Raw genomic sequence first — 53,502 nt, 5'->3', positions numbered from 1 at the left:
CTTCACTCTTCACTCTTCACTCTTCACTCTTCACTCTTCACTCTTCACTCTTCACTCTTCACTCTTCACTCTTCACTTTTTAGTTATAAAAGCAATATGTGCCGGAATATTACCGGCTGTAGTTTTCCATTTTAATTTTCCTTCGGGAGTAAAACAGTAGATGTAGCCTGTCACTACATAATTTTGGGCATCGGTAATGTATATTTCTTTCGTTTCGGGATTTACCTGTAAACCGTAAGGAATCATGATATGCTTATCAGTGCCGTCTGTAATGATTTTATCGTTAATCACTTTTTTGGTCTTTGTATCTAATATTCCGTACGTAACCTTATTACTGTTGGTCAGATAGCTCCATGAAACACTGTAATAGTAGAGTAAATCATCGACCAGACAGGTTGCCGAAACGGGAATATCAAGCTTCATTTTCTTTTCATCCGTCTTCGTATCAATCACAAAAAGATTAGACGGTGTGTTGTAATAATCGCCTCTGGAACTCACATAAATATCACCTCTGCTGTCTACCTGCATGCTATGAAGATTAATCCCCACATCAATTTTTTTTATTTCGGTAAAGGTTTCAAGATCGATAACGGATACGGTACGGTCATAATTAGGTACTTTGTAACCTCCTGAATTAGCCACATACAATTTTCCGTTATGCACCACCATCTGTTCCGGCTGATAACCAACGGTCACTTTGCGTTTGATTTCTAAGGATGTCGTATCAATCTCAGCTACAAATCCAATTTCGGCATTCGGATCAATAGCAACAGGGCCTGAATACGAACTTACGTAAGCTTTATTTTTGTAGAAAGCGACATATCGGCAATTCGGAATGTCTATTTTTTTGATTCGTTTTGCGGACCATTTGTCGATTACCTCAACTTTATTGGAGCAGTTGATTACCGCATACACTTTACTCCCGTAAATTTTTATATCATTACCCACATCGCCCAGTTCTTTTACTACTGTTGGATTGCGTTCGGAGTAAATATCGGTGGTATAATTCCCTGTTCTATAATTGAACACGTCAATACTGGCGCGGTTCATTCCCATATTACCTTCGTTCAAAAGATAAAATCCTTCTATGTTGCCATCGCTTCTGGGTGCGGCAACACTTTTATCTGAAGAGGGAAAAATAGTTTCTTCTTCTCTACAGGAAACCAAAAGAAGAGCAACAAATAAACTAAGCAGGAATCGGGTACTTCTCTTTTTCATAGTGCCATACTGATTATAAATTTTAAAGTACGGCCCGGCATCGGATAATTATAAATTACCTCGTACTGCTGATTAAGGGCATTGTTCAATTCGATCGTTCCTTTTATTTTATACTGATGAAAGGAGAACATTTTTTGAACCGCCAAATCATGGGTGTACCAAGGCTGCACTTCATTAATTTTAATATTGTTTACATTTCCATTGTATCGTTTTCCAACGTATATAAAGCTGTAGTTAAAATTCCATGACTTATAATCTGCATTTAATATTCCTGATCCGCTGTGCCAGGGAGTATAAGGAATCTGATCTCCGTAAGAGGACAATTCCAAACCGGCAAACTTGGTGTAATCTCTGCTCTCTGAATACGTATAGGTTAAATGAGTAGTCAGATTTACTTTGCCGAAATGCATTTTCATATCCACAGCCGACTCTATTCCTTTTCCCTTCACCTGCCCGATATTGGTCATCATCCAACGAAATAAATTTCCAGTTGGAGCGGCAATTATTTTATCTTTTGTATTGGTATAATATCCATCGACCTGAAGAGAAAACTGATCCAGGAAACCTTTCTCCATTGGTATGTTGTAGGTAAATCCAAGGTCATATTGATTCATGTATTCGGGTCTTAAGGTACTGGAACCAACCATCGTATAATACAAGTCATTAAAAGTGGGCATTCGGAACATACGTTTCGCAAAAGCTCTTACATTAAAATCGTACGCTTTAAAAGGAGTGTAACCCAAAAATAGGGCGGGAGTGAATTCTGTTTTATCTGGAGCTTTGGCATTATAACGCACTTCTTCCTGCACGTGCGTTCCCACAACGCTACCCAGAACTTTAAAACCATCCAGTCTGTAGGAACTTGCCAGCGCAAACAAAGCGGTGTAGCGCTCCGGATAAGAGAACAGGGTCTTTATACCTTTTCTGGTTGCATTAAGGCGGTTGTACTGAAAATCAGTTGACAACGAAACGTCCCAGGTGGGTAAAATCTTGTACAGATTGACTGCTGAAAAATAATATTCCTGCTGGTAATAACTATCATCAGATTGAGCGCCTTCGGTAACCACTTCACCCAGTACATTGGTGGTGTCTCTGGCTACATAATGAGTATAATCATAGGCATACTTTGCCTTAGCCTGAAATTTATATCTTTCGCTAAGGTCTTTTATAAAGGTCCCCTGCGCAAAAAAATTCTTGTCGTACTGTCTAAAACCATCCGAAAATTTATTTTCTACAATAGCTCCAGGTGCTCCTCTTTCGGAACCGTAATAATACACTTTGGCATCCCAGGTACCGTTCTTCATTTTCCCGTACAGACCAGACTCGAAACGGAATGCTTCAATATCACTATTGTGTCTCGTGGCTGAGGTATCGTAGGCCACAGTACCGTCGAGATTGTTTCTTTTGTATCTGAATTTGTATTCTCCGTTAGATTTTATGTATTCAGAACTGGCACTCCAGCTTACTTTATCACTTAATTTATGCTCCAATCTGAAAGAAAGATCATTGTAATTGATGGACATGGTTTTATACCGAAGTAAGAAATTGGTCTTTTTGTTATTCTCAAAAACAGGCCGTTTGGTGCGCAAATAAATAGTAGAAGCTGCTGCAAAGTCTTTGGCCGACTGAAATATTTCGCTCTTCTGACCATTATACATGGTGAGAGATTCCATATCATCGAGAGAGTATTTTCCTAAATCCGTAACTCCATTTTGTGCGTTTCCCAACTGAATTCCGTCGTAAAAAACACCCACGTGATGCGTTCCCATATTACGTACATCCACCGTTTTAAGTCCGCCTAAACCACCGTAATCCTTGATTTGTACTCCGGCAAAGTAACGAAGTGCATCGGCAACATTGTGGCTGGCTAAGTTTTCAAGCAGTACTCCGGAAAGGCTTTGTACGGGAATCACTTCCTGATAAGGTTTTGCTTTTAACAGTACTTCTTTCAAAACCCTCAGACTGTCCTTAGTAGTCTGTGAGCGAAGTACGACGGGAGCTAACAATACGAAAAGAAATAAAAGTAATTTTCTGGTCTTACACATCACTGATTTAATTAAATAAACTTCGGGATGTGATCGTCAAAAAAGCAATAAGGCAGGATCCCGTTACAAAATAACAGGTCCGTTTATTGTTGTTCAACTTTATTCCACGAAAGTCTTAAACTATGTGATTCCGGCAGGTCTCCTGACTTGTTCCATCTTTAAACAGCCTTCTCATCCCGCAAAGCGGGACAATGGCATAAGTAACGTTAAAGACTTTTACAGAACTTACAGTAGCGGGTCTGTTCAGGATTTACACCTGATTCCCTTTTAACTGTTTTCTCTAAAGAAAAAACAGACCTTAATCTGGCCGTAAAGATAGAATTATCTTTATAAAAACAAGAGTTAATTAGTTCATATTACACTTTTGACAATGAATGAGACCAAATCTTATTCATTTATTAAAAGAATGCTATCTTAAATATTCTTTACTTTTTTAAACTGAACTGTAACAAAAAAGCATTATTGCGACTAATAAAAAGTTCAGTTGGATTGCTTTTTTATAAACATTGAAGAACTGAAACAAAATCATTCAAAACAGGATTTGATTTTATTAATAATGAAGTGAAACAGAAATATTAAAAGTAAATTAACAAATCCCGAGATTTTTGCGTCTTTATATTTGTTAAATTGCGCCCCTGTAAATGAAGATGCCCCTCGTACTACATATTCTTCGAAAAACTCTTGTAAAATGGGCTGGAGAAAGGTTTTGGGCCGAAAGTCAAAATTAAAAGAACACTAAAAGAGAAACAAAAAATTCAATGAATACAACAAAGGCTTCCATTATTGCTATTGGAGGATATGTACCGGAAACGGTTTTAAGCAATACTGATTTAGAAAAAAGAATAGATACAACAGATGAGTGGATTACCTCTCGAACAGGCATAAAAGAAAGAAGAATATTGGATGACCCGGCACTGGCAACCTCAGATATGGCTTCTTTCGCCATTAAAGATTTAATAAAAAATTATGATATAAATCCTCTGGATATTGATTGCCTTATACTCGCCACATCAACACCCGATCATATTCTTACTCCCGCTGCCAGTTTGGTATGCGAAAAAGCAGGACTGAAAAGCGCCTGGGGATTTGACCTTAACGCTGCCTGCAGTGGTTTTTTATATGCACTTTCGGTAGGCGCAAGCTTTATTGAAAGCGGCAGATACAAAAATGTTGTCGTAGTTGGTGCCGATAAAATGAGTTCGATCGTGAACTATGAAGACCGAAACAGCTGTATTTTATTTGGTGATGGTGCAGGTGCTGTACTTTTACAACCTACTACAGACGGACGCGGTATTCATCAAAACATTTTCAGAACAGACGGAACAGGTGCTGAATTCCTTTCTGTACGTGCAGGAGGTTCTCTTTTGTCCACAACAGAAGAAACCATTCAAAACAAACAGCACTTTGTACATCAGGAAGGAAGAACCGTTTTTAAACACGCTGTGAGAAACATGAGCGGTACTTCGAAAGAACTAATGGAAAAAGCTTCATTGACTCCGGATATGGTAGACTGGGTAATCCCTCATCAGGCTAACTTAAGAATCATTCAGGCAGTAAGTGAAGAAATTGGTATTGGTATTGAGAAGTTTAAAATAAACATTCAAAGATACGGTAACACTACAGCGGCAACCATCCCGTTATGTCTTTGGGATTTCAAAAACGATTTCAAAAAAGGAGATAATCTTGTTATTACGGCTTTTGGAGCAGGATTTTCCTGGGGCAGTATGTACATCAAATGGTAAATAGTATATAAAAAAATTACGCTATATCCTTATGATGAGGTATCACCTGTCATAAGTTCAAAATCGATTACAAACAAAAAAACAATCAGTACGTGTACTGATTGTTTTTTTATGCTTGTAATTCAGATTAAACATAAAATCCAAACCATTATTCTTTCACAGACAACTGTATCTGTTCTGGTCAGCCTATTGACAGTAAGAAATACGCTTTCAATTTTTTTTACAATCCGGCGATCTGTCCCGCTATCATTTTACCTTTAAAAAACACACCTTCTCTTTTTGGCAAACGGGCAACTGCTTCGGCTGAACAGCTTGCTTTTACCAAAATAAAATGCGCGTCATCTCCTGTTGCAGGCCATACGCGTACACCTGCATCGTTAAGCGGCAGCACCTCGTTTGTGGTGGCAATGTGCAAAGCACGACTCAAACTGTACTCGTCTGTCCAGCCATAAAGCTGTGCGCATAATTTTGCTTTTTCCAGCATATCACAAGTTCCAAAAGGCATCCAGTGGTCTACAATACTGTCAGTACCCGTCATTAGTTTCACACCGTACTTCTTTAAAGTCGGAATGGGCATGATGGTTTTTCCTATCGGCACTGTCGAAATAACTCCTATTCCAAGTGCTCCCATTTTTTCGGCAATTCCTTCTAAATCTTTCGGATCCATTCGGGCCAATGCAAAACCATGGCTGATATAGGTTTTTCCTTGTAATTGTTTGTTCTCTTCAGTTCTTTTAATGATGTATTCTATAGCCGATTTTCCTGAAGGAGGCGATTCGTGCAAATGAATGTCAATGCCTTTATTATGGTCTATCGCGATTTGAAACATGCTGTCAAGTGATTTCTCCATATTTCCATCAACCGTTGTAGGATCAAGTCCCCCTATAAAATCTACCCCCATTTTTGCGGCTTCTCTCAGTAAAGGTTCTGATTGCGAATATAAAATTCCGTGCTGCGGAAAAGCCACAATCTCCCATCCAAAACTGTCTTTATTATTCTCTAAAGCCTTCAACAAATGCTCCAGACTTTTTAATCCGCTCACAGGATCAATATTACATTGGCAACGGGCAAAATAGCTGCCCTGACTTTTCATCAACTGAATAGCCTGCTCTGCTTTGTACTGAGAATCCACAAGCAAATCCGGAATAATTTTCTGTTCCAGCGTAATCATGTCTTTTACCGTAAATCCTTTTCTGGGAGCAGCATTCCATTTCCCGCCGTAAAAGGTTTTATCAATATGGATGTGCATGTCACGCAATCCCGGAAGCATCAAAAGACCTTTGGCATCTACTTTTTTTAGTTTCCCATCAGGTTTGTCGATTGTAATATTTTTAATCTTCCCATCCGCTATATGCACATTGTACAAATTGGTTTTGGTGGCAATTACTTCTTTTTTTTCATTGTACTCAAAACCGTCTTCCAGTCTTACATTGGTTAAAATATATTCTTTAGCAGAGGCTATACTCTTTTCGGGCTCTTCCGGAGAATGTGCTATTGCAGTATTGCTTATTCCGGAAAACAAGGCAGCCCCTGTTGCTGCGGCTCCCATTCTTAAAAATTGCTTTCGGTTTATTTTGTTGTCGCTCATTGGTTAATAGTGTGAAATATTCCTGAAAAACTAATGCTCAGGAAATAATGGTGAACTGCAAAATTCACTTATTTTTTTAAAACCGGAGCAGGAAGATTAATGATAAGAATGGTACAGATTATAATTTTCCTTAAAATCGGTCGGAGTTTTTCCGATATACTTTTTAAACACTTTGGCAAAATAGCCATTATCGCTAAATCCTAACTGATAAGCAATCTCTTTTACCGACAAATCAGTACTGATCAACAATCGTTTGGCTTCCAGAATGGTTCTTTCTTTTATAACATCGCCAGCCGATTTGTTCAGGAATTTTTGGGAGAGAATATTCAGATAATTAGAAGTCACATTCAACTCTCCGGCGTAAAAATTCACCGAGAATTGGGTTGTAAAATGATCTTCAATCAGTGTTTTGAACTTTTTTATAATTTTTTCTGATTTGGCCGCAACATCATGATCCGGAAATTGAAGCACGTAATCTTTTTGCAATAATTTAAACAGCAGATGCAATCTCAGCAGTACTATTTCTTTGGTCAACAAATCATCTTTAATTAAATCTGTTTCGATTTCTTCCAGCTGGCTTTTAATTTTCTGAAAACCGCTTTTGTTTAGAGAAAGACAGAAAGGCGAACTCTGTCCGAAAAAAGGCAGCTGCGACAAATTAGAAAAAACGGTCATGATCGCAGGAGAAATCATCAGCTGAAAACCATTCGTATTGACATCAAGCGACCAATTGTGTACCTGTCCGGCCCCTACAAAATGAATTTGATAATCTTCTACTTTCGTTTGTTTAAAATCTACACTATGAAATCCGGAACCGTTCTCTACGAAAAAAACAAGGTAAAAATCGTGTTTATGAGGCTGCTCGAATTCGTTACGCCCTTTTACACTATGCCGAAACAGGGTGATACCAAACGTTGGCTCGCCAAGTATATTTAAAACAGACAAAGTGGGTATGGCATTTTTGCTCAAAGGAATCGATAGTGTTGGTTTATTATTTTCAAAATTATGTAATTAATCGATAGGTAACCTGTTGTGCTAAATTATTTGTTGCTCCTTCTTTTTTGTGATAATTGTTCTAACACATAGAAACATAGATCATGTAACTTAAAATAAGACGTTTCACTTTAAATAAAAGACATAGCTCTATGTGAAAGAAATGTATTTCTTTTAGACATTCTTTTTAAGCTATAGAAAAACTATGTTTCTATGTGTTAAATCAATTTTTCACGCAAATTGCTCCGCCTGTTCTCTATTACTATGGTTAGCAGATTTTTGCTAATCATTTTAATCCATTAATCTGTGGCTAATGCTTCAACACCTATAAACCTATTTTTTGACTTTCATAAAATTCAAAATCACATTTTTACGCCGCCGCATAAACCGAGCAGGTCAAAACCTTCATTAATTCTGGAAAAAACAGACTCTTTACACAAATTTGAAAGTTTTATGATAAAAACTGAAAGACGATTTTGAATCTCAAATCTAACTTCGCTGTATCAAAGCATTAGAACAAACAGATTATAAATCTAAAAGAGTAAACAATGAAAAAAAAATTATGTCTATTACTAGCACTCTCTGCTATTACCATAAACTCCTTTGCCAATCTCAAACAAGAAGATCCTTCTTTGGTTTGGTTTAAAAAAACAACCGAAACCATTCGCTTCCAGCTAAACAAAGCGGCACAGACTTACAAACCTGGGAAAAATCCGCGTTCCGTAAATCCTGACGGAACGGTAAGACTGGCAGGTTTGACAGACTGGACCACCGGTTTTTTTCCGGGAAGTCTGTGGTATGGCTACGAACTCACCGGGGATAAAGTTCTGGCGGAAGAAGCTAAAAAATTCACACTTGCTTTAGATTCTATACGAAATATAAAAAACACACATGATGTAGGTTTTATGCTGTACTGTTCTTATGGAAATGCTTACAGAATTACAGGAGACAAAACTTATCTTCCGGCACTGGCTGACGGGGCAGCAAATCTTTACGCCCGATTTAGTCCAACAGTAGGAGCTATTCGCTCCTGGGATTTTGAATGGTTGCATTATCCGGTGATTATCGATAATATGATGAACCTTGAATATTTGTATTGGAGTGCCAGCGCCTTTAGCAAACCGGAATATGCCACCGCCGCCAATACGCACGCGCTGACCACGATAAAAAACCATTTTAGAAAAGATTTCAGTTCCTACCATTTGGTTGATTACGATCCGAAAACAGGCAAAGTATTACGAAAAGGAACGCATCAGGGGGTTACTGACGATTCGGCCTGGGCACGAGGTCAGGCCTGGGGATTGTACGGATATACGATGTGTTATGCTAATACCAAAAACCCTAAATTTTTACAACAGGCCGAAAGTATTGCTGCCTTCCTAATGAATCATCCGCGTATGCCAAAAGACAAAATACCGGTTTGGGATTTTGATGTTCACAACGCTCTGGATACTGCTGAACTTGCTCCCAGAGATGCTTCGGCAGCAGCCGTAATTGCCTCAGCATTGCTTGATTTAAGTACTCAGGTTAAGGATGGAAAAAAATACATCAGCTATGCCGAAGCCATTTTAAAATCTTTATCGTCTGATGCTTATCTCGCGAAACCGGGTGAAAACAATTATTTTTTACTGAAACACAGCGTGGGTGCCTTTTTATACAATTCAGAAATTGATACACCACTTGACTATGCCGATTATTATTATCTAGAAGCTTTAAAAAGATACGCATCTCTTAAAAAAATAGAAATCTAAAAGTAAACAGTTCGTGCAATACGCTGTCTGCGAAAAAAATAAAACAGGAAGTTCTTTACTTTAGGAATTACAAAAAATACTCGACCGAACAATTAACAGTTTGCCGAAAATTACTCGCGATAGTATTTTCTCAGCGTAATTCCTAATCAAATAACTTCATTACAAGCCCGCAAAACCTCCGATTCTAACCGTTGGAAGTTTTGCGGGTTAGTTGCTAAGAATACAATAAATTACTAACCACTAATCTATTAATAACCACTCTTATGCACAAAAAATTATTTTTATCTGTCGGGCTAATAGCCTTAGTTTTTAACTTTTCGTACGCTCAGCTGAGTGTTGTAAATGAGATTGCCGTCAAATATCGAAACTGGCTCACAGGGGAGAATCTCGATTATTCTAAACCACAGGTCAACGAAAGATACAGCCGTTTTCTAAGCAATGGTATAGCTGCCAAAAACCTCTCGGCATACGATTTTTCCAATCCTGGTCCGGCATGGAATTTTACCGTCAGTGCCGATCAGACTGCGTATCAGGTTTTGGTCGAACAAAAACTCATCCGCTTAGTCTTTTTGTACCAGCTGAAAGGGTCGGCTGCCAGTCCTAATCCCGACTACCACAGCACTGCACTGCGAGATTCTATTTTGGCACTTTTCAACTATATGAAAGCTAAAGGCATCAGCAGTACTACTAATTTTGCTTATCTCTCCATTCCTGCCACGGAAGAAGTGATTACCAGCGGTCACGGGATATGTTTGCGCTCCTCAGGGTATGCAACTTCCGTTTTTTTGATGAAAGACGAACTGGTTGCTTCCGGAGAATTTACACATCATCTCGGAGCACTGAAAAGCTTAACGGTTTTTATTTCTCCGGATTACCCGAATTTCAATTTCACCAATCCCGGTTTTAATTCCGATATTATCCGTTCTTCCATTCAGCAGCGATTTTGTTATGTACTGGCTCAGGACGATGCTTCAACTACAAAAGTGACCGATATGGATTTCCTGAAACGATTTATTGACAATGCTCTCAAAATAAGCAACGGCTGGAACGATTGTATTAAGCCTGATTTTATTACCTATCATCACAGAGGTGCTTATTCAAATTCCTACGGAGTAGAAGCGTTGCAACAATCTTCGATTATGAACATGATGCTGAAAAACACCTCCTATGAATTAAATGCCGAAGCACAAAGCAACTTAAAAAATGCCATTTTAAACTACAGCAAATTCAGTAAAGGTTTTGAAATGCCTTTAGGACTTGCCGGAAGATTCTTCACCAACACTGATGCGCTTAACGACTTACGACCTGCACTGGCATTTTTATTTGTAGCCGATCCTGTAGCCAATCTGGAAGCAGGAAGAGAATTTGTTCGCCTTTGGAACCTTTCTGCAACCGCTAATACTAATTTACTGAGACAAAATGCCCTATCGATCACACTGGTTCATACGCCTGGCAGTTTAATGGACCTGCTGCAAACTTTAAATGCAGGAATTAGTCCACTTCCCGAAATAACCCAAGGACAATTTAATTTTCCTTTTGCCGGATTGAGCGTTCACAAATACAATGGCTTTCAGGCAAGCATCAAAGGAACGAGTAAACACATTTGGCATTTCGAGGATTCGGCCACAGAAAATGTTTTTGGCAGATATACCTCTGCAGGCGCTATGGAATTGCTGACCACCGGAGTTCCCGTGACCCGAGCTTCAAACGGTTATTCCGAAAATGGCTGGGATTGGTCGCATCTTCCCGGAACAACTGTGGCCTACCTTCCGTTAAACATCCTTGAAACGGGTACTATGAGGGAGATGAACGGAAAATCATTTCTGGCGGTTGGTTCTTTAGACCATAACGGCATTTTTGGTATGGACTATAAAGATTATAATTCGGCTACCGGAATGACGGCTTTGAAGTCTAATTTTTTCTTCAAAAATATGATTCTTTGTCTGGGTTCTAATATCAGGGATACCAACGGAACCTACCCTATTCATACTACTCTGTTTCAAACAGCACTAGCCAATACAGCAACAGCAACTTATGTTAACGGTACGGCCACTACAGGCAATACTTATACACTTACCCAAACAGGAGCCTTCTGGGCGACAGATGCTTTAGGCAATGGCTACGTGGTTCCCGGAAATTCAAGTAATACCGATGCGATAACCATTAACCGATTGGAGCAAAACTCCCGCAACAACAGCAATACCGCAAATACTTCGGGTAATTTTACCAGTGCCTATATCAATCATGGTACTGCCCCTGTTTCAGCCAAATTTCAATATGCGGTCGTATTGCAGGGCGGACAGACCGTTACACAACAACTGGCGGCTAATTTTACTTCTTACTTTAAAATTTACCATCAAAACAGTCAGGCACACATTGTGCAATACCTCCCGGATGCCATATTTGGGTATGTCATTTTTACTCCAAATACTATATTTACTTATGATGTAGTAGTAAGTGTAAACAAACCGGCCGCTGTGATGACTCAAAAGACGGACAACGGGAACAAATTGAAAGTTAGCCTGACCAATCCAAACTTAGGACTTTTGACTTCGAATGAAACCTACACCTGGAGCCAGATCAGTAGTCAAAACTCCATTTTAAACAGAGTAGCACAAACAGACCCTGTAAAGCTAACTCTTGCCGGTCAGTGGGAATTGGTCGCACCAGCTTCAAATATAACCACCACTATCAATGGTGCTAATACAGAAGTTACTTTTGCTACGATTAACGGACTTACCATTCAAACCGAACTCGTAAAATCATCCACATTGGGTATCCATGATCCGACGGAGCAAGCTTCTAAAGATTTAGCAGTTATGGTTGCTCCCAACCCTTCCCTATCCGATTTTAAGATCAATGTTACAGGTGAAGCCGGACAGACTATTTTTGTAAATGTGTTCGATACTTTAGGAAAACGTGTCAACACCCTAAAATCAAACTATGGACAAACTATCGTTCTCGGCAGTGACTGGACTCCCGGAATATATTTTGCCGAAATACGTCAGGGCAAACAAAAGAAAACCGTCAAATTAATAAAACAATAAACGATTAACTGAATTTGGAATTTAAAAAACAATAATTAAATACTAATGAAAAATCTTAAAAAAACAATAACCTTACTCCTGCTATTTACCACCGCTTATTTTACTCATGCACAGGAAAAACAACTGACAAGAGAAAGTTTTGATGTTGTCAACCTTCACTATCCGGGTTTGGAGAATGTAAATCAGCTTTTTACTTCCGGTAAATATGACGAAGCCGCCAGAGCGTTGCTCAATTATTACCGCGAGCGAAGAAAGATCAAAAGCCCTGATTTTAATGTGGGCGATGAAACCCGATTTAGAGGAAAAGATATCGGAAAAGCCAATCAGTTAAAAGCCGATAATGCTTTATTGCATCAGTTTCAGCCTCACAAAGGCTATGGCTATTTTGATTACGGAACCGATATTAACTGGGATTACTGGCCGGTAAAAGACAATGAAGTACGCTGGCAGCTGCATCGTGTAACCTGGTGGCAGCCTATGGGAATGGCCTACAGAAGCAGCGGCGATGAAAAATATGCCAAAGAATGGGTTTCTCAGTTTCGCGATTGGGAGAAAAAAAACGTTTTAGGACGTTCGAAAGAAAATGACCAATTTGCCTGGCGCCCGTTAGAAGTATCAGAGCGTATACAAAGTCTTCCGGGAACCTTCAACCTGTTTGTAGTTTCATCGAATTTTACACCCGCTTTTTTACTGGAATTCTTAAACAGCTTCTCCAAACAGACGGCTTATATTCCTAAGAATTACAGCAAAGAAGGCAATCATCTATTGTTTGAAGCACAGCGCATCCTGAGTGCAGGAGCCTTTTTCCCGGAACTCAAAGCAGCAGAAGAATGGCGTAAAAGCGGCATCGAAATACTCAATCGCGAAATAAAACTACAAGTACTCCCTGATGGCGTACAATGGGAGCTTTCACCGATTTATCACGTTGCCTGTATCGAAATCTTTTTAAAAGCCTACAACTCGGCTAAAATGGCGGGTGTAGCTAAAGAATTTCCGGAAACCTACTCCAAAACAATCGAAAAAATGATGGTGGCGACAGCCAATATTTCTTTCCCCGATTACAGTACACCAATGTTTGGCGACTCCTGGACTTTTGATAAAAGTGGCAGAATAAAACAATTTCTAAACTGGTCAAAAATGTTTCCTGAAAACGGACTCCTGAAATATTTGGGTACAGCTGGTGCTGAAGGACAATTACCCAATTATGGATCCCATGGCTTATCAGACGGAGGTTTCTATACTTTTAGAAACGGATGGAACGACAAATCAACCGTCATGATTGTTAAAGCGGGGCCTCCGGCCGAATTCCATGCACAGCCCGACAACGGTACGTTTGAACTTTGGGTAAAAGGACGCAATTTTACACCAGATACAGGCTGCTACATTTACAGTGGTGATGCTGAGGTAACCAAAATGAGAAATTGGTACCGTCAAACCAAAGTACACAGCACGTTGACACTTGACAATCAGAACATGATCATTACCAAAGCCAAAGAAAACAAATGGAGTACCTCTAAAAACTTAGATCAATTGACCTATACCAATCCAAGTTATACTGATTTAAACCACCAGCGTACCATTCTTTTTATAGATCAGAAGTACTTTTTAATTTTGGATAAAACAATTGGAAAAGCTACCGGAAACTTAGGAGTTCACTTTCAATTAAAAGAAGACAGTAAACCTGTTTTCAACAAAACAAACAATAGTGTTACAACCACTTACGAAGATGGCAACAATCTTTTGATACAATCTTTAAATACCGATAGAGTAACCCTAAATGAAGAAGATGGTAAAGTTTCCTATCAGTATGCCAAAGAAATCGCACGTCCGGCTTTTGTTTTTGAAAAGCCGAAAACCACTGCTGCAACACAAACTTTTATTACGGTAGTTTATCCGTATGACGGAACTAAAGCGCCAGAGATCAGCATTAAGATGAATAAGGCTAATGATTTCGAAAAGGGAATTATTGATATGAGTTTACAAATTGATAGTAAAAAAAGTGAGGTAAAAACAAATCTGAATGATTAAGCTTTTCTAATTCCTTTCAAAATATTATGTATTGTAAAGGCGTCTAAAATTTAGACGCTTTTTTTTTGGGAGCTACTAATTACCGGATGGTATGTACCATTCCTACGGAATTCCAACGTTGTCTTCCTTTTTCATTCAACGGATTAAAATCCGTTGCTACAATATGAGCCGTTCCTTCGGAACTACTAAAAAGAGCCTTTGGCTCGGTCAATTTTGTAGGGATGGATTAAAATCCATCCCTACAAAAATTTCGTCCCCGACATTTGAATTCCGTAGGAATGACCCATAAAAAAAACAATCCGCACGTTTCTTTTCGGTATTATTGTAAACATATTGTTCCTTCTATCCTAAAAAAATAAAAACCCACAACACTTTTATCAGTTTTATCTGAAAAGGAAATGACAAATCGCTTTACTTCCCTCCTATATTCTGTAAAAATTACATCGTTTTCGTTAACCTGTTATTCCACTTAATTTAACTTTTGCCCAACACAAATTATTTCAAAACAGCGCAGTAAAAACAGCACTTTCCTACTGAAAACAAAATCTCAAAAATACTATAAAACCTTGATTTTACAAGGATTTCAAAGGGTTTTAAAAGTACAATTAATCAAAATCAATAGCAATTTGGACATTTTCAAAACTGTCCTCTATAGTCGATTTATATATTTGTTTTTATTAAATCAAAAAAAACATGACCAATTCCAAAAAAATGAACCAGCAACTACAGAATCTATTTTTAATTGTCAGGCGGAAAATTCCTCTGCGAATTTCCTCAGTTAATAAATTGTTATAATTTTCGTCCATTAAAAATAATGAAGCGATTGGTTAAACAATAATGTCAAACGGCAGTCGATCTCAAACTTATTACAACAGTAATTCGGAATTTCGGTCACGCAATAATAAGAAGAAGAAGATAAATGATTCAGAAGAGTGATTTCTCATTATGCAGCAAGACCAGATATCAACTTATATAACATCAATTTAGGAAGTAAGGTTGCCCTTATTCCGGTTTAAAAAAAATTATGAAAAGGACTCTATTTTTATTTTTGCTGCTTACCACCTGCAAAGTGATGTACGGGCAGGATATTATTACTGTAAAAGGGGTGGTAACCGATGCTCAGAATATGCCTATGCCGGGAGCAACTGTTTCTGAAAAAGGAACCAAAAACACCACTGTTACTGCTATGGACGGTGATTATCAAATTAAGGTAAAATCAAATGCTATTTTAGTTTTTTCGTTCATCGGAACTAAAACTAAAGAAGAACCTGTTAAAAACAGAACGCTTATCAATACTAAATTACTCGATGACGCCAATAATCTGGATGAGGTAGTTGTAGTAGGATACGGAACCAAAGCGAGAAAAGATCTTACGGGAGCTATCTCTTCTGTTAAGGGACAGGAACTCGCTAAAATTCCGGTTCAAAATGTGGCACAGGCATTACAAGGCCGTATTGCCGGTATGCAGGTGACCATGTCTGACGGTACACCCGGATCTGAACCGTCCCTTAGAATTAGGGGCGGAACTTCGATTACACAAAGCAATGAACCCTTGTATGTTGTCGACGGTGTAGCTCAAACCGGAGGATTAAGCTTTTTAGATCCGATGGATATTGAATCAATCGATGTACTAAAAGATGCTTCTTCAACTTCTATTTATGGTGCCCAAGGCGCTAACGGAGTTGTACTGGTAACCACCAAAAAAGCAAAGGGAGGAAAACTCACTTTAAGTTATGACACTTATGCCGGGATCAAGACTATTGCCAAAACCCTTCCGGTGATGAATCCTTACCAATACACCCAATTACTTTATGAATCAGCGACTGATGATGCCAGAATGCAGAAGTTTGTGAGTGCTTTTGGAACTTATGATCAGCTTGAAGGCCTTTACAAAGACCAACAAGGCATCAACTGGCAGGATGAGGTTTTTGGAAATGCCGTGGAAAGTCAATACCACAAGCTAAGCATTAGCGGAGGTGAAAATGATACCAAATACAATGCCTTCTACTCGGTGAATAACGATCAGGGCATTATGCTGGGAAGCGGATCGGTAAAAAATATCGCAAAACTAAACGTAACCAATTCGATCAGCAAAAAGGTTACGGTTACCGCAATCGTAAACTACTCCAATCAAAAAGTAACCGGATTATCAACAAATGATGGTGGAAATGCACGTTTGAGCATGCTGCAAAACTTGTTACAGTACAGGCCGACCATTGGAAAAACGGGATCTGATGAAGATCTTAAAACCTTAACCGTAGATCCGTTGGACAATCAGGATTCTCCAACATTCCAGAGTCCGTTGATTACCATCGACAGTCAAAAAAGAGAGGCCATTACCAGAGCCATCAACATGAGTTTGCAGCTGCAATACAACATCACGCCAAGCTTAATCTATCGTGGATTAATCAGTTATACCGACAATAGCATGAAGAGCAAATATTTTAACGATTCCAGAGGTATACAAGCCATCAGAAGTGGTGGTGCCAATGGCGGAGTGACACACAATATTGGTACCCGATTAAATTACAACAACGTTCTGACGTACAGTAAGACTTTTAACAAAAAGCATAAATTTGATGCTTCTCTCGGACAAGAGTACATCTACAATTATACAGAAGGAATTACTGCTTCGGCTACCGCTTTTCCTGATGTTAATCTGGGCTGGGATAAACTACAACTGGGCACCATTGCCGGAATTCCGACAAGTTATGCAGAAGATGATAAAATAATATCTTTTTTTGGAAGAGCCAATTACTCGTACAAAAACAAATATTTACTGGCTGCCACTTTAAGAGCAGACGGGTCTTCTAAATTTGGCACAGAAAATCAGTGGGGATACTTCCCTTCCGTTTCAGCTGCCTGGAGAATTATCGAAGAACCTTTTATGGATAAATTACCTGCTTTTTCTGACTTAAAACTTCGTTTGAGTTATGGGGAAGCCGGAAATAATCGAATTGCCAATTATGCTGCTTTGGGTATTTTTAATTCAGGGTCTTATCCTTTGAACAATCAAATGAATATCACGGCATTTCAGAACAATCTTCCAAATCCCTTTTTAAAATGGGAGGCTACAAAATCGGCTAACATTGGTTTTGACATTGGTTTCTTCAAACAAAGAATCGCGCTTACCACAGAGTTATACGAAAACCGTTCTAAGGATTTACTGTACAACACCCGTGTGCCGGCAAGTTCAGGTTTCAAAAAACAATTTCAAAACATCGGAGCCACCTCCAATCGCGGAATCGAATTTACGCTGAACACGGTAAACGTAAAAACCAATAGTTTTAACTGGAGTACAACTTTCAACATTGCTTTTAACAAAACTAAAGTACTAAGTTTGAGTGAAGGCGAAAATTCATTGATCACCAATAGTTATACCGATCGAAACGACTACATTCTGCAGGTTGGAAAACCGGTGGGCGTCATGTACGGTTATGTAAGAGACGGATTGTATCAGGTAAACGATTTTAATTACAATGCAACAACTAGCACGTACACCCTTAAACCAGGTGTAGTAAGCGACAATATCGTTGCACAACCCGGTTTTATCAAATTTAAAGACATCAGCGGTCCTAATGGTACACCGGATGGCGTAATTAATGATTTAGACCGAACTGCCATTGGAGATGCCAATCCTAAATATACAGGAGGTCTTAACAATACCTTTAGCTACAAAGGAATTGATTTGAGCGTATTCCTTGATTTTACGGTAGGAAACGATATTTATAATGCCAACGTATTAAACAATTCAAGACTGAATCTCGACAACTTAAACACACTGGCGATTTATGCAGACAGATGGACAACCATTAACGCAGCAGGACAACGTGTAACCGATCCTACTGAACTGGCTGCGCTTAACGAAGGCAAAACCAATCCTGCCTTTAACGGAAACGCTACCGGACGTTTGTACAGCGATATTATTGAGGATGGCTCGTTTTTAAGAATCAACAACATCAGTCTCGGGTACACCTTGCCAAAAGAATGGCTTAAAAAATCTAAAATCTCAAATTTGAGGATTTATTTTACCGCTTACAATCTGTACGTATTCACTAAATATTCGGGCTACGATCCTGAGGTAAACGTACTCAACAATGCCATAACCCGCGGAGTCGATTTTAGTGCTTACCCTAGAAGTAAATCGTTTATCACAGGACTAAATATTTCGCTATAATTTAAAGTTTACAAAGATGAAAAACAATATATTTTCCCGCAAAATACTTATAGCAGCCGGTATTGCCTGCCTCTTATTACCTCTTAATTCCTGCGAAAAAGAACTGGAAGTTACCCCCTATTCTTACTTTACCACTGCTAACTTTTTCTCGAATGCAAACGAAGCCAATATGGCTACCCTTGGCGTTTACGAATCTATGTCGTCACTGGACAGCTATGGTTGGAACATTTCCTTAGTTTTTGATGCTGATACCGATATCGAACAAATGACCGGAATTGGTGCCGATGACTGGAGAACCATAGCACACTATCAGGGAATTTCTCAAACGAATATGTTTTACACCGTTTGGAGTAAATTGTATGAAGGAATAGACAGAGCCAATGTAGTAATCGAACGTATTCCTCAAATGGAGCTCTTTTCAAATGGAAATGCTGCCCAAAAAGAACAGCTAAACCGCTACTTGGGTGAAGCAAAATTCCTTCGTGGTTTCTATTATTCAGAACTTGTACGTTTATGGGGAGATGTACCTTTTAAAACAAAAAGTTCACAATCTGGAGACAATCTAAAAGGAGGTCTGGTAGACCGTCAGGAAATTTACACCCAGATCATCAAAGACATGACCGAAGCATCACTTGTGCTTCCGGAGCAGCTGCCTACAGACGAACGTATCAACAAATGGGGAGCCAAAGCCATGTTGGCCAGGGTCGCACTTTTTGCCGGAGGTAACTCTTTAAGTGCAGACGGAACGATGAAACGTCCTGCAAACTACAAAGACTATTACAAACTGGCGCAGCAACAGATTAACGATGTTATTGCCCAAAATCCGTATAAACTAAACCCGTCTTATGCTAAAGTATTTAAAAACCAGTGTCAGCATGTATTAGAACCTACAGAGAATATTTTTCAGGTTGCTTTCTATAATCCGTCAGGAAACATAGGAAATGCCTCCTGGGTAGGAAACTTCAACGGTCCGGCTACAGCTGCTGGTTTCTATCCATCCAACATTTCGAGATGTTTAGTTCCAAAACCATTTTACAATAGTTTTAATGCGGCCGACCAGCGCAGAGATTTTTCGATTGCCACCTATTCTATCAACAATCTGGGGAACAAACTTCCGCTTTTAACCACCAATCAGGACGAAAGATGGACCGTTGGTAAATGGAGCAGAGAATACCAGACCAATGCAACGGCGGAACGTGTTTATACCCACATCAATTGGGTAATCATGCGTTATTCCGATTTGCTTCTAATGCGTGCTGAGGTAGAAAACGAACTAAACGAGGGCCCTAATACTATTGCTTACGACGCCATCAATCAGGTTCGCAAAAGAGCCTTTGGTGCCGACATACAGGGAAGCCGAATTGCGGTTGACTTAAAAACAAAAGGTAGCGGATATACCAATGCAGCCAATGTTTTAATACAAATCACAGGCGGTGGAGGTACCGATGCAGCAGCGGCAGTAATCACCCTTTCGGCCGGAGGGGTAAATACTATTGGAATGCTGCGTTCCGGTGATGGTTATACCACTGTTCCAACTGTAACCATTACCAGTACAGACGGAAAAGGTACCGGAGCAACTGCAACCGCAAGACTCTTGACCAAACCAACCACAACCGAAATGAGTTTGCCTGCCGGTCTGAACAAAGACAATTTCCTGAAAGCCGTTCAACAGGAAAGAGCCTGGGAACTTTCGGGCGAAGGAATGCGAAGAGCCGATTTGATCCGATGGGGAATTTTATCTGATAAACTGATCGAAACAAGTGCCGCAGTCAAACAAATCAGATCGACTTATTTCTTCCCTGCGATTACCAATTTTGTGGCCGGAAAACATGAATTGTACCCTTATCCACAAAATGAAACAGACGTGAACAAAAACATCACACGTCAGAATCCAAAATACTAGGCAAATAGCCCTAAAAAAGGTGTTGTAATTATTTTTTACACAGAGAGCCATAGTATACACCGCTAAAAAAAGCGTTTTACTTTTAATAAATCGCGTAAGACTTAAGTGAAAAAAATCATGTACAACCCACTAAATAATGAGGTTTATTTTGAAAAACTCAAATTATTAAAAATAAATGATACAACATTATTTAGAAATGAATAAGTTTATGACCGTTAATGCAGGACTTTGTTCTGCATTAATTGTTTGTAACAGAAAAGAAAACTACTAAAAATAAAGAACAATATGGTTACCAAAAATGATACACAACTGTCAAAATCCTACGCAATTGGGATCGACATTGGTGGTACTTCACTGAAATGTGGTGTTGTGAATGAACTCGGAGAAATTTTATTTTCGTTTATAGTATCTTTAAAAGAAGCCCGTACCGAAAAAGAAATCATCCGCTTAATGATCGATGCCATCACACAATGTACCGATCAGCTAAAAGAACCCATTGTGGGTATCGGAATTGGCTTTCCGGGTCTGATTGAAAATGATGTGATCATTGGCGGTGGCGTAAACTTACCCGGTTTTGACCAATTGCCCTTGGGTAAAATTCTAAAGGATTTAACCGGACATCATGTTGTAATTGATAATGATGCCAACTTAATGGGACTTGCCGAATTAATTTACGGAGCAGCCAAAGACAGTACCGATGCCGTTTTTCTAACGATTGGTACAGGCATAGGCGGTGCCATTATGATTAATAAAGGCTTGTATAGCGGTTTCAAAAATCGCGGTGGTGAACTGGGCCATACCGTAATTCAACAAAATGGTATCGCCTGTAATTGCGGCGGACGTGGCTGTCTGGAAACCTATGCCTCTGTTACGGCATTAATCAAATACTATCAGTCACAAGATACGGCTGCAGATGAAAATATTGACGGCAAAACCATCATCGATAAATACCTTGTCGGAGAAAATCATGCGATAAGAACCATGGAGCATCATTTTGATTACCTGGCTGCCGGAATTGTTAATTTTGTCAACATCTTTAGTCCGCAAAAAGTAATTATTGGAGGCGGTATCAGCGAAGCAGGTCAGTTTTACATTGATGAACTAACCCAAAGAGTTAAAACCTTTGCTATTCCGGTTGCCTTTGCGCATACCAGCATCGTAGCAGCAGATTTAGGCAACAAAGCCGGATTACTGGGAGCCTGTGCCAATGCTTTTCAAAAATTTAAAGATTTGAAATACAGCACAACATAAAAAGATTTCTTACCAAACCAATCTTTTACTAAAACCGCAGCGTTACAGAACCATCCGTCTTGTAACGCTGCGGTTCGTTTTACCAGATAAAAACATCTATTTACGGAAAATGTGAAATGGTAAAGAATTTATAAAAGAAACTCATTTCCCTCCTATAACGCTCTGTGTTTTATTAAAAGTGAAACGACTTAACTTCAACCAGAAAATCTCTGTATCTATGCGTTGAAATAAATACCACAGGTTAAAAGAATTATAAACCATATAGAATCTGCACAATCTGCGAGAGAAAAATTTTACCACACAGATGCTAAGTTTTCTACAAGCAAATAAGAATACCTTATAGAAACATATGTACCTAAAAAAAAATAAGCACCGAAAAATCTGAACAAAAGACTTTGCTCTTCAGTGCTTTTACCGGAACATCAAGGCTTTTAGATAAAATTAATAGCATTTTAAACAAATTCAAAACCCCAATTGAAGCCCGATGATTAACTTCGTTTTTGCATTTAAGAATTTAAAAGGCAAAACGTAATCTATAAAAATTAGGCCGATATGATATTTCAAAAAGTCATAGAATTTGTTTGTTTATTGGGCGCACTGGCTATTCCTTTTTCCGGCAATGCCCAAACCGCCGTACGACCAAATATCCTGATCATCATGACCGATCAGCAAACTGCCGATGCGATGAGTATTGCAGGAAACAAGGACCTCCATACCCCAGCAATGGACAAACTCGCTCAAAACGGAGTCCGTTTTACCAAAGCCTATTGTGCTCAGCCTTTATGTTCCCCTTCGCGTACGGCCATCATGAGTGGAAAAATGCCTTTTGAAACCGGCTTTGTGGGCAACGCTCCTGAAAAAGACGGTCAATGGCCGGACGATTTACTAATGATGGGGAAAATTTTCCAAAACGGAGGATACAAAACCGGTTACGTAGGCAAATGGCACCTTCCGGTTCCCACTGCCAAAAAAAGCCAGCATGGTTTTGAATACATCGAAAACACCAATTTTCAGGATTACAACGATGCGGCGACACCTTCCTTCTGTGCCCGCTTCATTAAAGAAAACAAAAACACTCCTTTTCTTTTGGTCGCTTCTTTTTTAAATCCGCATGACATTTGCGAATGGGCCAGAGACGAAGATTTAAAAATGGATGTATTAGAAAAAGCACCACCGCCAGCTCAGTGTCCACCCTTACCCGCCAACTGGAAAATCCCTGACTATGAACCTAAAATTGTCCGAGAGCAGCAAAAAGTAAGTTTCAGAACCTACCCTACTGTAAATTGGACTGCCGATCAATGGCGTCAATACCGTTGGGCCTACAATCGCTTAGTTGAAAAAGTAGACGGTTACATCGAAATGGTACTCGCTTCTTTGAAAAAATACAATATCGAAAAAAACACTATTATCGTTTTTACAGCCGATCATGGCGACGGCTATGCAGGCCATAGCTGGAATCAGAAACAAATACTTTACGAAGAATCTGCTAAAATACCTTTTATCATTTCGAAAATAGGCGAATGGAAACCGCGCACCGATGCTCTTCTGGTTTGTAATGGTACCGACATTATTCCAACCATCTGTGGCTTTACCGGAGTACCCAAACCAGCCTATTTGAAAGGAATTGACATCAGTAAAAATATAGCCAATCCAACCGAAATCCTACGGGATACTCTGGTTATCGAAACCGATTTTGCCGATAACGAAGAACTTTTAAACATTAGCGGACGCGCTGTAATTTCTAAAGACTTTAAGTATATCGTTTACAATAAAGGCGATTTAAAAGAACAGCTTTTCAATTTGACGACAGATCCGGGAGAAATCACCAATCTTGCAGTAAACAAGGCCTATAAAAAAGAACTAATTGCCCTGCGTCGTTATTTAAAAGAATGGTGCAAAAAGAACGGAGACCCTTTTCAATCCGGGTTATAATTCAACAAACAAGATGATGTCGCAACAAAAAATATGTATAGTATTGCTGTGTGTGCTAACACTTCAACTCTATAGCCAACGACCGGCGGTCATTCAGCTGACAGCTGAAAAACTGCATGGCAGATTAAGAGAATGGCCTTATCCTGCAAATGGGGCAACGATCCATACAAATGCACCGGCTTTGTTATGGCCGGGAACAAATGGCGAAAAAAAAATTGTACTGTCGGGAGATATTGGAGATGATTTTGCGATCGATCCAAAAATTCACGATGTGGTTTATAAAGTAATGCTCGCTTCTGATCCTGATTTTAAACAAAATTTAATCACTGGCGAAGAGCAGGAATGGGCCATGTATCCACTACATCAGCCTTTGAAATCCGGAATGTGGTACTGGAAATATGGTTATCGTCAGAAAAACACACCAAATTGGGTTTGGTCGCCTTCCTATAACTTTATTGTTAATGCAACAGCCGCAAACAATCCGGTTTCACCAGCAGCCAGTACGGTATTACAGCGTGTTAGTGGTCCGCATCCGAGACTTTGGAATATGAACAAAACAGGTAACGAATTTTACCTGAAAAACCTGCCCAATCCGGAAGCTAAAAAATTCATAGCCTACGCCGAAAAATTAATGCTCGAACCACTTCCTGAAGAAAAACCGAGACGCTACATTGATACAACCGGCAAATCTGAACTTCAGAAAAAAATCAACATTGAAGCCATGTACCATGGTTTTGGAGATATGGTGGGTAATCCTGTACGCAATCTCTGCATTGCTTATCAGTTGACCAAAGACAAAAGATTCATTTTGGATGCCAAACGCAGAGCCCTAAACCTCGCCAACATGAATCCTGACGGTCTGGCTACTCGCGATGATTTTACAGGAGGTGCTTTATTAGAAGCCATTGGATGGTTTTACGATACCGGATTTGAATTTCTAAGTCCGGATGAAAAAACATTCTTAAAATCTGTTATCAAATTACGAGGTGAGCGTATTTACCGTCATCTTCCCAATCGCTTTGAAATCAATATCAACGACAATCACATCTGGCAAATTACGTTGCGAAATCTGGCAATAGGCGCAGTCGCTACAGTCGATGAAATGCCTGAAGCCAATAAATGGCTTACTTATATTTATGAAGTCTGGTCGGCCCGATTCCCTATTTTAAGTAATACTGATGGCGGATGGCATGAAGGCAGCGGCTATTTTAAAGTCAATTTCAGGTCCTTTCTTTATCTTTCGCAATTATTAGGAGATTTGAGTGGTGTCGATTATTTTCAACTTCCCTGGATGCAAAACCTTCCCTATTTTTTGCTTTACACACATCCGTCGGCAGCATCTTGTATGGCTATGGGCGATATGTGGGAAAAGGAGCCTAATATCGCTAAAATAGATGCCTGGTTTGCCGATGCGCTTACGTATCGAATAAACAATCCTTTTTTGAATACTTATGTAGCAACAATTAAAAAAGATTATCCAAACTATTTTACAGGAACAGATGACTTATTGCTTTACCGCTTATTAAATTACAAATCGGAGCGAAACCTGCGGGAATCTTCATTTAACGAACTGCCAAAATCGCGTTGGTTTCAAGATGTTGGGATGACTGCCATGCATGAAAATTTATCGGATTCCTCTAAAAATTTAAGCAGTTATTTTTTTAGCTGTCCTATGGGGTCTTCCGGACATGGCCATGCTTCACAAAATGCTTTTACGATTAACTACAAAGGCAAAACCATATTTGGAGGTACTGGCTATTACAGTAATTTTAGCGATCGTCACAACCTTTTAGACTATCGCAGTTCCAGAGCCTATTCGACCATCCTGGCCGACAGTCTCGGACAGAAAATTGGCGAAGACGGCTATGGTTGGACACCACGCTTCATTACAGGAAAACACCTTCAATATGTGCTTGGTGATGCCACAAAAGCTTACGGCCCTATCACCAATGAATTTTGGCTGGATCGTTTTGAAAAAATTAATGTCGTACCCAATGAAGCAAATGGATATGGAGAACGAAATATTACACTTTATCGCAGACATTATCTGCAATTAGAAGAAGGTTATGTTGTGATTTACGACGAACTGGAAGCTGAAAACCCGGTAAAATGGACTACCCAATTTCAAGTGCCCTATTATACCATCGAATCACAAAAAACTGTCAGCAATAAACAGCAGAATTTTACCGTAAAAACAGATGTAGGCTTAGTCAATACCAGTGTTTTTGCTCATAATGACCTTAAAATGCAGGTGCATGATCAATTTGCCGAAACAGCCGTAAACTGGAACAAAGTAACTGGGGCAGACGGAAAAGTTTTCGAATATAAAAATCAGTGGCATGCCGGAGTAACTTCTGTATCCAGTAAAAAAATGCGCTTTCTGACCCTCATACAAATCGATAGCAAAGCTAAAGACACCATAAAATCCGTAGTATTAAAAAATGGAATCCTTCAGCTGAATTTTGGCAACTGGCAGCTGTCTGCACAATTAAATAGTGATGAAGCCCCGATGCTGGACATTAAAAATGAAAAATTAAGTTCGGCCTTTAATTACGGTACTTCTTCCCTTAAACTAGGAAAGAAAACCTATCAGCACCAAACCAGCGGAAGCTCAATGCTTGTTGAAATAACCAATAACAAACCAACCCGACAAGAAGTAATCGACGAGTTACCAGATGTCGCAAAATATGATTTTAAAAAATAAGTAATGATTGTTATGATAAAAAAAATAAGCTTCCCCATCTTACTGATTCTAAGCGGTAAAGCATTTGCACAACAACCTGCCGAAATTAAGCTCACCGCCGAAAAATTACATTCAAGAGTACGTGAATGGCCTTATCCTGTAAACGGAATTACGGTACCCACCAATGCTCCGGCCCTGCTTTGGCCGGGAACCAATGGAAAAAAAATGGTAACACCGATGGAAAGCGGAAGTGATATTCCGGAAGATCCGAATATTGGCAATGTACGCTACAAAGTGATGCTCGCAAGCGACAAAAACTTCACTAAAAACCCGTTCACCAGTGCCGAACAACGTTGGGCAGTTTACCCGTTGCATCAGGCTTTAAAAGCCGGAAAATGGTACTGGAAATATGGTTACGCTTTAAAAGGCAGCAGTCAATGGACCTGGTCGCCTGTTTACGATTTTGTCATTGATGCCCAATATGCTGCCCTAAAAGTAGCTCCTCCCATTAGCGAAGTCCTTAAAAGAAACGAAGGTGCACACCCGCTCTTATGGGACATGAACCGAATTGGTGAAGCTTTTTACCGCAACAATCTGGACAATCCCGAAGCCAAAAAATTTGTTGCTTTCGCCGAAAAATTAATGGAGGCTCCTCTTCCAACAGAAAAACCACAAAGAGTAATTGATACCACAGGCAAAAATCCGTTAGAAAAGAAAATTATTGTAGAACGAATGTACCACGGTTTTGGAGATGCTGTTGGAAATCCGGTTCGCAATTTATGCATCGCCTATCAGCTCACCAAAGACAAACGTTTCATTTTAGATGCCAAACGCAGAGCCTTAAACCTTGCCAACATGAATCCTGATGGCCTGGCAACAGGTGACGATTTTACAAGTGGTGCCGTACTGGAAGCCCTGGGCTGGTTTTACGATAGCGGTTATGCTTTTTTAACTCCTCAGGAAAAAGAAACCTTAAAAAATAGCATTACGATCAGAGCCAAAAGAGTTTACGACCATTTGCCCAATCGTTTTGAGCTGCATGTAAGCGACAACCACGTTTGGCAAATCACCTTACGCAACCTTGCCATTGCAACCGTAGCTGTAATTAATGATGTCCCTGAAGCCAAAGAATGGCTTACCTATATATACGAAGTCTGGTCGGCACGTTTTCCGGTATTGGGCACTACCGATGGTGGCTGGCATGAAGGAAACGGCTATTTCAGAGTCAACTTTAAATCGATTATTTACCTGTCTCAAATGTTTGGTGACTTTAGCGGTGTTGATTATTTTAAATTACCGTGGATGCAGAATCTACCGTATTATATGCTTTACACCCATCCAAACGGTGCGGCAAGTACTGCTATTGGAGACATGTGGGAAAACATTCCGTACATCGTAAAAGGCGAAGCCTGGTTTGCAGATGCTTTGACCTACCGCATGAATGATCCTTATCTGAACTGGTATGTTGGTGCAATCAAAAGAGACTATCCGTCCTATTATCACGGCACTGATGATTTCTTATTTTTCAGGTTACTGAACTACAAACCCAATAGAAACTTACCGGCAACCTCGCCCGAAAAACTCCCTAAAACTCGAAAATTTGCCGATGTGGGCGTCGTAGCCATGCACGAAGATCTGACCAAAGCCAATACAACCCTGAGCAGCTATTTGTTCAGCAGTCCGTTTGGCTCTTCGGGACACGGTCACGCTTCCCAAAATGCCTTTACCATTAATTATAAAGGGAAAGTGCTCTTTGGCGGAACAGGCTATTACAGCAATTTCAGCGACAAACACAATCTTTTAGATTACAGATCTTCTAAAGCATACAACACCATTTTAGCCGACAGTCTGAACCAAAAAATTGGAGAAGAAGGTTACGGATGGATTCCGAGAGCGATTTCCGGTCAACGCATCCAATACGCTTTAGGAGATGCCAGCAATGCTTATGGCAACATAAAAAGTGATTTCTGGCTCAACAGATTCAAACAAATTAATGTAGTACCTAATAAAGCAAACGGTTACGGAGAATCGGGTGTCTCCTTGTACCGCAGACATATGCTGCAGCTAGAAGGCGGGTACATTGTTTTATACGACGAACTGGAAGCTAAAACCCCGGTAAAATGGACGACTCAGTTTCATTGTCCGTACTATACCATTGAAGGGCAAAATTCGGCAAATGCCAAACAGCAAAACTTCACAGTACAAACCGATTTAGGAAATGTAAACGCCAGTGTTTTTGCTAATAGTCCGCTAAAAATGGCCGTACACCATAAATTTTATGAAGCCGCTGTCAACTGGAATAAAGTAACCAACGACGAAGGTCAGATCAAAGAATTTAAAGACCAATGGCATGCAGGAATCACTTCTGAACCCAGACAAAAATTCAGATACCTGACCATCATACAAATAAAAGACGGTAAAACAGAAGTCATTAAAACAGGATCAGACAACAACGGTTTATCCCATTTTCAGATTGGCGACTGGGACATTCAGGTACAATTGGACGGCGAAAAACCGGCTGCTTTACAAGTTACCGGAAAAACTGCAAAATCATTATTTAGCTACGGAAGTTTACCCATTACATTTGAAGGTAAAACATTTTCTCCTAAAATTGCAGGAAGTTCGGTCTTACTGGAAATGAATGGTACTAAGCTAAACAAACAGGAAGCTGTTGACGAATTACCGGATGTGGCCAAATACGACAAAAATTAAAAACAAAAAAGACGTTTGCTTTTTCTTTAAATTTAGAGTTTAAAATCTATATTTCTACTGTTTTTTTTCACGCAGATTTAGCAGATTTTTTAATTCCCTTGAACAATGGCTATTATTTCAAAAGAAAACAAACACAAACCAAACCATTAAAATTGAAACTTTCATGAAGAAAACGATTGCCCTAGCTGTGCTTTTCTATCTTATACTTTTTGCCGTTAAAAGTCAGGCTCAGGTACAGGATCGATACTTCCGTACGATTTCGGTTGATAAAGGCTTGTCGCAAAGTTCCGTTTTTGCTATTGAACAAGATACGTTGGGTTTTATCTGGATAGGAACTCAGGACGGACTAAATCGTTATGACAGTAAAGGTTTTAAAGTGTATCGTCCCGTAAGGAATGTCAAAAACAGTTTGCAATCGTACTACATCCGAAGCTTGTTTACCGATCATAAAGGACAATTATGGGTGGGCGGTAATCAGGGAATTAGCGTTTACAATTACAATACCGACAGCTTTACCAATTACAAGCTTCCGCGAACTATTGGCGAATGGTACATCTCGTCGATCATAGAAGACCCTGCACACAGAATTTGGGCCACCTCAATTACCGGAGAAGTTTTTGTGCTGAACCCTGAAGAACAGAATTTTTCATCCATCCGATTTAATGCTTCTTCGCACGAAATCAAAAAAATTGCCTACATCGGTCTTTGGCAAAAACAAATAATTCTGGGAACCGATGTTGGTCTGTTTAAACTAAATCCCAATTCGCATCAGCTGACAAAAATTAACTTAGGAGTCAAAAAACCTTATATCAACGCTGTTTATGCTGATACTAAACAGTTGTGGGTCGCGACAGAAGGCGAAGGTGTCATTCGTTACAATGCCGCAAATGGTCAGGTTACATCTCTGCTCCACTCGACCGGCGCAAACAGTATTGTCGATAACAATATCAGATGTGTTGGAAAAGATACCGAAGGAAATATCTGGTTCGGCACTTTTAAAGGGCTTACTGTTCTTAATCCTAAAACCAACGTTTTCAGCAACTATTACCATCAAATAGCACAGCCTTACACCATCAGTCAAAACTCTGTTCGTTGTTTCTTTAAAGACAAGCAAAACGGAATCTGGCTGGGAACGTATTACGGAGGTCTAAATTATTACCACAAAAGCGATATTAAGTTCAATTTGTTAAGTCAAAACTCCGGAAACCCCTCTTTGAATGATGAGGTTATTGGCGCAATCAAACAGGATGCAAAAGGCAATTTCTGGATTGGAAGTAATGACAAAGGCGTGAATTACTGGAACAAAAATGCCAATACCATCAGTTATTTTTCGAACAGTGAGAACAACCCAAACAGCTTAAGTTCCAACAATATCAAAGCCATCGAATTTGATGCTAACGGAAATGTATTAATTGGTACCCACAACGGCGGGTTGAATCTACTCAACCCCAATACCGGTTTAGCACAGCGTTTTCGCCATGACGAAAACAATCCCAACTCGATCGCAGGCGATTTGGTTTACAGCTTATTAAAAGACTCTAAGGGGCGTATCTGGGTAGGTACACGATCGGGATTGGACCAGTTTCATCCCGAAACAAAATCGTTTACACACCTTCATTTAGACAAAGCCGGAAAACGTCTGGCATCTGATGATATTACTTTTCTTTTTGAAGACAGCAAACACCGAATCTGGATTGGAACCACTAATGGCGTCACCCTTTTTTATCCGGACACTAATCTGTTTGCCACTATCGGTCACGGCAAATTAAGCGACGATATTGTAAACTGTGTAACCGAGGATTCAAAACACCGAATCTGGATTGGCACCCGCGAAGGATTACGTTTGTATGATGAAACGCAGGAATCTTTCAAAACGATTAAAGCGCGAAAAGATTTCGTCAAAGAAACCATTTACGGTATTATTCCGGACGATGAAGGAAGTTTGTGGATTTCAACCAACAGCGGCTTAATCAAATTTAATCCGGACAAAGGTTCTGTGCAGACTTTTGACGAAAGTGACGGTTTACAAAACAAGCAGTTCAACGATTATGCCTTTTGTAAAGCCAAAGACGGTATGCTGCTTTTTGGCGGGATCAAAGGGCTTTCCTATTTCTATCCCGCTCTGATAAAACAGCAGCCGCTTCCTTTAAAATTAAATTTTACCGCTTTAGAAGTATTGAACAAAACGGTTGTCGCCGGTGACGATACCGACATACTTGAAGGACATATTGACCAAACCGGCGAATTAGAAATTGGACCTGAATACAAACAGTTCAGCATCTTCTTTAATACGTTTAATTATATTTCTTCCAATCGAACTTATTATTATTACAAACTGGAAGGAATCGACAAAGACTGGCAGCGAACAGATGAGCTTAAAGTAAGTTACAGCAACTTACCCGCAGGAAACTACAACTTCCAGATCAAAGCCATTGGACCAAACGGAGAAATGAGTGCTGTTCGAAATTTAAAAATTGTTATACTTTCACCCTGGTATAAAACCATCTGGTTTTCATTGTTATTGCTCGCCATCATTGGTACCGCAGCCTATATTGGTTTTAAAATTATAAAAGAAAGAATAAAAGCCGTTCAGCAATTAAAATTGGAACGAATCGATAAAGAACGCGTAAACTACATCAATCAGGTTAAAATGGATTTCTTTACCAATGTTTCTCATGAATTAAGAACACCACTAACCCTGATCTTAGCACCTTTGGAAGAACTTTTAAAAATGCCTTTTGCCGATAAAGTTTCCAAAAAGAAACATGAACTCATGTTTATCAATGCCAAAAGACTGTATAATTTGGTCGATCAGCTTTTTGAATTCCGAAAAACCGAAATGGGTACGCGACAATTAAAAATAGGCAAAGGTGATATTGTGAACTTTACTCAAGAGATTTTTGAGTCTTTTAAACCGCTTTCAGAGAAAAACAGCATTCACTATACCTATCATTCTGAAGAGCCGCAATTGTCATTTTATTTTGACAAAGATGCTATGGAAAAAATCCTTTTCAACCTTTTATCCAATGCTTTTAAATATACTAAAACCGGCCAAAGTATTGCTGTCACACTATTACAGAAAAAGGATACGGTACAAATAAAAGTCACTGACACGGGGGTCGGAATTAGTGCGGAAGATTTATCCAAGGTTTTCGACCGTTTTTATCAGGTAAACAATCGCGAAATGAATTTGGGTTCGGGTGTTGGTTTGGCCTTTACCAAACGTCTGGTCGAATTGCATCACGGTGAAATTACTGCCGAAAGTAAAATGCAGGAAGGAAGCAGTTTTACGGTCACTATTCCGATTTCAGATGCTGTTTATAAAAACGATCAGCATGTGGAGGAATCTGCTTATGACCTCGCAATCCTGTCCGACAACGACCTTGAAAATGAAGACGCTTTACTGCCGGAAGAAAATGAAATCATCGAAAAAAATCAACCGGTTAAGCTTCTTATCGTCGACGACAACAAAGAGATTTTAGATTATCTGCAGGACTATTTCAGTAAAATATACGAGGTCACCGTAGCTCATAACGGACAAATGGCATTGGAACTTCTGGAAATTCAGCCTTATGACCTGATCATTAGCGACGTGATGATGCCCGAACTGGATGGTTTACACTTTTGCAAACGCGTCAAACAAAACATTAACACCTCGCACATTCCGTTAATGCTTTTAACGGCAAGAACCGAAACCAGCCAGCAGATAAAAGGACTCGAAATGGGTGCCGATGATTATATTACCAAACCGTTTTCGACACCTTTACTCGCCGCAAAAATCACCAATCTGTTGCGCTCCCGAAAAAGACTGAAAGAATATTATGCGGTTGGAAAAGAAATGGTTCCGGAAAATATTGCTTTTAATACGCTGGATGAGGAGTTTCTAAAACAGGCCATTCGTATTGTTGAAGATCATTTAGCCAATTCTGAATTTTCAGTGGACCAGTTTAGCCGGGAAATTGGCATGAGCCGATCGAATCTGTATTTAAAATTAAAAGCCATTACCGGAGAATCGGCTATGGATTTTATCAAACGAATCCGATTTAAAAAAGCGGTCGAATTGATGCAGAGCAAACGCTATACGATTGCACAAATCACTTATATGTGCGGATTCAACTCGCCTTCTTATTTTTCTACCGCCTTTAAGCAGCATTATGGCTGTATGCCCAGTGAATATTTAGCAAAAATCGACGATACACAAGAATAATTTAAACGACACAAACTACCATACCATGCAAAAAAAACTTTATAAAATTCTGATACTATTGCGTTAGACATCAGCTAAAATAAGGCCTTAAAAAGCCTTAGCTCATTCCGAATTTCAGTTTTGAAAATCAGAATCCTATCCAGATGAAACAGTCATTTTGGAACAGGAAGGCTCGAACTATGCCTTTACGGAACTGTTTTTCTGAAAAAAATGCCAATCCCAAATCAACGTTTAAAAATTAAAATACCCCTTTATGAAAATAATAAAACTCCTTCTTATACTGACTTTTATTTTGCCGGTCACTACAATTGCACAAACAAAAGCAACAATAATCCTTCACAATAGTTCGGCTCTGGATCGCAAAGAAACGGTTGTAACCATCCCCTGGAAATCGGTACTTTCCTCCTGTCCGCAAATTGACACCGCAAACTTTGTCGTATTGAATACCCTCACCAAAAAGCAAATTCCGTATCAGTTAGAACATCGCGGGAATGCTGCCGTTCAAAATTTATTGGTCCAAATTGATTTAAAAGCAAAAGCCTCTCTGAATCTTTCCGTTCAAAAAGGAAAACCGGAAGCCTTTGCTGTCAAAACCTATGCCCGTTATGTACCGGAACGTCTGGACGATTTTGCCTGGGAAAATGATAAAATTGCCTTCCGTGCCTATGGAAAGGCTCTTGAAAAAACTGAAGGTGATGCGTACGGTTATGATGTCTGGGTAAAACGAACCGATAAACTCGTCCTAAACGATCGCTACAAACGCAACGACTATCATATCGACCATGGCGACGGATTGGATTATTATCACGTAGGACACACTTTAGGTGCAGGAAATATGGCTCCGTACGTAAAAGATACCATCCGATATTCGGGCAATTACCACCAATGGAAAATTTTAGACAATGGACCTCTCCGTACCACTTTTCAACTGACATATGACCTCTGGAATGCCGGTGGAATACCCGTTAAAGCCACTAAAATTATTTCTATAGATGCCGGTTCACAGCTCAACCGAATAGAGAACACGTATACATTCGAAGATAAAAACCCTTTACCGGTTGTAGTTGGAATTATCAAACGAGCGAAAGCCGGAGTTCTTTCTTTAAACGAAAAACAAGGTATTATGGGGTATTGGGAACCTACTTTTGATAAAGAAGGTACTACCGGAGTAGCATCAATCTTAACGACACCCGCAAATGCCATGTGGGTAACCAAAGAACAATTACTTACCCAAACCACTGTCAAAAGCAACGAACCTCTTGTCTACTATACTGGCGCAGCCTGGGACAAGGCCGGAAAAATTACTTCGGCCAGACAATGGTTCAGTTACCTCGATCATTTTAATGAAGAGCTTAAAAATCCATTAACGGTCAATGTAAAATAGTCATAAAAACAACTTTACCTACATTTTTTAACGCATAGAAACAGGATTTATGTGACGTATCAAAAACGTTTCACCCGGAATAAAAGACAAAGAACTATGAGATAGAAATGGGGGTTCTCTTTAGTATCCTTTTACTTTCAAAAAATCGATGTTTCTATGTGGTTAAATAAACGACCCAGACGATAACAAATTAAAATTACTAATCACCAAAAACAAACAAAAAATGTCAATTAACTTATTTGATTTAACGGGAAAAACAGCACTCATTACAGGAGGAGTTCATGGTCTAGGAATGGCAATGGCCAAAGGGCTGGGACATGCAGGAGCAAAAATTGTAGTAAACGATCATTCTTCGCAAGAAGCTGTTGATCATGCAATCGCTGAATACAAATCAGAAGGAATTGAGGCTTTCGGATACCTGTTTGATGTAACAGATGAAGCTGCTGTAATTGCCGCTATCAGCAAAATAGAGGCTGAAGTGGGACCAATCGATATTTTAATCAATAATGCCGGAATTATCAAAAGAACTCCCATTATAGAAATGGAAGTTGCCGATTTTGAAGCGGTAGTAAAAGTAGATCTGACCGGCCCTTTTATTGTTTCAAAAAATGTGGCAAAAGGCATGATCACACGCGGAGGAGGAAAAATCATCAACATGTGTTCAATGATGAGCGAGCTGGGAAGAGACTCTGTAAGCGCTTATGCTGCTGCAAAAGGCGGACTTAAAATGCTGACCAAAAATATGGCCACCGAATGGGCTAAATTTAACATTCAGACCAACGGAATTGGGCCGGGTTATTTTGCCACTAGCCAAACTGCACCTATCAGAGTAAACGGGCATCCGTTTAATGAATTTATTATGGGAAGAACTCCCGCAGGACGTTGGGGAGATCCGGACGATTTACAGGGAGCCGCCATCTTTTTAAGCTCAAAAGCAAGTGATTTTGTAAACGGTCATATTGTGTATGTTGACGGCGGAATATTGGCAACCATAGGAAAACCTTCAAACGAAGACTAATACTTTTTCTTTGGATACTATCTTAAAAGGTCAAAACTAAACTAAAATGATAAAAAGTAACATCGATAAAGCAACGGGTTTCGAAAAACGATTCGAAAACATCAATACGGTTGTTTTCGAAAATTCAACGGAAGCCTCTAAAGCAGTCGCTCAGCAAATTGCGGCACTTATTCAATCCAAACAAAAAAACAACGAATCTTGTGTATTAGGCTTGGCAACCGGCTCTTCTCCAAAAGGATTGTATACCGAACTGGTCCGTTTGCACAAAGAAGATGGGTTAAGTTTCAAAAACGTAATTACTTTCAATCTCGACGAATACTATCCGATGGAACCGGATTCGGTTAACAGTTATGTTCGATTTATGAAAGAATTGTTGCTGGATCAAATAGACATCTTACCTGAAAACTACCACATTCCCAACGGAAAACTATCCAAAGAAGAAATCGCGGATTACTGCCACGAATATGAAGCTAAAATTGAAGCTTTGGGCGGAATCGATCTGCAAATTCTTGGAATCGGCGGAAACGGTCATATTGGATTTAACGAATCGGGATCGCTACAAAACTCCAAAACACGTCTGGTAGCACTGGATCACATTACCAGAGTAGCAGCCAGCGGAGACTTTTCCGGATTAAGTAATACCCCCCGAACCGCCATTACACTTGGAGTCAAAAAAATAATGGAAGCCAAACAGGTTATTTTAATGGCCTGGGGAGAAGGAAAATCTACTATCATTAAAAAATCGGTTGAAGGAGAAGTGACCAATCAAATTCCCGCTTCGTTTTTACAGGAACACAACCAGGTTGTTTTTGTACTGGACAAAGAAGCATCCTCAAAACTAACGCGTATCAACAGACCCTGGCTGGTTGAAAAAATCATCTGGACCGATAAACTGATTCGAAAAGCGGTTTTAGGACTGGCACTCGAATTAAAGAAACCAATTTTGATGCTTACCGATGCCGACTATATTGAAAACGGAATGAGCGATTTACTGGCCGATTCAGGTCCGGCATACGACATTAACATCAGGATTTTTAATAAACTTCAAAATACAATCACGGGTTGGCCGGGAGGTAAACCAAATGCTGACGACACCCATCGCCCGGAAAGAGCAGAACCAGTCCGAAAAAAAGTATTGCTTTTTAGTCCACATCCTGATGATGATATTATCAGTATGGGGGGAACTTTTATGCGTTTACAGGAACAGGGACACGAGGTACATGTGGCCTATCAAACCTCCGGAAATATTGCCGTTGCCGATGATGAAGCCTTGAGATTTGCCAAATTTGTCTGTGATTACAATGACAAATTTAAAATTCAAAGTATCGAAGCTGAAACCATCTGCAAAAAAGCGGAACACTTTTTAAAAAACAAAAAAGCCAGTGAAATTGATATTCCGGAAGTTCGCTATTTAAAAGGACTGATCCGAAAAGGAGAAGCACGCGCCACCAGTCAATTTGTAGGTTTACCGGAAGAACAGATTCATTTTATGGAACTTCCTTTTTACGAAACCGGAGCGATTGAAAAAAAACCTTTGGGCTGTGAGGATATCCAACTGACTATTGATTTAATCGAAAAAATCAAACCGCATCAAATCTATGCGGCAGGAGATTTAGCCGATCCGCACGGAACGCATAAAGTATGCCTGGATGCGATCTTTGAAGCTGTAAAAACACTAAAGCCAAAACCTTTTATGAACGATTGCTGGGTGTGGCTCTACCGGGGTGCCTGGCAGGAATGGGGAATCGATGAGGTCGAAATGGCCGTACCCATGAGTCCTGATCAAGTACTCGCAAAACGCCACGGAATTTTCAAACATCAGTCGCAAAAAGACGGTGTTGTTTTTCAGGGTACCGATGCCAGAGAATTTTGGCAAAGAGCCGAAGACCGAAATAGCGAAACAGCTCAATTGTACAATCAGTTAGGTTTGTCACGTTATGCCGCAATGGAAGCTTTTGTGCGCTGGGAATTTTAGCTTACTAATTCAATTATATCTTTATTTTGTTTAAAAGTGGGTCGGTTGCAAGATCGACTACTTAAAAAGGAGCCTTCTCAAATTATTTTTTGGGAAGGTTTTTTTGTTTTAAAATTCAGGCAATGTTTTGGAATGTGTAGATTGGCGTTTTTAATATGCGCCATTCCTCCGGAATTCAATTGTTATGATAATTTTTTATTCAACGGATTAAAATCCGTTGCTACAAAATTGGTCGAGCCGAGGGCTCTCTCCCAATAGTTCCGAAGAACCGTCTATGTCGTAACAACAGATGTTAATCGTTCAAAAAAAACAAACACATCACCAAAATCCCATAAAGTTCCGAAGGAACGCTCCATATTGTAACAACGGATTTTAATCCATCGAAAATAAAAAGTACCCATCATCAAAATTCCGCAAAGTTCCGCAAAGTTCCGAAGGAACGACTCATATTGTAACAACGGATTTTAATCCGTTGAACAAAATGATATTACACGATTTTGAATTCCGTAGGAATGGCACATATTATATCCATTAGCATAGGTCATTCCTACGGAATTCAAACGTTCGAAACCAATTTATTATTTGGATGGATTAAAATCCATCCCTACAAAATTGGCCGAGCCAAAGGCTCTCGCCCTAAAGTTCCGGAGGAACGACCGATATTGTAACAACGGATTTTAATCCGTTGAATAAAATGATACCACGGCATTTGAATTCCGTAGGAATGGCACATATTAAAAATAATTGTAACTTTTCAGACAATTTCGAGTCAAATCCTTAAAAACCAATGACAACAGACATTATAGAATTAAATGATTTTATTGTTTTAATCGAACAATCGAACACCTCCAAGACTTTCATACAGCAATGTGAAATCGACGGAGATGCTGTTGGCTTTGCCTTTTATGGCTCCGGAAATGTTGAACTGGAAATCAAACACAACAATCAGACTAAATACCTGACCAATACAACCGGACTCGCCATTTGTTTTTTTGGCAATCAAAAGGTCGGGTTCTCTCATAAAATAGAACCAGATAAACCACTACAGTCCATCAGCATCTTCACCAAACCAAAACATTTACATTCCCTGCCTCAGGCCGAGAAAGAAATTTTTGAAAATTATCTTCCGGAATTATTAAATCCGCAGGAACATTTTGTTCAGGGGCCTTCCTTTTATATGACTTTGGAGATGCAGGTAGCGGTTCAAAAGATTTTCAATACCACCTACACCGGCAATACGAGATTACTGTTTTTAAGAAGTCAGGTCAACGAACTTTTGGCTCACTTCTATGCGTTGCTCGCAACAGGTACCAAAATTGATCTTTCGGAAATTGATAAAAACAAACTTTTCAAAGCAAAAGAAATTGTAACCAACAGCTATTCAAAACCGCCATCAATCACACAATTATCGCAAATGGTAGGTTTGAACAGTAACAAACTCAAAAAGAATTTTAAAGAACTTTTTGGCATTCCTGTTTTCAAATTCGTTCAGGAAGAAAGACTGCACAAAGCTTACGAACTGTTGCGTGACAACGAAAAAACAGTTCAGGAATCGGCCTGGGAGGTGGGTTATGACAGTCTGAGTTCGTTTTCGAATGCCTTTCATAAAAAATTTGGTAGGCGCCCAAATGAAGTTCGGCAGCAATTCTTTTCAAACAAATCATAATTCTTTTACGACAAATGAATCTGTTTTAATTGAAACACCTTTGTATCAGTAATCCTTTAAAAAATACTGATATGAAAAATACAAAAATTTTAGTTCTGGGTTCCAATGGAAAAACAGGACGCAGAGTAGCCGAAAGATTAGAACAAATTGAAGGTATTGAAGTTCGTTTGGGTTCCCGAAATGAAAAACTACCTTTCGATTGGGAAAAACCGGAAACCTGGCCAACTGTTCTTCAGGACATCGATACGGTATATATTACTTTTCAACCAGACTTAGCCATTCCTTCAGCGGTAGAAACTATTCAGAATTTTACTGGTCTTGCCACAAAATTGGGTGTACAAAAAATGGTTTTACTTTCGGGAAGAGGAGAAAAAGAAGCACAGCTTTGTGAGGAAATCGTTAAATCGGCTGCCAAAAACTGGACCATTATTCGTGCGAGCTGGTTCAATCAGAACTTTAGTGAAAGTTTCTTTTTAGATCCGATATTAGCCGGAATAGTCGCCTTACCAAGGGCAGAAGCACTGGAACCTTTTACCGATGCCGATGATATTGCAGATGTGGTTACGGTCGCTCTTTTAGAAGACAAACACAACGGACAAACGTATGAATTAACCGGTCCCAGATTACTGACGTTCCAACAAGCCGTAAATGAAATTGCCGAAGCCAGTGGTCGAAATATTACCTTTCAGGGACTATCGTTAGAACAATACAATCAGCTTTTGCAGGAATATCAGGTTCCGGAAGATCATATTTGGCTCATCAACTATCTTTTTGAACAGGTTTTGGATGGACGAAATTCCAGTATTACCTCAGATATAGAAAACATTCTGGGCAGAAAAGCAAAAGATTTTTCCGCCTACGCAAAAGAAACTGCCAAGACCAAAATCTGGAACTCTTAAAACTAATACCGATTGTATATTCAATATAGTCCAATTGCATTGTACTATTTTCATATTACATCGGCATTATATCGGAAAACATTGGACTAAAATATAAGTAAAATTGATATAAGATTATGAAATATAGCAGAGGAATATTTTCAGGATTTATAGTTTGGTTGTGCGTTAGTTTTTCTTTTTATCTTTTAGGTAATACTTCCCTTCTCAAAGATTATTTTCTAATACAAGCCGCAATCGTTATGGTATTTATTATTTTTTATGCCATCATTGGCGCAAAATTCTATTATCAGAAAAAATACAACACCAATGGTCTTACGCTTGGAATAGTAATGTCGGGAACAGCATTGTTTTTGGACGTTTTGATAACCGTTCCTTTTGTTGAAATTCCCGAAGGAAGAAGTTATGAGAGCTTTTTCACCAGTCCCATTTTATGGGCACTGGCTGTTATAAACGCTTTTTCGGTGTATCTGTATTGGAAGAGAAAAATTAAAACTTAATCATCCACTTCCGGTTTAGCAGTGCAACAAAGAACAGATAGTATTGTTTCAAATACTTCCTTTTATTCGACACGGATAAAACGGGTGTACTTCGTGAAAACGCGAATGAAAACGGATTCTTCCTTATTTGAAAGATTTTTAATTTTAAAATCCGTTTTGATCAGTGTCTTCGCGATAGCGAATCCGTTAGATCAGCGTTGAATTAAGATTCAGAATTTTCATTGATCAGGTAGAAACTGCTTTTCGATTGTAATTCAATCTAAAATGGTTATACACAAAAAAGCTTGTCGTTAACAGACAAGCTTTCTTTTCATTTGAAATCTAAAAAATTAAACTTCTGCCATTTCCGGAACCGGATTAGGAGCAGCAGTATCTTTTGATTCCACCAATTTATTGACTCTCCAAATCAAAAATATTGTCGAAAGTGTAATTACCGCAATTACATATCCCAAAATATCATAGTTTTCGAGAGGTGATGTTTTTGTTTTCTGATGAACAATAAACCCGGCACAAACCGCGGCAATTCCACCTGCAATCTGCTGCAAAGAAGACGAAATCGACATATAAGCACCACGATCTTCCAATCCCGGAATAGCTGTATTTAATGTTGTGGCAGGGATCATTCGACTCATAATCCCCATAAACATAATCATCGTAAACACTACGATTTCCCAAAGAGGTACCGGACCAAGATTGGTGTAAATGATAATCATAATAACCGAAAGTATAGATCCGGCCGCAAACAGTTTAAACTTACTTACTTTATCACTCAACTTACCCACCAAAGGCATAATGAAAAGTACCGAAAGTCCGGTAAAGAAAAAGACCATTGGCAATTCGAGCTGACTGATGTGAATATTGTTGACTAAAAAGGCACTTCCAAAGGGCTGTAACATAAAACCTCCAACCGAGAGAAAAGCGATAGACATAAAACCAACCTGATATTGTTTGTTGCTCAGGGTATGCCACAAATGTAAAAAAGGACTTTTGTCTGACTGCACTTCTAAATGTTTGGTGATCGGTTTCATCTGAGTGATAATAGCAATAAGAATCAATACCGCCAGAACTGCAATCATAATAAAAGCCGAATGCCATCCCCAGTGATTGGCAAAATACAAGCCTACCGGAATTCCTAAAATCTGACTGGAAGCAAATGCCATTTGAATAAATCCCATCACACGTCCGCGTTGGTGAATCACGAACAAATCCGTTACGATCGCCAGGGAAACAGATCCTATTACCCCTCCGAAAAGTCCGGTTACAATCCTTGCCAAAAGCAGCATTACATAACTGGTTGAAAGTGCGCAGAAAACGGTGCCTATAATAAATCCGATATAAAAGAAAATTAAAAGTTTCTTTCGGTCAAACTTATCTGCAAAACCTGCAGCGAGTAATCCTGAAGCTCCTGCACTAAAGGCGTAGGCAGAAACGGTAAAACCAAAATTTGCCGGTGTCATGTTCAGGGTTTTCATTAAAATATCTCCTAAGGGAGAAATAACCATAAAATCGAGTATCACGGTGAACTGCAAAAGTGCTAATATCGCAATAATGATTTTTTGGTGTGTCGAGAAAGCCGGGCTTTCTGTAGTGTTTTTTTTCATTCTTTAAAAAATGTATTAGTTTAGTCTAACTCTTGACATTCATGGCCAAAGGATGTGACCATATCAATAATAGTTTCAGGATGTAATGTTTCTGAAACAACTCTGAGAACGCAATCAACATCTTCGCAGTCAATGCTCCATTGCTGAATGTCTGTATGAGTGTCAAGTTTTTGACGGATGGGACAATTGGGGTCTTTGTCGCCAATGTTTGTTTTAAAAATATGTATTGTACTTAAATTTGTTTCCATAATTTTTCATGGTTTTAGTCCTTTTACAGTGGCCTGAAAGGCTTCTTTCATAATTTCCTTAGTAAGTGTAAAGGGTTTTCCTCCCATACTTTTACCTTCAGTATGTAAGTTCAATAAAGTGTACAAAGGCCCATAGGCAACACTCCAAAAAGCCTCAAATGTCATAGGAATCAGCTCGTTATTGCGTAAGCCGTTGTCTATAAACGTTTTCATAATCCTTCTAAAATCTGCAAACTCCTGAATAGAATCCAGAATGATCTCTGAATGAGGGGAATGTTTGACAATTTCAAAAAATGCAACTTCCTTGGGATACTTCATGGTAAAGTTGGCGCGGTTTTCCCACTGTTTCCATAAACCTTCCTCAAATGACATTTCAGGCGAAAAGTTCTTCACGGTGCTGGTAAAAAACTTCAGCGCGATAATGGCACCTATTTTTTGAATCAAATCATCTTTGTCTTTGTAATAGATGTAAAGCGTGCCAACAGAAATAGAACAGGCCTTCGCCAGCTTGTTCATACTAAAACCCTGAAATCCTTCCTGAACAATCTGATCAATTGCCATTTCGATTACTAATTTTTCTTTGTCGACATCTCTTGCTCTCATACTGATTATTTTAGCACAAATATAATACAATAAATGAATGAACATTCTTTTATTATTGTTTTTTTTGTAAAAAAAGAAAACAATTTAGAATCCTGCTTTATTATCACCTTTAAAAATAGTTTCTATTGGCATACAACCCTTTACCAACTTTGGAAACAACTCGCTACAAAAACATCTTTGCACTAGTCAATTTATTCGAATTTGGACGTAGAAGGCACGAGACAGTAATCACAAGCGCTTCATTTTTCTGCACAAAACTTAAAGACTTTTACACCAATTTAAAAGTCTTTAGATAAATTCATTCCTATCTTCGTTTTAAACAAAAATTCTAAAAAAGCACAATTTTTAAACTGTAGAACCCAAATTTCTTTCAGCCAAATTACTTTTTTATTGAGTATATTAGCCCCTTTTTAGATCATGTTATCCTGAGATAGCAGCAGATTACGAATCAAACAACCAATTATTACACAAACGATATCAGTAGCTACAAACTGCAAATGAAATACAAACAAGTTTTTTAATTTTGCCCGAAATTGCCTCAAAAACAACGCTTAAAAATTTATTTAAACAACATTATTTTTTTATATAACCCCAAATTTAACCTACTAACCCTATGAGAAAACCCATTTCTTATTTTTTACCATTTGTCTTTTTCGCAGGCATATTATTCGGATGCAGCGATGATGATTCAAAAGGTGACAGCTACAAAGCAAATTATTTACCTGCCATTGATGCGACAACTTTACCCAAAGAAAATCGACCAATGACCATGTTTGAAGACAGTGAAAGTTCTTCAAAAATGTATGACAACAAAGACCGTTTTTTTCGCATGAATCAGCTTATGCAAGTCATTCAAAAAGGGAAAGATTCTGTACAAGTTTCTCTTTATTCTCCAGTTGGACTTAAAGATGTAAAAGTGTATGCAAAATTACCGAACTATGACAAGCGTTTTTTGCTTTTTGAATTTACAACTATCCCTGCTTTTCACCGTTCTGCGCATCAAATTCCATTAGTAAACGGAACTCATGACTATCAGCTTGAAAATGGCAAGGCTGTTACCATTGATAAAATTGATGGTTTCTCTTCGGGAACAATCGAATTTTCGATAGAATCAACCGATCCTTTATTTGCTATGTTCAAAAGAATCAAGTCAAATCGACTCGTACAATTCAGCACCCAATATCACCTTAATAATCCTGCTGATGATCCTAACAAATTTTTACCCATGAATCCTGTTTTGGCTAAAGAAGCGATCGCTATGATTATTAACTACTCCTACGCTATAAGTCATCCTTTGTATTATGACACTTTTATGAATTTTGACCGTTATAAAAAAGAACAAGCAGCAGCGGCAGGAACAAATACTGTAAATGGTGCTTTAAACTGGCACGGAAATGCTGATGACAAAGATGGTGTTTACGATTATCTGACCAAAGCCCAAATCGAACAAGCCTATAATACTTATATCGACAGCCGAACTATGAATATGGCCATGGTAGGAGGTGGTTCTGCCTGGGGAGGAGGAGCTTTGTCTTCACAATGGGAATCCGGTTATGTGACTGGCCATTGGCAAGGTGAAATGTCGGTTTGGTCACATGAATACTCTCATCATTCGGGCTACAGCCATAGCAGTAATTTAGCCAACAGTGGTGAAGGTGGAGGTCAGCAGGAAATGCTTACTGATCTTTATAAGTATTTAATTTATCTCAATGACCTTCCTTTTACAGATCCTGATATATTAAAAGGATATACAAAAACGAGCTATCTAAGTAAATCTTATAAAAAACCTGTTTTCAAAATTGATCCTAAAAACCCATTTTTAGTAAAATATAAAGGAGAAGGAAAATGGAAATAACCTACAAAACTATCATGAACAAAATACCTTTTTTATTCCTCCTACTCTGTCTTTTTACAGCTTGTAGCGATGATTCTTCAAACGGCAGTGAACCAACAAAATACGATTATTACTTTCCAACGGAAGAAGCTTCCATCACAGCGGCTCAAATTGGAGCAGGAACAGGAACTTTAGATCCTAAAGGAATTACGGTTGCCAACAATAAACTATACGTTTGTAATGGTGACGTACTAGAAGTTTTTGATGCTGTTTCTATGGCTTACATCAAAACGATCTCGGCTTATACAAAAGGAGCGACTACGATTCCGTTTACCAAACTTACTTCAGTTTGTGTAGATAGCGGCCGTCTTTATGTCGGGAGTGTCGATTCCAGACTTTTTGTACTGGATGAGATTACAAATGCCGGAATCAATACCGTTGGAAACGGTCAGTGGTGGAATACTTTTGTGCACGTTTTTGGTGTTGTGGTTAAAGATGGTTTGATCTTCGTAAAAGAAAAACAAACTTCAATCAAAGTTTTTCAAACTACCCAAATTACCGATAGCAGTGATTGGAATCTAAAGCCCATTGCTAAATTAAACACTTTAAATGGTTGGGATGAGGTGTATGCTATGGATATAGATGCAGGCAATTTAGTAGTAGCCGGAAGAGATGCTAAAAGTTATTTGTATTACAACATTGAGTCTATTAAAACTAATGCTGCTGCCTCTTTAACTGAACCCATAAAACCCGTAACAGCAGTTTTTGCCGCCGCAGAGCCTATTGCCATAAGTTTTTCTAAAGACTGGACTATTACATCCGAAAATATAGGGAGTAATAACTACTTACGACTGTATCCAAAAGGAGAATTCAAGGATCGAATCTATACTCCAAGAATAAATGCTCTTGATATTATGGGACAAAATCCATTTGGAAGTATTGTTGGTGTAGCACAATTGAACGATCGTTTGTATTTATCTGATAATACCAACAAGAAAATCAGAGTTATAAAGCTTAATAAAGCAACAATTGCAGAGCAGCAATAATCGTTTACACTTTTAAAATATTTGAAACCTCTAAACTTAAAACTTTAGAGGTTTTTTTATTGAAACATGATCTGTTTTTCAGATTGCTTCTCTATCCTCCCATCCTACTGATCAGTAGATTTTCACCATCATTATATACGTTATTAATTCCGGCGATCTTTGCGTAAACCTTTGCGCTCTTAGCGGTTAAAAGCAACACAAGAATCATTCAGATTTGTTTCCCTATTCTCCCATCCTACTGATCAATAGATTTTCACCATCATTATATACGTTATTAATTCTGGCGATCTTTGCGTAAACCTTTGCGTTCTTTGCGGTTAAAAGCAACACAAGAATCATTCAGATTTGTTTCCCTATTCTCCCACCCTACTGATCAGTAGATTTTCACCATCATTATATACGTTATTAATTCCGGCGATCTTTGCGTAAACCTTTGCGTTCTTTGCGGTTAAAAACAACACAAAGATTTACGCATTCATTTTTTATCTCAATTCCTAATTCTTCTAAAAATAAAAAACTCCCACTCAGATGAGAAGGAGTCCTAAAAAAACAAATCAATTTCTATTTTTTTAATTACAATATTTTTTTTCTATGCCAATCCGCGGGTCAGCCAGCCTTTTTTATTGGCTGTAACAATAGCATACGGTGTAATCCAAAACAAACTGAAGGTATAAAAAACACTGTACGAATAAGCCCAAAGTGAATCAGCAAAATTATATCTTTTGGTGTAAAACAATACCGGAAAACTCGATACGATTAAAATCGCTAGAAGTGTAGAACTTAAAAATAATATCGGATGTACCGCGATGAAAAAGAACATAAAAAACATAAACGGATACGCCATAATCATTTTCATCGATTGACTCACAAATAAAAGACGTGCTCCGAATTTAGATTCACTTCTGAAATCGGTAAAAACGTACTTTGCCATTGCGATGTTCTCACGCACATTACTTCTGCTCCATCTGATAAACATTTTGTACAATCCCGTATATTCTTCCGGCACGTTGGTCAATACATAAGCATTTCTCTGAAACAACACATGCTGCCCTTGTCTCAAAATCATATTGGTCATGGCACGATCTTCACCAATATCTGAGGGCTGTCCCATAAAAGTTTGATTGATCCATTCGTCCAGACAAGCAAAAACCGAGGTTTTTCTGTAAGCTGCTGCTGCACCCGGAGTACAAAGCACAGACCCTAACTGACTTTCGGCAGAACGCATAAACTCAAAACTCATCACAAAACTTACATTCAGCATTTTAGGTAAAATTGCTTTTTTGTTGTTCAGTACATGAACATTTCCAGCTACTGCACCACATTTTTCATCTACTACAAACGGACTCACTAAGTTTCTTAAAGTATCTTTTTTTACGATTGAATCGCTGTCTACCGTAACGAAGATCTCTCCTGTCCCCAATTCGAATCCACGGTGTAAAGCATGACGTTTTCCTCTATTTTCAGGTTGTTGAAAAATCGTCAAACGATCTCCCAATTTTATTTTTGCCTGCTGCATCCAGTACCAGGTATCGTCTTTACTTCCGTCATCAACCGCTAATATTTGCATCTTTTGCTCCGGGAAATCACTCTCTGCCAAACTCATTAAAGTATCCCAAACCAATTTCCCTTCGTTATAGGCAGGAACAATCACAGTACAAGTTGGTAACATTTCATCCGAAACAGACTCAATTGGTTTATAAGTAAAATACAAGTATAAATTGTACAGAAAAACTCCGGCCTGAAACACAAACAATGCCCCTGCCAGTATCAGGAAAGGGAATCCCCAGCTTGAATTTATTCGCTCCAACTGAAACTGATCAAAGTCAGATTGCAGCTGATAAGCAGTATAAGCTCCAATAAACATAAGGATAAATGTACTTACCAATACAAACAACCCCGTCTTACTTTTGGTTCGTTCGCTTACTTTATTTGAAGTTGCATTGGCGTTACTAATACGAAAAATGGAACTGTTTAAGGCTTGTTGGTTATTAAGATCTGGATTTGAAGTATAAAACTGTTCTGATGTTAAGGTTTCACTTTTCATATGACATTACTTTTGATTGCTTTCTAATGGCTCTTATTTAATTCTTTCCCTCCAATACTACATTTTGATTAATGGAGAGAATTGTATACTAATGCCATTTTGCAAGCGTTATGCCATAATTATTCTTTTACTGATTTCTAATGAATTAGCGGTTTCGCGTCATTTTCAAGTGTGTAATTATTACACGTTTTCGTATACAGTATACAGTTTTTGTTGGGGTTTTGGGAGGTTTTAAGCTGAGGTTTTATGGCCTTGGAGCATGACGAAGTTTAGAAATAACGTTTTCTGGTGTTTATTATTGTAATCCTGAGCAAAGTCGAAGAATTTTTGAATTTGGGAATTTCTTTTTCTGGAGCTATTTCCTGCTATCCGCTAGTATCTTTTCCTTGCTAAAGGAGCAAGAAAAAAGGATACCGCTTCTATCAGGGCTAGAGAATACTTTTTTGCAAGAATTTACTCAACAAAACTAATGCGAAATTCATTCATAAAATAGACATCTATTGACATGCTTTACCATTTTATCTACTAATCTTAACTTTTTATTCAATACTTTAGCAACCAGATTATTTTTTTGCAGTAGCGCATCAACAGTCCGGAAGTAAAGAATATAGGAACGAATTTTATGAAAGAATAGTATAAATATGAACACGGGAGAAATACTTATGTATCAAAATCAGGAAGGTACTATTAAAATCGATGTACGACTTGAAGAAGAAACAGTTTGGTTAACTCAGGCACAAATTGCGTTGCTTTTTGGCAAAGGAAGATCTACTATTACGGAGCACATTATTAATGTTTTTAAAGAAGGCGAACTAGACGAAAAAGTGGTATGTCGGGATTTCCGACTAACCTCTTTACATGGAGCCATTGAGGGAAAAACACAAGAAAACAATGTTAAACATTACAATCTTGATGTCATAATTTCAGTAGGTTACAGAGTAAAATCGCTTCAGGGAACGCAATTTCGTATTTGGGCAACCCAAAGACTAAAAGAATACATTGTAAAAGGTTTCGCATTGAATGACGACCGATTTAAATCAGGTAATACCATGAATTACTTTAACGAATTGCAACAACGCATTCGTGAGATTCGAATATCTGAAAAATTCTTCTACCAAAAAATAAAAGACATTTATACCACAAGTATTGATTATGATGCCAAAGACGAAAAAACAATTTCATTTTTCAAAATGGTGCAAAATAAATTGCTGTGGGCAATTTCTCAAAATACTGCAGCTGAATTAGTCTACCGAAGAGTAGACGCTTCTTTACCATTATTAGGAATGCAGTCTTTTGATAAAAAAAATGATCAAACAGTTCAGAAAACAGATGTTAGCATCGCCAAAAATTACCTTACTGAAGATGAAATAAAACTTCTAGGCTTATTAGTAGAGCAATATTTAGCTTTTGCTGAGACCATGGCTCAACAGCAAACCCCCATGTACATGAAAGATTGGGCAGAACGTCTCGACAGTATTTTACAACTCAACGGAAGAGAGTTGTTGTCGCACGCCGGTAAAATTAGTCATCAAATGGCTCTGGATAAATCTACCCAGGAATTTGAAAAATTTAAAGAAAGTAGAAAATCACTAGAAATCGAACAAAGCCTGAAAGAAATTGAAGCCGATATTAAAAAATTGAAGAAATAACTGCATCAAAACAACTTAGAGAAAACATTAAGAAGCACTTAGTAACCATCCGCCTATATCTTTTCCTTGCTAAAGAAGCAAGAAAAAGGATACCGCTTCTATCAGGGCTAGGACAATAACACGTACAAGAAATTTTTATGGCACAAAATCAATCGTTCTAATTAAAAGCCCATCTAAACCAAATTTTGTTTACTCCAAAGATTATAATATTCCGATTCCTGATTTAACAATTCAAAATGATTTCCGGATTCGACGATCGCTCCGTTTTTCATAACCAATATGGTATCTGCGTTGGCAATTGTACTTAAGCGATGAGCAATAACAATGATTGTTTTTCCCTGAGTTTTAAAATTATCAATCACCTCTTTTACCATTTTTTCAGAGGCCGTATCTAATGATGCTGTGGCTTCATCCATCAACAAAATCTCAGGATTTTTGTAAAGAGCTCTGGCAATGGCAATTCTTTGTTTTTGACCACCCGACAACATAGCTCCATTTTCTCCAATTTGCGTTTCGAATCCGTTAGGCAATTTCTCAACGAATTGAGTTATTCCCAGTTGTTTCGACAAGTCTAAAATTCTTTGAATATTCGGAAACGAATCCCCTAAAGCAATATTCTCGATAATGTTTCCGGAAAATAAATTCAGCTGTTGCGGAATAACTCCTATCACTTTTCGCAAACTCTGGTAATGAACAAACTGTGAATCATATTCTCCGATATAAATCTTACCTTCTTTGATAGGATACAAATTTTGCAGCAATGAGATTAAAGTTGTTTTTCCACTGCCGCTTTCTCCTACTATGGCTGTTGTTTGATTCTTTTTGAAAACCGCATTAAAGTTTTTAAAAACTTCCAGACGGGATCCATATCTGAAAGAGACATTTTCAAACCTGATATCTCCTAAATGCTCCTTCTGCAATTCTATTTTATTTTCTGTTTCCTCTCTTTCCAGGTCCATAATTTCAAAGAGTCGGTCTGCTGCAATTAAGGCATTCTGTGCTGTTTTATTCATATTGATTAAAGAGGCAACCGGCGAAGTGAAATAACCAATCAGCGCATAAAAAGAGAAAAGTTCTCCCGGAGTAATAGCCCTGTCAATTACATAACCCGATCCGATCCACATTAAAACTATAGTAAAAGCCGAAGCTAAAAATTGGGTAGAAGTTCCTGCAAAGATTCCATTTAAACCGGATTTGTAGGTCGTAAATAATAGCTTCACGAATTTGTTTTCCGTTTTTAGATTAGAGAAATCTTCGATTCCAAATTCCTTTACAGTCCTGACATGGGTAATACTTTCGACCAATTGTGTTTGCAGTTCGGCAGCATTCTCCATGATAGTTCGTTCCACTTTTTTGTTGAATTTATTTAAAACAAAATAGATCACGGCATAGAACGGAATCACCAAAACAATTACCAACGCCAGTTTCCAATAATACGTAAACATTAATACAAATGAAAAAACAACAATAAAGAGGTTGACAATCATTTCAATGGCTACTTCGTTTATAAACGAGCGAATTTTTACCGCATCACTTATTCTTGAAGTAATTTCCCCTATCTGCATGGTATCAAAAAAACGCTGTGGCAAATGCAGTAAATGTTTATAGTACCCCAGAATTAATTTTGCGTCGATTAATTGTCCCGTTTTCATCACAAAAACGCTCTTTTTGGAGCCAATATAAGCTTGTAGTAAAATTATTGCTATCATAGAAAGGCTCAATAAATTAAGCAATTTTCTATTGCCATCTACCAAAACGTAGTCCGTTATTTTTTGGATGTAAACAGACATCGCCAGTCCCAAAACGGTGAACAAAATGGCTCCAACCAGAGCCTGAAGTAAGATCGTTTTATGAGGTTGAATTAAATCCCAGAATCTTTTTAGAGGCGCCGTTTTCTCGTTTACTGTTTTAAAATCATCATTTGGTGCAAAAAGAATCAATACTCCCGACCAGGTTTTCTGAAATTCTTCGAAGGTATAGTACTCCATTTTGCCTAAACCCGGATCCATGACCGTGATTTTAGATTTTTCTACCTTATAAATTACCACATAATGCTGTAACTGTTCTTTTATGACAATATGTGCAATTGCCGGAAGCGGAATTTTATCTAAGGCATCGAAACCGCCTTTGACGCCTTTGGCCGTAAAGCCCATTTTCTCAGCACCTTCAATGATACCTAAAACATTGGTGCCTCGTTTATCGGTATTAGCAAATTGGCGTATTCTCGCTATAGGCAGATTAACGTTGAAATGACTTCCAATAGAAGACAGACAAGCAGCACCACAATCTTTAACATCATGTTGTTTTATTTTTATTGAACTCATTTTATTTGCTATTTGTTATTTGTTTTGGGTTTAACCAATTGTCTATTTTGTCAAACAACAAATCAAACAAACTTCTTCGGGTAATTATATATCTTGCTGTTAAGGTCATTCCTTTAGAAATGTTGGCCTCGTAACCAGACTTAAGTTGTAAGGTTCTTGAATTTAAGGCGCATCGCACCTTAAAAAAAGCCAGATCGTTTTGCAGCGTGATATTACGATCAACATCAATCACTTTTCCTTCCAGCAACCCCCATTGGTTGTAGTTGAAGGCATCTAACTGAAATTTGACTTTCTGATTTCTCTTAATAAGACCAATATCATTGGGAGAAACATTGCATTCGACAATAAGATGATCTGCCGATGAAATGGCTGCAATAGATTGGGAAGCATTTATAAAAGAGCCTTTTTGAATGCCTGAATAGTTTTCGATTGTTCCGGAAACTGGAGCCAAAACAACATAATTATTTGATTCTGCATTTATCTTAGCGACAGCACCATTGAGGTTCTTTAAACGATCTTCTAAATCTCTCTTTTGATTTTCCCAGGTTAATTTTTGCTGGCTTACGAAACTTTGCAAGGCTTGTTTGGACAAACGTAATTCATACTCAAGTTTTTCAAAATCGGCCTTGGCAATAATTTCTTTATCATATAAAATTTTATTGCGGTCATAATTGATTTGTGCCTGCGAGATTTTACTTTGCAGTTCATTCTTCCCAGACTGAAATTTCAATAGATCCTCGCGCGCGGCAGTCGTCAATAAATGATTTGTTTTATTCTGCAAAAGGTCTGAAACATCTCTGAGCAGTGCTGAAACAGATTTTGATAAAGTATCCTGAGTTCTTTTATCACTCTCCAGATTTTCCTTGGCAATTTTTAAAAGAGTATCTCCTTTTTGTACAACTGCGTTATTCTTTAAATTGATCCAATTCACCCTTCCACTAACCATCGTTGCAACAGGTACATTATCCGTTCTACTGCGAACAATACCACGACTCTGACTGCTAATGTCAACTTTAATGACCGGCAAAAGCATTAAAAAAACAATAACCGCCAAAAGAATAATGAAATAGATTGAAAAGCTTTTGGTTTTGTTTTTAGCAATAAGATTTTCAAGGGTATTTATTGGGTCTGAACTGAAGTTCATGAGATATCAATGTATTACATACAGATTATTCTGTAAAAATTAGTCTAAAAAAGTAAGCTGTAAATTTTCAAAAAGGCAATAGAAATCCACTTCCCTTTTTTCAGAAAAGAGAAGTCTTTTGACCTCTATAAAAAAATGCGTGAAAAATTTAAGGTACAGAAAAGCCTCCCCGATAAATTTTCACTCTAAAATTGAGAGTGTTTTATCTTGTTACTATCATTCAAATTAGATTTTAAACATTGACTTACCTGCCAATAATGCAAAGTGATAATGGTCAAAGTTATGAATGGAGG

At 38.6% G+C, this 53,502-nt stretch carries 31 protein-coding genes and 1 riboswitch; of the genes, 20 read left to right on the top strand and 11 right to left on the bottom strand.

The genetic code is table 11. From position 1 onward, the window contains the following. Positions 1 to 72: 72 nt before the first annotated feature. A complete protein-coding gene (locus tag JO950_RS09510) occupies positions 73 to 1,218 on the bottom strand; it encodes a YncE family protein (protein ID WP_202702422.1) in 1,146 nt (381 codons plus the stop codon). After that, positions 1,215 to 3,263, bottom strand: a complete 2,049-nt coding sequence (locus tag JO950_RS09505; RefSeq protein ID WP_202702421.1) for a TonB-dependent receptor — start codon at positions 3,261 to 3,263, stop codon at positions 1,215 to 1,217. Before JO950_RS09505 ends, JO950_RS09510 begins: the two co-directional genes overlap by 4 nt. Positions 3,264 to 3,377: 114 nt before the next feature. Continuing rightward, positions 3,378 to 3,579: riboswitch (cobalamin riboswitch) on the bottom strand. Between the two features lie 442 nt (positions 3,580 to 4,021). Here JO950_RS09505 and JO950_RS09500 point away from each other — a divergent pair. Further along, entirely contained in the window at positions 4,022 to 5,005 is a 984-nt protein-coding gene (locus JO950_RS09500; RefSeq protein WP_202702420.1) for a beta-ketoacyl-ACP synthase III, read from the top strand. 220 nt (positions 5,006 to 5,225) lie between these two features. Here the strand turns inward: JO950_RS09500 and JO950_RS09495 are convergent, their stop codons facing one another. Further along, a complete protein-coding gene (locus JO950_RS09495) occupies positions 5,226 to 6,593 on the bottom strand; it encodes an amidohydrolase (protein ID WP_202702419.1) in 1,368 nt (455 codons plus the stop codon). 96 nt (positions 6,594 to 6,689) lie between these two features. Further along, positions 6,690 to 7,562, bottom strand: coding sequence for an AraC family transcriptional regulator (locus JO950_RS09490; RefSeq protein WP_202702418.1), 873 nt, complete (start codon positions 7,560 to 7,562; stop codon positions 6,690 to 6,692). 572 nt (positions 7,563 to 8,134) lie between these two features. Between JO950_RS09490 and JO950_RS09485 the strand changes: the two genes are divergently transcribed. The 3 genes from JO950_RS09485 to hepC all read left to right on the top strand — a co-directional run bounded on the left by JO950_RS09485 (position 8,135) and on the right by hepC (position 14,412). Beyond that, entirely contained in the window at positions 8,135 to 9,337 is a 1,203-nt protein-coding gene (locus tag JO950_RS09485; protein WP_202702417.1) for a glycoside hydrolase family 88 protein, read from the top strand. A 263-nt stretch (positions 9,338 to 9,600) separates the two neighbouring features. Further along, complete coding sequence (locus JO950_RS09480; protein WP_202702416.1) at positions 9,601 to 12,384, top strand: polysaccharide lyase family 8 super-sandwich domain-containing protein; 2,784 nt, start codon at positions 9,601 to 9,603, stop codon at positions 12,382 to 12,384. A gap of 45 nt (positions 12,385 to 12,429) precedes the next feature. Further along, on the top strand, positions 12,430 to 14,412 hold the full coding sequence (hepC, locus tag JO950_RS09475) for a heparin-sulfate lyase HepC (protein WP_202702415.1): 1,983 nt from the start codon (positions 12,430 to 12,432) through the stop codon (positions 14,410 to 14,412). A gap of 79 nt (positions 14,413 to 14,491) precedes the next feature. Here hepC and JO950_RS22435 read toward each other — a convergent pair whose 3' ends face one another. Then, on the bottom strand, positions 14,492 to 14,623 hold the full coding sequence (locus JO950_RS22435; RefSeq protein WP_255567824.1) for a hypothetical protein: 132 nt from the start codon (positions 14,621 to 14,623) through the stop codon (positions 14,492 to 14,494). An 813-nt stretch (positions 14,624 to 15,436) separates the two neighbouring features. Here JO950_RS22435 and JO950_RS09470 point away from each other — a divergent pair. The 13 genes from JO950_RS09470 to JO950_RS09405 all read left to right on the top strand — a co-directional run bounded on the left by JO950_RS09470 (position 15,437) and on the right by JO950_RS09405 (position 40,716). Beyond that, complete coding sequence (locus JO950_RS09470; RefSeq protein WP_237732326.1) at positions 15,437 to 18,589, top strand: TonB-dependent receptor; 3,153 nt, start codon at positions 15,437 to 15,439, stop codon at positions 18,587 to 18,589. A gap of 16 nt (positions 18,590 to 18,605) precedes the next feature. Continuing rightward, complete coding sequence (locus tag JO950_RS09465; RefSeq protein WP_202702414.1) at positions 18,606 to 20,492, top strand: RagB/SusD family nutrient uptake outer membrane protein; 1,887 nt, start codon at positions 18,606 to 18,608, stop codon at positions 20,490 to 20,492. Positions 20,493 to 20,777: 285 nt separating this feature from the next. Further along, the gene (locus tag JO950_RS09460) at positions 20,778 to 21,743 is read left to right on the top strand and encodes an ROK family protein (RefSeq protein WP_202702413.1); all 966 of its coding nucleotides are present in this window, start codon (positions 20,778 to 20,780) and stop codon (positions 21,741 to 21,743) included. Between the two features lie 552 nt (positions 21,744 to 22,295). After that, entirely contained in the window at positions 22,296 to 23,675 is a 1,380-nt protein-coding gene (locus tag JO950_RS09455; protein ID WP_202702412.1) for a sulfatase, read from the top strand. A 13-nt stretch (positions 23,676 to 23,688) separates the two neighbouring features. Continuing rightward, positions 23,689 to 26,379: a DUF4962 domain-containing protein gene (locus tag JO950_RS09450; RefSeq protein WP_237732325.1), complete on the top strand. Its 2,691-nt coding sequence runs from the start codon at positions 23,689 to 23,691 to the stop codon at positions 26,377 to 26,379. Between the two features lie 12 nt (positions 26,380 to 26,391). Then, positions 26,392 to 29,070 carry a DUF4962 domain-containing protein gene (locus JO950_RS09445; RefSeq protein WP_202702411.1) on the top strand — a complete coding sequence of 893 codons (2,679 nt, stop codon included), beginning with the start codon at positions 26,392 to 26,394 and terminating at the stop codon, positions 29,068 to 29,070. 163 nt (positions 29,071 to 29,233) lie between these two features. After that, the gene (locus JO950_RS09440; RefSeq protein WP_202702410.1) at positions 29,234 to 33,277 is read left to right on the top strand and encodes a two-component regulator propeller domain-containing protein; all 4,044 of its coding nucleotides are present in this window, start codon (positions 29,234 to 29,236) and stop codon (positions 33,275 to 33,277) included. A 253-nt stretch (positions 33,278 to 33,530) separates the two neighbouring features. Continuing rightward, entirely contained in the window at positions 33,531 to 34,661 is a 1,131-nt protein-coding gene (locus JO950_RS09435) for a DUF4861 family protein (RefSeq protein ID WP_237732324.1), read from the top strand. Positions 34,662 to 34,884: 223 nt separating this feature from the next. Further along, positions 34,885 to 35,679: a gluconate 5-dehydrogenase gene (locus JO950_RS09430; RefSeq protein ID WP_202702409.1), complete on the top strand. Its 795-nt coding sequence runs from the start codon at positions 34,885 to 34,887 to the stop codon at positions 35,677 to 35,679. Positions 35,680 to 35,725: 46 nt separating this feature from the next. After that, positions 35,726 to 37,654, top strand: coding sequence for a glucosamine-6-phosphate deaminase (nagB, locus tag JO950_RS09425; RefSeq protein ID WP_202702408.1), 1,929 nt, complete (start codon positions 35,726 to 35,728; stop codon positions 37,652 to 37,654). A 787-nt stretch (positions 37,655 to 38,441) separates the two neighbouring features. Beyond that, entirely contained in the window at positions 38,442 to 39,320 is an 879-nt protein-coding gene (locus JO950_RS09415) for an AraC family transcriptional regulator (protein ID WP_202702406.1), read from the top strand. Positions 39,321 to 39,391: 71 nt separating this feature from the next. Beyond that, entirely contained in the window at positions 39,392 to 40,219 is an 828-nt protein-coding gene (locus JO950_RS09410) for an SDR family oxidoreductase (RefSeq protein WP_202702405.1), read from the top strand. Positions 40,220 to 40,335: 116 nt separating this feature from the next. Continuing rightward, positions 40,336 to 40,716, top strand: a complete 381-nt coding sequence (locus tag JO950_RS09405; protein WP_202702404.1) for a DUF5367 family protein — start codon at positions 40,336 to 40,338, stop codon at positions 40,714 to 40,716. A 329-nt stretch (positions 40,717 to 41,045) separates the two neighbouring features. Here the strand turns inward: JO950_RS09405 and JO950_RS09400 are convergent, their stop codons facing one another. Genes JO950_RS09400 through JO950_RS09390 form a run of 3 tightly spaced genes read right to left on the bottom strand, consistent with a single transcriptional unit; the run spans position 41,046 to position 43,168 of the window. Next, positions 41,046 to 42,317 (bottom strand): MFS transporter, encoded by a 1,272-nt coding sequence (locus tag JO950_RS09400; RefSeq protein WP_202702403.1) that lies wholly within the window; start codon positions 42,315 to 42,317, stop codon positions 41,046 to 41,048. 20 nt (positions 42,318 to 42,337) lie between these two features. Next, positions 42,338 to 42,565: a hypothetical protein gene (locus JO950_RS09395; protein ID WP_202702402.1), complete on the bottom strand. Its 228-nt coding sequence runs from the start codon at positions 42,563 to 42,565 to the stop codon at positions 42,338 to 42,340. Positions 42,566 to 42,571: 6 nt separating this feature from the next. Further along, positions 42,572 to 43,168, bottom strand: coding sequence for a TetR/AcrR family transcriptional regulator (locus tag JO950_RS09390; RefSeq protein ID WP_202702401.1), 597 nt, complete (start codon positions 43,166 to 43,168; stop codon positions 42,572 to 42,574). Between the two features lie 613 nt (positions 43,169 to 43,781). Here JO950_RS09390 and JO950_RS09385 point away from each other — a divergent pair. Continuing rightward, positions 43,782 to 45,023 carry a hypothetical protein gene (locus JO950_RS09385; protein WP_202702400.1) on the top strand — a complete coding sequence of 414 codons (1,242 nt, stop codon included), beginning with the start codon at positions 43,782 to 43,784 and terminating at the stop codon, positions 45,021 to 45,023. Beyond that, a complete protein-coding gene (locus JO950_RS09380; RefSeq protein ID WP_202702399.1) occupies positions 45,014 to 46,048 on the top strand; it encodes a hypothetical protein in 1,035 nt (344 codons plus the stop codon). The genes JO950_RS09385 and JO950_RS09380 overlap by 10 nt, the downstream gene beginning before the upstream one ends. A gap of 589 nt (positions 46,049 to 46,637) precedes the next feature. Here JO950_RS09380 and JO950_RS09375 read toward each other — a convergent pair. Continuing rightward, entirely contained in the window at positions 46,638 to 48,092 is a 1,455-nt protein-coding gene (locus JO950_RS09375) for a glycosyltransferase family 2 protein (protein ID WP_202702398.1), read from the bottom strand. A 641-nt stretch (positions 48,093 to 48,733) separates the two neighbouring features. On the opposite strand from JO950_RS09375, the gene JO950_RS09370 reads away from it, so the two are divergent. Further along, positions 48,734 to 49,741 carry a virulence RhuM family protein gene (locus tag JO950_RS09370; RefSeq protein WP_202702397.1) on the top strand — a complete coding sequence of 336 codons (1,008 nt, stop codon included), beginning with the start codon at positions 48,734 to 48,736 and terminating at the stop codon, positions 49,739 to 49,741. Between the two features lie 173 nt (positions 49,742 to 49,914). Here the strand turns inward: JO950_RS09370 and JO950_RS09365 are convergent, their stop codons facing one another. Further along, the gene (locus JO950_RS09365; RefSeq protein ID WP_202702396.1) at positions 49,915 to 52,065 is read right to left on the bottom strand and encodes a peptidase domain-containing ABC transporter; all 2,151 of its coding nucleotides are present in this window, start codon (positions 52,063 to 52,065) and stop codon (positions 49,915 to 49,917) included. A gap of 1 nt (position 52,066) precedes the next feature. Then, positions 52,067 to 53,209: an HlyD family secretion protein gene (locus JO950_RS09360; RefSeq protein ID WP_202702395.1), complete on the bottom strand. Its 1,143-nt coding sequence runs from the start codon at positions 53,207 to 53,209 to the stop codon at positions 52,067 to 52,069. Between the last annotated feature and the right edge of the window lie 293 nt (positions 53,210 to 53,502).

The organism is Flavobacterium sp. UGB4466, assembly GCF_903469665.1.
Classification (GTDB): domain Bacteria; phylum Bacteroidota; class Bacteroidia; order Flavobacteriales; family Flavobacteriaceae; genus Flavobacterium; species Flavobacterium lipolyticum.
The sequence above is the reverse complement of the archived record's forward strand: the minus strand, read 5'-3'. Positions and strand labels throughout refer to the sequence as shown.

Bases quoted from the DNA above. Each gene is read 5' to 3' on its own strand.
- JO950_RS09435 (WP_237732324.1), top strand. From the start codon at position 33,531: ATGAAAATAATAAAACTCCTTCTTATACTGACTTTTATTTTGCCGGTC.
- JO950_RS09385 (WP_202702400.1), top strand. From the start codon at position 43,782: ATGAGAAAACCCATTTCTTATTTTTTACCATTTGTCTTTTTCGCAGGC.
- JO950_RS09495 (WP_202702419.1), bottom strand. From the start codon at position 6,593: ATGAGCGACAACAAAATAAACCGAAAGCAATTTTTAAGAATGGGAGCC.
- JO950_RS09505 (WP_202702421.1), bottom strand. From the start codon at position 3,263: ATGTGTAAGACCAGAAAATTACTTTTATTTCTTTTCGTATTGTTAGCT.
- JO950_RS09450 (WP_237732325.1), top strand. From the start codon at position 23,689: ATGATGTCGCAACAAAAAATATGTATAGTATTGCTGTGTGTGCTAACA.
- JO950_RS09365 (WP_202702396.1), bottom strand. From the start codon at position 52,065: ATGAGTTCAATAAAAATAAAACAACATGATGTTAAAGATTGTGGTGCT.
- JO950_RS09375 (WP_202702398.1), bottom strand. From the start codon at position 48,092: ATGAAAAGTGAAACCTTAACATCAGAACAGTTTTATACTTCAAATCCA.
- JO950_RS09465 (WP_202702414.1), top strand. From the start codon at position 18,606: ATGAAAAACAATATATTTTCCCGCAAAATACTTATAGCAGCCGGTATT.
- JO950_RS09470 (WP_237732326.1), top strand. From the start codon at position 15,437: ATGAAAAGGACTCTATTTTTATTTTTGCTGCTTACCACCTGCAAAGTG.
- JO950_RS09370 (WP_202702397.1), top strand. From the start codon at position 48,734: ATGAACACGGGAGAAATACTTATGTATCAAAATCAGGAAGGTACTATT.
- JO950_RS09510 (WP_202702422.1), bottom strand. From the start codon at position 1,218: ATGAAAAAGAGAAGTACCCGATTCCTGCTTAGTTTATTTGTTGCTCTT.
- JO950_RS09395 (WP_202702402.1), bottom strand. From the start codon at position 42,565: ATGGAAACAAATTTAAGTACAATACATATTTTTAAAACAAACATTGGC.
- JO950_RS09405 (WP_202702404.1), top strand. From the start codon at position 40,336: ATGAAATATAGCAGAGGAATATTTTCAGGATTTATAGTTTGGTTGTGC.
- JO950_RS09390 (WP_202702401.1), bottom strand. From the start codon at position 43,168: ATGAGAGCAAGAGATGTCGACAAAGAAAAATTAGTAATCGAAATGGCA.
- JO950_RS09430 (WP_202702409.1), top strand. From the start codon at position 34,885: ATGTCAATTAACTTATTTGATTTAACGGGAAAAACAGCACTCATTACA.
- JO950_RS09360 (WP_202702395.1), bottom strand. From the start codon at position 53,209: ATGAACTTCAGTTCAGACCCAATAAATACCCTTGAAAATCTTATTGCT.
- JO950_RS09400 (WP_202702403.1), bottom strand. From the start codon at position 42,317: ATGAAAAAAAACACTACAGAAAGCCCGGCTTTCTCGACACACCAAAAA.
- JO950_RS09415 (WP_202702406.1), top strand. From the start codon at position 38,442: ATGACAACAGACATTATAGAATTAAATGATTTTATTGTTTTAATCGAA.
- JO950_RS09380 (WP_202702399.1), top strand. From the start codon at position 45,014: ATGGAAATAACCTACAAAACTATCATGAACAAAATACCTTTTTTATTC.
- JO950_RS09460 (WP_202702413.1), top strand. From the start codon at position 20,778: ATGGTTACCAAAAATGATACACAACTGTCAAAATCCTACGCAATTGGG.
- JO950_RS09455 (WP_202702412.1), top strand. From the start codon at position 22,296: ATGATATTTCAAAAAGTCATAGAATTTGTTTGTTTATTGGGCGCACTG.
- JO950_RS09445 (WP_202702411.1), top strand. From the start codon at position 26,392: ATGATAAAAAAAATAAGCTTCCCCATCTTACTGATTCTAAGCGGTAAA.
- nagB (WP_202702408.1), top strand. From the start codon at position 35,726: ATGATAAAAAGTAACATCGATAAAGCAACGGGTTTCGAAAAACGATTC.
- hepC (WP_202702415.1), top strand. From the start codon at position 12,430: ATGAAAAATCTTAAAAAAACAATAACCTTACTCCTGCTATTTACCACC.
- JO950_RS09440 (WP_202702410.1), top strand. From the start codon at position 29,234: ATGAAGAAAACGATTGCCCTAGCTGTGCTTTTCTATCTTATACTTTTT.
- JO950_RS09480 (WP_202702416.1), top strand. From the start codon at position 9,601: ATGCACAAAAAATTATTTTTATCTGTCGGGCTAATAGCCTTAGTTTTT.
- JO950_RS09485 (WP_202702417.1), top strand. From the start codon at position 8,135: ATGAAAAAAAAATTATGTCTATTACTAGCACTCTCTGCTATTACCATA.
- JO950_RS09410 (WP_202702405.1), top strand. From the start codon at position 39,392: ATGAAAAATACAAAAATTTTAGTTCTGGGTTCCAATGGAAAAACAGGA.
- JO950_RS09500 (WP_202702420.1), top strand. From the start codon at position 4,022: ATGAATACAACAAAGGCTTCCATTATTGCTATTGGAGGATATGTACCG.